The sequence below is a fragment of the Citreicoccus inhibens genome (assembly GCF_019039035.1).
Classification (GTDB): Bacteria; Myxococcota; Myxococcia; order Myxococcales; family Myxococcaceae; genus Citreicoccus; species Citreicoccus inhibens.
In genome coordinates this window covers 57,522-115,192 of record NZ_JAHNZT010000010.1, presented here as the reverse complement: position 1 = coordinate 115,192, position 57,671 = coordinate 57,522, and the positions used below count along the sequence as shown (strand labels likewise).

Here is a 57,671-nt window from a genome sequence, read left to right as displayed (position 1 = left end):
TTCGGACGGTGGCGCCACGATTGACGCCGGCCACGAAGGCGGCGCGAATGACGCGGGCACTTCGGACGGTGGCGCTGCGTCTGACGCGGGCCATGGGGGTGGTTCGCCCGATGCGGGGGCCACGGATGCAGGCGCTTGGGATCCGCTGACGGTCACGACCGCGTCGCCGGTGGATGGGTATGTCGGTCGGAGCTACTCCGCCGAGCTGTCGGCGTCAGGAGGTGTGGCGCCCTATTCGTGGCAGTTGGCCTCGGGCGCGCTTCCCTCGGGCCTGGTCTTGGGCTCGGCGGGGACGCTGTCGGGACAGCCGGAGGTGACGGGTTCATTCGAGTTCGTGCTCGAAGCGGTGGACGCGGTCGGTGCGCGCGCGCAGGGCGCGCTCCATATGACGGTCCATGCGCCTCCGGTCCTCTCGGCGGTGGCGCCGCAGCAGGGCTACGTGGGGGATGTGGTGTCTCGGACCTTCGTCGTCTCGGGAGGCAAGGCCCCGTGGGCGTTCACTTCAGTAGGGATACTCCCCGCGGGACTGACCCTGTCCACGCACGGGGAGCTGCAGGGGTCACTCTCGCAGGTGGGGGCGTCATCGTTCGAGGTTCGCGTGAGCGATGGCAACGAGGTGTCCGACACGCTCACGGTGTCGTTCGATGTGGTCGCGCCGCCCCAGGTGAGCTCGCAGTCGCTGCCATCGGGGGCGGTGGGCAAGTCCTACCAAGGCGTGCTGAGCGCCACGGGAGGTCGGGCGCCGTTGACGTGGGCGTTCTCGGGCGCGCTGCCCACGGGGCTCTCGCTGTCCGCGTCGGGGGTGCTCTCGGGGACGCCGACGACGGTGGGCACCTCGACGTTCACGGTCTCCGTGGTGGACGCAGGCAACCGCACGGATTCGCGAGGCGTTTCGGTCACCATCCAGAGTGCCGGCGCGCAGCTCTTCACGGTGGGACAGTGGAACCTCGAGTACTTCGGAGACGCGACCCAGGGGCCCATCCACTCCTCGTCGGGCGGAGGGACCTCCGATGACCTGCAGATCGCCGCCGCGCGCGATGTCCTTCGCGACACGCGGGCGAACCTGTGGGGGCTCGTGGAGATGGTGGACACCGCCGACTTCGACGCGCTCAAGGCGCAGGTCCCGGGGATGCAGGGCTTCCTGGCCAACAACCCGGCCTTCGTTCCGGGCGGCGCGACCTGGTACAGCACCAACGAGCAGAAGCCGGGTGTGCTCTACGACAACACGCTCACCTTCGTGAGCGCGGGCATCATCCTCACTGAGTACAACACCGACTTCAGCGGGAGGCCTCCGCTTCGCGTGGACTTCACGACGCCCCTCGACGGCGTCGAGTCACCGCTGGTCGTCATCGTCCTCCACATGAAGGCGTTGGACGATGCGACGTCGCGGGATGCGCGGCAGCGGGCCAGTGTGGCCCTCAAGGGGTATCTCGACGCGAACCTCGCGGGCGCGCGGGTGCTGGTCCTCGGCGATTGGAATGACGACGTGGACGAGTCCATCTCCCATGATGGCGCGGGCAATGTGCTGCCCACGCCGTATGCGAACTTCGTGGAGGACCCCGCGCACTACACGTTCGTGACGCGGCCCTTGTCGCTCGCGGGGCAGCGCTCGGTGATTGGCTTCGAGGGCGTGGTGGACCACACGCTCATCACGGAGTCGCTGGCCGCGCGCTACGTGGCGAACTCCGCGCGGATCCTCGCGCCGGATCAGTGGATCCCCGACTACGAGAATGTCGTCAGCGATCACTACCCGGTGGTGAGCGCCTATGCGCTGTCGGGGCAGAGCGGGCCCTCGCTGCGGCTCAAGCAGCCGCAGGGCGGGACGTATCAGGGGGGCAGCACGGTCGCGGTGGTGTGGGCGGCGTGGGACGTGGCGGACGTGCGTGTCGAGGCCTCGCTGGATGGGGGCTCGACGTGGGGCGTGCTCGCGGCCTCGGTGCCCGCGGAGGAGGGCCGTTATCTGTGGACCCTCCCGAACGCGGACTTGAGCAATGTCTGGGTGCGTGTGGTGGACGTGTCCTCGCCGTCGCGCGTCGCGGTGAGTGCTTCGCCGCTCGCGGTGGTCTCGGGGCCGGCGCGGGTCTTCATCAACGAGTATCTGGCCAATGAGCCCATCGTGGATGGCGGCACGCAAGGCGACCCCGACTACGAGTTCGTCGAGCTGGTCAACGGCAGTCCGTTCGCGGTGGACCTCTCTGGGTGGTCGGTCTGGGACAAGCAGCTGTCGCGGCACGTGTTCGCGCAGGACACGGTCCTGGGGCCGGGGCTCTCGTTCGTCGTCTATGGCGGGGCGCGCGGAGTGCCACCCGGCGCGGTTCGCTCGGTTCCGGCTTCGACGAAGACGCTGGGCCTCAACAACGGGGGCGACACCGTGGAGCTGAAGATGCGGGACGGTGGCTCGGTGGACAAGGTGGACTACACGAGCAGCGTCCGCGCGGTCTCCGACAACCGGGATCCGGATGGAACTCGCGATGGGGGCTTCGTGCGCCACACCGCTCTCAATCCGGACCTCAACGCGTCCCCGGGGCTCCGGGCCGACGGCGGCGTGTTCTGAGCCGCTACGCGCTCCTTGTCTCACCGGCCCTGCGCTCGAAGAGGGCCTTGCCGGTGCGCTGGAGCCAGGCGTCGAAGGACAGCAGGCCCGCGTGTCGCGTGCGCAGGCCCGCGATGTCCGCCTTGCCGCCGTCGTCGTTGGCGAAGTCCACCAGCTTCAGCATGTCGGGATTGCCCGCCAGGAGCTCACGGGGAACCTGTGCGTAGGTGATGGCGCGGCCCAGGGCGCTCCCGATGGCCTGTGCCATCTGGGGCCCCGTCAGTCGATCGCCGGCGAGCTCCAGCGCCTCTCCGATGAAGCGCTCCGGTTGCGCGAAGGCGAGCGCGGCGAACCTCCCGATGTCCTCCACCGCGATGAGCTGGAGCCCCCGGTCCGGCTGGTTCAAGAAGCGGAGCACTCCCTCGGGTACGCCGAACTCGGGTTGGGCGAACAGCTCCATGAAGGCCATGGGGCGCAGCACGGTCGCTCGCAGCCCGAGGCGCGCGATGTGCTGCTCAATCTCCCACTTGCTCTCGTAGTGGCTCGCGCCCGTGCCGCGCTCGGCGCCGCCCGCGGAGGTGTAGACGAGGTGGCGGATGCCCGTGGCCTTCGCCGCGTCCGCGACGTTCTTGCCGAAGCGGATCTCATCCGCTGACGTCACCCCCGCGGCGACCTGCCCCTGGCTGGGCTGCACGCTGAACACCCCGTGCGCGCCCCGCAGCGCCGCGTCGAGCGAACCCCGATCGCCCATGTTGCCCGGCACCAACTCCACCCCCGCCCGAGCCAGCGCGCTCGCCGCCTCGTGCGCGGGATGGCGCACCAGCGCCCGGACCTTCCAGCCCTCCGCCAACAGTTGGCGCACCGTCGCGCCCCCCTGCTGCCCCGTCGCACCCAAGACCACGATGACTTCGCCCGCCTTGCTCATGTGTGTCTCCCTCCGGTTCCCCCGGCTGGCGCGCCACGGTAGGCAAGCGGGCGGCCTGAATATAGATGACCAGTCGTCTTGAATCTCGAATGGGAATGGGGGCCAGAGGGCCTCGGGTGCTTGACGCGTCCAGACGACCGGTCGTATTCCGGGGGAATGCCCAGACCCAATGTTCGGGAGAAGCTCGTCGCCGCCGGCCTCAAGACGTTGCTCCGGCAGGGCTTCAACGGGTGCGGGGTCCAGGACATCACCGCGGCGGCCGGCGTTCCGAAGGGGTCGTTCTACAACCACTTCGAGAGCAAGGAGGCGCTCGGCGTCGAGTGCATCAATCGCTACCTGGAGGGCCCCGACGCGCGCGCCGCGCTGCTGACGGATGCCTCGGTGGCGCCTCGCGAGCGGCTGCGGCGGTACTTCTCCGTGGCGGTCGAGACCCTGGTGGCGTGGAAGTTCGAGCGCGGGTGCCTCCTGGGGAACTTCGCGGTGGAGATGGCGGACCACAGCGCGCTCATCCGCGAGCGGGTAGCGCAGGGCTTCACCGCGTGGTGCCAGGAACTGGAGCCGGTGATTCAAGAGTCCCAGCGCGCAGGTGAGGTCTCCGACAGCGTGTCCGCCGCGACGCTGGCCGCCTTCCTCATCAACGCGTGGGAGGGCGCGGTGCTGCGCAGCCGGGCCGACAAGAGCCGCGCGGCGCTGGATGACTTCCTGCGCGTCGCGTTCGACAAGGTGCTTTGCTGAAGGGAGTCCCATGACACCGCGCGGGAGACGACACCTGCTCGTGGGCGTGCTGGCGCTCGTGGCGTGGGCCAGTTGGTTCGGGGAGGTCGTGGGCCTGCGGGGATGGGCCGGGCTGGAGTGGCTGCTGCACTTCCCGCTCGCGGCGGTGTCCGGGTGTCTGCTCGCCGGGGTGGCCTCCTGGGTGCCCGTGCTGGATGCGCCCGTGTCGCGCGCGCGACAGGGCCTGGCGCTCGTGATGGCCTCGGCCGCGTCGCTGGGGGCCTTCGTCCTCACACGCGATGTGGCGGGGCTGCTGGGGCCCCGAGGCTCGGGCGTGCTCTTGCTGGGCGACTCGCTGTGGTGGGTGTGGGCCCGGGTCGCGGGGGAGCTCGTCTTCGCGCTCACGCTGGCCAGCGTGAGCGTGGGCGGGGCGCTGCGGTGGGCGGGCGCGCCCATCCGGTGGCGGACCGTGCCGCTCTTGGCCGTGGGCATTGCCGCCGTGCCCACGCTGAGCTGGCTGTCGATCCAACTGCTTCCCGCGCTCAACGGGCGGCAGGATTTCATCCACGCGGTGAAGATGGGCTACCCGCTGTTCTGGACGGTCCTCGTCGTCAACGCGGCCGTGTCGCTGGGGCGCCAGCCCGCGTCCGCCTGATGTCGTATCCAGCCCCAGGCAGGGATTTGGATACACTCAGGGTATGACACGCTCGAAGAAGCTCTTGTTCCAGATTCCGGTGGTGGTCGCGGTGCTGGGCGTGGGAGTCGCGTGGAAAGCCGGGGCTGGGGAGTGGTTCCACCCGACGGGCATTGACCGGGAGCTGCCGCAGGAGTCGGCGGACTGGTCGAGCACGCAGTGTCAGCCTCCGCGCCTGCGCACGCCCGGCTATGGCGATGACGCGTCCGCCAAGGATGAGATGGTGGGCTGCGAGCTGTATGTGGTCCGCGTCCAGGAGGTGCGGGACGAGGGGGCCACGCGCAACCGCCCGCCGCGCGTGCGGCTCGCGGTGGAGGAGGTCCTCCGTGGCCCCGCGCGGACGGAGCCCATCCCTGCGGTGTTCACCCCGGAGATGGGGAAGATGCGCTGCGGGACATCCGTGCTGGCGGATCGCGCCGCGGGCGTTCCGGCCGAGCACGTCGCGGGCCCGCCGGTGGGCGCGCGCCTCATCGTCGCGGGAGGCTGGAACGCTCGCCAGAGCTGGTTCGAGGTGCATGGCGAGCGCGTCTGGGCCTACGGCGACGCGAAGCGCACCGAGCTGCTGAAGCTCGCGCAGGCCACGCCGGCCGTGCGCTGAGCCGGGGGCTTCAGGACGCGGGCTGCTTCAGCAGCGTGAGCGACTGGTACGCGCTGCCGTCCTGGAAGGCGCCCAGGGCCTTGGAGTCCTTCTCCAGCTTGGTCTGCACGGCCTTGGGCAGCTCGGCGTAGAGGTCCTGGCCGAGCAGCTCCTCGATGCGGTCCACCGGGACGCGGGTGGACTCGAGGAAGGGGATGATGTCCTCCTTCTTCGAGGGGCCCTGCTTCGTGTTGGGCACGAGGTAGGCGAACATCGTCAGGTTGCCGTTGGGCAGCTCCAGCAGCACCGTCTTGAAGTTGTGCGTGGGGACGCCGATGCGGCGCGTCTTCGAGCCGGTCGTCTCAATGGACTCGGGCGGCAGCGGCTTGCCCTTCGCGTCCAGGAACAGGTTGCCGGTGAGGATGTACGCCTTGCCGCCCGTGGCCTTCACGAGCCCCGACACGCCCTGCTCCAGCGTGCGCCACACCTGCTGGTTGTGGTTGCCGTACTGGGGCGCGATGTTGGTCATCAGGTGGCTCTCGTCCATGGCCTCCTGCGTGGGCGAGTCCTCCGCGGGCTTCATGTGGCCGCGGTCGAAGCCGGTGTTGTTGTAGTCCGAGTCCGTGACGCCCTTGGAGCCCAGCACGGGGTCTCGCGTGAAGGTGCTCTTCGAGCGGTTGACGGTGGCCGGCGTCTCGCGGATGTCCGACGCGGAGAGCATGTAGCTGACGAACGTGGGGACGTTCTTGCCCTGGTCGAGCGACGCGCGGGAGTACTCCTTGATGAGCGCCATGCCGCTGTCGCTCTTCCCGGTGGCCTGGGGGCGGAGCGGATCCACCTCACCGGAGCCCTCCGCGACGCGGCTCTCGAAGACGGCCGCCTTTTGATCCGGCACCCATTGGGTGTCCTTGAGCTTGCCGGCCTTGGAGTCGTTGATGAAGGCGTTCAGCTCGTCCACGGTGAGCTGCCCGTCGCCGTTGCCGCTGAGCTTGTCGGCGCGCTTGGCGACCGCCGCCTGCCACTTCGTATCGAACGCGTCCACGTCCGCGGCGTGGGCCCCGCCCTTGAGCTTGGCGTCCAGCGCGGCGCGCTCCTTCTGGAGCGCCGTGGAGGTCAGGAACTGCGCGTCCGTCGGCGCGGCGAGGTAGCTCTCCAACTCGGAGGCGGACACGCTGCCGTTGCGGCCCCGCGCCTTCGCGCCGGCGCCGTCCGCGGCCTTCATGAGGCGGCCCTGCCAGCTCGCGTCACTCCAGCCGAACTTCTGCTGGAGGTCCGAGATGGCCACCTCCTTCGTCTGGCTGCGGTTCCAGGCGCCCCCGGTCGCGGTGAGCGACGCCACGGTGGGCTTGGGCGGGGGGGACGCGGCGGCGGTGGGGCGAGGAGTCGAGGCGCGCGTGGTGGCTGGAAGCGTCATCCGGAGGTGTCCTCGTGGCCTGAAGGCTGGGTGCGCAGAGCGCCCCCGCTAGGACATCGTCGGCGGAAACCCTCGCCTGGTTGCGTCACGGCGCGCTTTTTCCTGCGAATCCCCCTCGATGCGCGGGGGGCGCGCGGCGATCACCTGGAATTCGGCTTCCGGGGCGGCGGGGTGGTGGCGGGCTGGGAGCGCTGGAGGGTGTGGACGATCTGCGCCTCGGCCTGGAGTCGCTCCACGTAGTCGGGGGCCAGGCCGGCGCGCTCGGCGCAGAGGGCGAGGGCGACGAGGAAGGCCTCGCTCACCGGCCCGTTGGGGGCGGGGCCGGGGCGGGCGGGCGGCGTGAAGGCCTGGGCGGACAGGGTGGCGCCCGTGGCGGTGCGCACGCGGACGGAGCGCGCCTCGGTGGCCTCGGCCATGACGGCCTCGAAGCGACCGATGGCATCCCAGGACTCGGTGGGGAGGATGCGCAGCCGTCCCAGCAGGCGGCGTCCCGGCGCGTCCACCAGACGGGCCACGCGGCCATTCCAGGCGGGGGACGTGACGTCATAGACGAGCTCCACGTCGAGCGCCTCGGCCAACTCCCCCTCGGGGAGGGCGGGGATGGGCGGCAGGCCCGCCCGGTGCTCTCGGGCCAACGCGGGGGACAGGTCCAGGGAGAAGGCAAACCAGGGGCGCGTGGAGGTCGGGCCAGGAGGCATGCCCCGGAGTCTCATCGAAAGGCGGGGAGGGTGCCAGCGTGGCGCGGGGAGGGACGCGGTGGGGAGACGCCCGCGTCCCTCAAGCGCTCAGTGCGTCACGGACCCACGGCGAACACGAGGTCGTCCTGGTCGTCGTACGAGACCGAGCCCGTGCCGCACGCGGCGGCGGAGCCCTGGTAGCGGAAGCGCGCGCGCACGGCCTGGAGCGAACCGGCGGGCAGCGTGTACGTCGCGGACAAGGTCTGCGCGCCGGCCACGGTGGGAGACAGCGTGCCGATGAGCGTCCACGTGGGGCTGTTCGCGTTGGCCGCGTAGTAGAGATCCAACTTGTCAGAGGAGTACGAGGAGTAGGCCCACACGGTGGCCTCGACCTTGACCTGCTTGCCCGCGCCGAACGCGGTTCCGTTCACCGAGCTGACCTTGATGCGGTCGTTGGACTCATCCGCGTGGTACGTGCCGGACGCGCCATCCGCGCAGGGGGAGCCCGCCAGGGTGTTGGGCGCGTTGGTCTCGGCGGGGCTCATGGTGCCGCGGCCGGTGAGCAGCGTGCCCGAGTCGCACGCGGTGCCCACGCTGGCGCAGGCGGGGGCCTTGAGCGTGGCGTTGTAGACGGCGGTGAAGACGGTGTTGGCCACCGTCACCGTCACGGCGCTGCTCGCCGTGGAGTTCCCCGCCCCGTCATACGCGACGGCGGAGACGGTGTGGCTGGCATTGCTGGCCGTGGTGGAGTCCCACGCGTAGCTGTACGGAGAGGAGAAGTCCGAGTTCACCACCGCGCCATCCACGAGGAAGTCCACGCGGCTGACGCCCACGTTGTCGCTGGCCGTCGCGGACAGCGTCACGGAACCGGAGACGGTGCCGCCGGTCGGCGCGGTGAGCGACACGGTGGGAGGCGTGGTGTCCGGCGGGCCGCCGCCACCGACGACGCCCTTGGCGAGCTCGGCCATGTACGCGGCGGCGATCTTCGCGAACTTGAGGGCGTTGTCCGCCGTGCCACCGCTGCTGTTGGCCAGCGTGTCATTGGCCGTGTGGATGTACGGGTTGTACTCGCTCATCAGCGCCTCGAACGGGATGGACGCCGGGTAGCCCTGGCTGGTCCACGAGGCGTGGTCCGAGCACGCGTAGCCGCACGTGATGTTGGTCCACGTGTAGCCCGTGTACGTGTTGATGAGGTTGGTGAGGAAGGTGTTCTGCGCGGCGTTGGTGTTGTCGGTGACGATGGTCACCTCCCACGACGAGCCGCGGTAGTTGACCATGTCGAGTTGGAGCGCGCCCACGACGTTGGTGCCCGCGGTCTTGTACGCGGCGGCGATCTCCTTGGAGCCCTTGAGGCCGCCCTCCTCGCCGGAGTAGCCCATGAGCTTCACGGTGCGGGCCGGCTTGTAGCCCTTGGCCACCACCGCGCGGAGCACCTCGGAGAGGGTGGCGACGCCGGAGGCATCATCGTCCGCGCCGGGCGCGACGCCCGCCGTGTTGTTCAGGTTGATGGAGTCCAGGTGGCCGCCGAGCACGACGACTTCGCTGGGGCTCGTGGTGCCGGTGATGGTGAGGATGACGGAGGGCTGGGCCCAGGTGGAGTGTGTGAAGAGCTGCACGGAGATGTCCGAGCGGCCCGCCGCGATGTTGGTCCACTCGGTCTTCAGCCAGTTGGCCGCGTCCACGCCCGTCTGGGACGTGTAGTAGCGGTTGGTGAAGCTCGCCAGCGAGCTGATGGTGCCGCGCAGGGTGGACTCGCTCAGGCCGCCGACGAGCGAGTTGACCACCGCGGCGTTGTCGATGGTGTAGGCCACCGCGGTCGCCAGCGAGGTGGGCGTGGAGCGCAGCTCCGCGTTCGCCTGCTCTTGCGTGTCGTGCGTCACGAAGCCGCCGCAGCGGTTGAAGCGGTCGTGCATCACGCGCGCGATGACGACGAGCTGCGACTCGTGGACCTTGAGCACGTGGATGCCGTTCTGTTCGCGGCCCTCCACGCCCGCGCCCGAGTCCTTCAGTGCCGCTTGGACCTCGCTCACGGTGTCCGTGCCGAGCGTGACCCAGACCTCGCGGTCGGCTGCCCAGGCGGACGTCGTGGTGCAGCAGAGCAGCGTGGCGACGGCCGCCAGCCTCTTCCAGTACATGAACCCCTCCGGTGCGGGTTGAACCCGCGTGAGCCCTGTGCGGACGGGTGGACCCCGAAGCGCAGGGAGACTGCGTGCCCGGTGTGGCGGATTCAACGGCGCTACCCGCGCGCACCCCCGGCCCGACCCCGCGCGAAGCCCCCTGTTTTCGGCACGACACAAGTGCCCCGCATCCGTGCATGACCCAAGAGGGCGTCAGGCACCGCGGGTGGCGCATCCTGTGTAATACGAGATATGCACGTCAAGCGCGCGATAACAGCGAAGCATGGAAAATCTGACGATGCTCGCGAGGTGAGACGTGTAGGTCGTGTGTTGGGGGGAGCTGTTCGCGGCGCGACCGTTGCGCATGACGCACCGAGGTGAACGGCTGCGTCAGAGCGCCGGTGAGGCGCTCACGGCCATGCGCTCAGCGATGGGCTACGCGAATTCCGACTCGAACGCCGCGATGGCCTGCTCCAGCGTCGCATGCGGCGCGGAGCGCTCTTCGGGAGGCGTCTCGGAGAGCAACTCCCAGAACTGGCGCTCCAGCACATCGCGGTCCTTCTGACTGAAGGGCTCGCGCAGCCGGTCCGCGCTCTGTACCACGTAGCCGCCCTGGCCCAACACTTCCAGGCACCGATAGATGATCAGCTCGCGATTGGGCGTGCGGCGGATGACCTCGATGCGCTTGTAGAGGTTGGGCATGCCAGGGGGAGGACTACAGGAGCATCTCGAGGGGCATGGTCATGCCCGCTTCGAACTGGGGCGCATGGCGAAGCTGCTCCAACACGGTGGGGCTGGCGACGAGCGTCACCTGCGGCAGTGAGCCGGGCTCACTCATCCACTTCACCCCTCCCGCCAGGCCCTGTGCGTCCAGATAGCCCACCAGGGACTCGCGGAATCGTTGGCTCTCTTGCACGCCCCGCTCGTACACCGCCCGGCGGTCCAGGGACTTCGCTGCCTTCTTCACAGCCGCGCTCGCGCCTACAACGTCCCGAGGCATGACGATGATCTCAACCCACATCGGCCCGCCCTCCGTTGGCTCAACACACGAGAAGTCCGTCTCCCATTATCGCAGAGGGCAAACGCGCCGTTGCGTCTGGAATGACGCCGCGGCCCGTGAGTCCGTGGTTTTCATGTTTTGCCGGGCGGACATGGCGCGAGAAGCGCGTTTTGCTGCTCTCTTCGCGTGAGGTGGCGGACACTGACGCGCCGGTTCACGGCCGTCCGAGCAGCTCCAGCGCGGCGGTGGTGAGGGCCGAAACGCCGGTTCGCAGGGTGCGCTCACGGTCCGGCGCGAAGGTGGCGGAGTGCAAGGAGGGGAGCGGCTCTCCCGATTGCTTGGCCTGTGCGTAGCGCTGCGGCTCCACCGCGCCGAGCCACAGCAGCGTGGCGGGGATGCCCATCCGGCCGTACTCGGAGAAGTCCTCTCCACCCATGACGGGGGGCGCCGCGCGCAGGTTCTTGTCACCCAGCGCACGCGCCAGGGCGGAGACGAGCCGCTGGGTGAGCGCGGGCTCGTTGTAGGTGGCCGGCGTGCCCTCGGTGACGGCGATGGTGGGCGGACGTGGCGCGTTGGAGGCGAGGGCCTCGGCCTTGACGATGCGCTCGATTCCCTCGAGCAGCCGCTTGCGCACCTCGGGCTTGTACGAGCGGACGGTGAGCTGGAGCCGCACCTCGTCGGGGATGATGTTGTGCTTGGTGCCGCCGTGGATGGAGCCCACCGTCACCACCGCGGGCTCCAGCGGGTCCTTCTCGCGACTCACCAGCGTCTGGAGCGCGAGCACCGTGCGCGCCGCCATCACCACCGGATCCACCGTCGTCTGCGGGTACGCGCCGTGGCCGCCCTTGCCAAAGAGCGTGACGTCCACCGAGTCCACGCTCGCGAGCGCGAAGCCCGGCGTGTACTCCACCGTGCCCGCCTCGGCGGTGCCGCTGTCGTGCAGGGCCACCGCGAAGTCCGGCTTGGGGAAGCGCTGGAACAGGCCTGCCTCCAACATCTGCCGCGCGCCCGAGCCCTGCTCCTCTGCGGGCTGCGCCACGAGCATCACCGTGCCGCGCCACTGGCCGCGCGCGCGTCCAAGCAGCATCGCCGTGCCCATCCACGACGTCATGTGCACGTCATGGCCGCAGGCGTGCATCACCGAGACGCGCTGCCCGCCATCGTCCACCGCCGTCACCTTGCTCGCGTACGGCAACCCCGTCTTCTCCTCCACGGGCAGCCCGTCCATCTCCGTGCGCAGCATCACCGTGGGGCCCGCGCCGTTGCGCAACAGCGCCACCACGCCGTGGCCCCCCACCTGCGTCGTCACGTCGTAGCCCAGCGCGCGCAGCCTCGCCGCGAGCTTCGCCGCCGTCTTCTCCTCCTGCCGCGACAGCTCCGGCGCCTGGTGCAACTCGCGGTAGAGCTTGTCCAGGTCCGGGTACAGCGCGTCCAACGCCCCGAGCGCGGGAGGCGGCGCGGGCGTCTCTCCCGCGAAGGCGGGGAGCGCGCAGAGGGACATGACGGCCATCAGCATCGCGACGGGACGACGTGGCATCACCGGAGTGTCCTGGCGTGAGGGGTGGCGCGACTACAGCACGGTGGCGCGCGCGCTGCCCAGCGCGCCTCGGCGCCGCATCTTTCCGGTTGCCCGGGACCCGTGCGGTCGGCAAGGTAGCCCCGCAAGCGAACTGAACGGATGTTTCGTTCCCAGGGGCGAGCGATGATGGAGTTCCACAGAGGCCGGTTGTTCGATCACGTGCACATCCAGGTGAAGGACCTGGAGGCCAGTCGGCGGTTCTATCGCGCGGTGATGGAGGTCTTCGGGCTGACCCTCCAGCGCGAGGGGCCCACGTTCTTCAACACGGATGAGTTCTACGTCACGTCGGAGGGAACGCCGTCGCGCATCCACCTGGCGCTCCAGGCGCCGGACCGCGAGACGGTGCACCGCTTCCACCAGGTGGCCCTGGCCGCGGGGGGCCGCGACAACGGTGCCCCTGGCGAGCGCAAGTACCACCCGGGTTACTACGCCGCGTTCGTGTTGGATCCGGACGGCAACAACATCGAGACGGTGTTCCACGGCCCCGCGGAGCGCTCGGCCCCGTCCGTCGTCCTGCGGGCGCTCTAGGCTGCTCGATGAACGGGAGAGGGGCTCCTGGCGCATGCCAGGAGCCCCTCGGTGTCACGGGCCCTGCGGCTCAGGCTCCGGAGCGGGGCCGCGCTCCGGGGCCTGGAGCCTCAGCGCGCCGTCGGGGTCGCGCGGCCCTGCTTCGTCTGGGACGCCTTCCCGTTCGCCTTGGCGACCGCCGACGAGACGTTGAACACCAGGTCGTCGCGGTCGTTGTAGCTGCCGGACACGCACGCGCTCGTCGCCGTGCCGCCGTAGCGGAACTGCGCACGCACCGCGTGGTTGCCGGTGTTGGCGCCCACCGTCAGCGTGTACGAGAACGTCGTGAGCCCCGCGGCGGTGCAGGCCAGGTTCGTGGTCAGCGTGGTCCACGTGGGCGCCGTGGTGGCGTTCGTCGTGTAGTACAGGTCCAACGCGTCCGACGTGCCCCAGCAGTAGACGGTGACGTCCACCTTGACCTGCTTGCCCGGGGTGATGGTGCCCTCGTCCACGCTCTTGAGCGAGATGCGGTCGATGCTCTCGTCGGAGTGGTACGTGCCGGAGGTGCCGTCCGCGCACGAGGCGCCCAGCGTGTTGGGCTGGTTGGGCTCGATGCCGCCGGACAGCGTGCCACGGCCGTTGATGAGCGTGGTGCCCGTGTCGCAGCCACACACCGCGCCGCAGGCCGGGGCCTTCAGCGTGCTGTTGTACGCGGCGGCCACCGGGGTGCAGATGTTCGTCGTGGTGAAGCTGGACGCGGCGCTCCACGGACCCGCGCCACAGCTGTCCTTGGCGCGCGCGTGCCAGTAGTAGGTGGTGAGGTTGGAGAGCGCCGGCGTCACGTTCCACGCGCTGGTGCTCAGGCTGCTGGCGGAGCGGGCCACCGGCGAGAAGCTCGGGTCGGTGGACAGCTCGACGTCGTAGGTGGACGCGCTCGTCACGTCGCTCCAGTCGAGCGCCGCGTTGAGGGACACCCCCGTCGCGCCGCTGGCGGGGCTGGAGAGCGTGGGCGCCCCCAGCGTGATGCAGCCGCGCGTGGTGAACGTGCGGGTCGCGGACCAGGAGCTCGTGCCACCGCACGAGTTGGCCGCGCGCGCGTGCCAGTAGTACACCGTGTTCGCCGTCAGCGACGTCGTCACCGTCCAGTTGCTGCTCACCAGCGAGTTGGCCGAGGCCACCTTGTTGCTGAACGCCGAGTCGGTCGCCACCTCGACCTCGTAACCCGAGGCCCCGGAGACATCCGCCCAGTCCAGCGCGGGCGACAGCTCCACCGCGGTGGCCCCATCGCCCGGCGTCGCGAGCGCGGGGACCGTCGGCGCGGCGCACACCGGCGTGGTGCACACGCAGGCGCTGGCCGTGCTGTAGCAAGCGTTGGAGCTGGCCGCGACGACCGAGTAGCAGTACTGCCGGCCGTTGGCGACCTCCGGGTCGTTGTAGCTGGTGCCCGAGACGGTGGCCACGCGCGCCTTGCCGAAGTCGCAGCCCGCGAAGCCCTCCGTCTTCATCACCCAGTACTCGCTGGCGCCCGGGACGCTCGTCCAGTTGACGCCCACCTGGCTGTCGCCCGGCGTGACGGTCGCGGTGGGCGCGCTGCTCGGACCGGCGGAGCAGCCGGCGTTCACCGGCGCGGGCGTGGCGCACGCGATGTTGTGGCGGTTGTAGGCGGCGTAGATGGCCGTCATGTGCGGGGTGCCGTCGGCCAGGTTGCCGTTGTCGTCATCTGCGGCCAGCCACTGCATGTAGCCGTTGGTCGCGCCGCAGCCGTCGGACGTGCCGGCGGTGCAGTTGCACGCGTGCCACGTGCCCACGTTGCCGCTGCCCTGGTAGAACAGCTTGTTGCCCACCATGAAGGCGGTGTTGGAGTCGTAGTTGAACGGCGCGCCCGCCAGGTCGCGCGTCACGAGGTCCCACGCGGCCTGACGCACGGGCGAGGCGGCGCAGTGCACCTGCTTGCCGCAGGGGCCCGTGCCGGAGCTGCACATGGGGCACACGAAGTTCTGCGGGGTGGCCGGGACGTTGGGCGCGCTGGCGGCCCAGTCCGCGTCGCGCACGCCGGAGCAGCGCAGGTTGCACCAGGACTGCCCCGCGACCTGCGACTCCTGCTGGTTGTAGCCCGTTCCGTCCGGCGTCATGCCGCAGCCCGGGTTGGACGTCTGGAAGAAGCCGTAGCCCACGCACGAGGTCTGCAACCGGTAGATGGCCGCGATGTCCGCGTAGCCTTCGCTCGAGTTGCTGAGCGTGCCGTTGGCGTCGAAGTTGTCGATGCCGTGGCCCCACTCGTGATCGAAGACGGCGCCAATTTCGCCCGTGTTCCGGCAGCCACCGCCGCTGCGGTAGAAGTTGACCGTCGTGCCGTTCCAGAACGCGTTGCACGTGCTGTTGATGTTCACGTTGGCGGTGATCTGCCCCTGCAGCCACGTGTTGGTGGGCAGCCAGCCGCGCGCCACTTCCTTGATCTTGTTCAGCTCGTAGAAGCTGGAGCGGGTGGCCGCGGTGTTGCCCGCGGACGTGCCGGCCGGCACCACGCAGTCGTGGTCGTTGTTGACGCCGCCCAGGTCCAGGCTGCCCGTGGTGGACGTGGCGCTGAAGGCGCCGCACGCGTCGGAGATCTTCACGTACTTGCCCGACAACGTGGTCGACAGCGTTCCGGAGCTGTAGTTGTAGATGCCGGAGCCGTCCGTGTAGTTGTTCGGCGACGCGAAGCCCGTGTCCGCCCACGGCATCGGCGTGCCGGGCTGCATGGTGCCGCACGTGCCGTTGGACGCGCACACCCCGATGTTGGTGGACGGATAGACGCCGCCCTTCATGCTGGCATCGAAGTAGTGGTTGGCGTCCTCGAGCGCGAGCACCTCGCCCGTCTGCGCATCCACCGTCACCTTCCAGCGCTCCGACTCACCGGGGCTCTGGAAGCCATAGCTCCACACGAGCAGGTGGCCATATCCCTCGCCAAACGCCGCGCCGTCCTTCGAGAACGGGGCGATCTCCAGCGTGGGCTGCTGCCAGAGGCTGTTGGGCGCCAGCTGCCGGCCCACGAACGTGTTGCCCGCCGTCAGCGCCTCGCCCGAGGCCACCGCGGGCTTCGTGTCGATGCGCGCGTTCTTCCAGGACTCGGTGCCCAGGAGGATGAGGTTGCCGTGGCTGATGGTCGCCGCCACGCGCGCGTCGCGCACGGGCACGCCGTTGAGCACCTGCGGGATGTGCACCTGCCACAGGTGCGGCGCCACCTGCGTCACGCGGGGCGAGCCGAGCTGGAGCAGGTCCACGCCGATCGCGGCCTGGTTGTCCGCGATGAACTTGAAGACCAGGTCCGCCACCACCGACTCATCCACTCCACCCACCGAGCGGCCAATCTCCTCGCGCACCGCCTCCAGCGACACGCGGTTGTTGAATCCGTCACCCGGGATGAGCGGCACGGAGCCCTGGATGCCCGTGGGCGTGCCCGTGCGCGGATCCAGATAGACATTGAACCCGCTGCCGTTGCGCGCGAAGAACTCCGACCAGGCGTCCGCGCCCAGCGTCGGCATCAGCGCGCGGGCCTTCTGCAACGGCATGTTCTGTACGGGGAGGGAGAGCTCTGGCTTGTAGAAGGCCTTCGGAGCCAGGGCACTCTGTTGAGAGGGTTGGGGCTGCTGAAGGGCCTGCCCTGTGGCTGACAACATCAGGACAAGACAACACGCTGCTGACCTCAAGTGGCGCATGCGATTCTCCACTGCGGACGGGAGCCGTTAGGAGCTGCGTCGCTCCGGGATGGAGCGCCACCGGAGTAGCCGTGTCTCCGTTTAATTTGAATGTCGGCTATTCCTTAAAGTGCTTGAATTTAACGAACTCCTGGATTTATGCGGGGTAGGACTGTCCGCATGTGGACGATCCACTTGTGGTAAAATCCGCCTCTCTCGGAGTATTACAGGGCGGTCAGCGTCAGGGCCGGGGCCAGACGCGAACCCAGTCATCCTGGATGAGGCGGCCGCTGACGGTGTCGGTGCTGCCCGTCGCCATGAAGCGGCGAGGCGGGCCCTCGCTCGCCAGCCCGGCCTCTACCCAGAGGAGCAGGAGCGCGGCGGTGGCGATCACGCACAGGCGCTCGGCGAGCGCCTCGCGCCGCTGGGCGAGGGCCTTCAGGGGGAGCAGCAGCAAGGGAAGCAGGGCTGGAAAGACGGCGAGCATCCCGCGGCTGTAGCCGAAGAAGGCCAGGGTGATGAGCAGCCGGTGCGCCACCACACCGGTGAGCAGGAGGAAGTCTCGGTGGGCGGCGCGCAGGGACAGTCCCATACCCGCCAGCAGCAACAGCGCCAGGGGCCACTTGAGCCCGGGGCTGTCGGGGACGAAGACATCCACCGGCGCGCGATTGCCGCTCAGTCCCGCCGGCAGGTTGGAGACGCCGAGCCCCAGGCTGAGGCCATCCAGCCATCGGCTGAGCTTGGCGCCCAACAGGCCCGCGGCGTCGGCGGGGTGCTCGACGAGCCAGCGCAGGCCCTCGGCATAGCCGTGCAACAGCAGTCGGCGGTGCTCGGGCAAGGTGGCGTCGAGCTGGCCGTTGTGGCCTCCCTGGTTGATGAGGTCCGGCGCGAAGCCGCCCGTGGCTCCGGTGTGGTTGGCCATGGCGAAGTTGATGGGGCCGTAGACGGTGACGGGCGTGAACTCGGGCAGGGGCTCGAGCTGGGGCGTGCGCGCATTGAGCTCGCGCAGCACGCGCGCGTTGTGCACCGCCGAGGGCAGCAGCACCAGCCCCGACACCGCCAGGGCCACGCCCCAGCATGAGAGCCAGGCGCGCGGCGGCGTGGAGGGCTCGCGCCGAAGCCACGCGAAGCCCACGAGGAAGGGCCACAACGACAGGTGCTCGGCGCGGGTGAGCGTGCCCAGCCCCATCACCGCGCCCAGGGCGAGCGCGCCGCGCCAGGACCGCGGACCGGCGAGCACGAGCGCGCAGGTCGCGGAGAGCAAGAGCGCGTAGAGGACCTCGTTGCTGTACGTGGTGGACAGCACCAGCCACCCGAAGCTGGACGCGTAGAGTCCCGCCGCCAGCAGACTCCAGCCGGTGCCCAGCAGCTTGCGCCACCACGCCCAGGTGAGCGCCACCGTTCCGGAGCCCAGCACCGCGAGGCCCAGCTTGTAGGGGTACGCGCTGCCCTGCGGCTCCCCGAGCGCGCGGTACAGCAGGCCCAGGAACCAGGGGAACAGGGGCGGGTGGTAGGGCAGGGTGGCCTCGGGCTCGGTGCCTCGGGCCCACGCCAGCGCCGCGGTGTGGAAGAAGCGCGAGTCGCCGTAGAAGAAGATGGAGAAGGGCCAGTCGCGGTCCGGCGCTCCCAGCAGGTAGAGCCAGCGCAGCAGCAGGCTCGCGAGGAACGTGGCCGTCACGCCAGCCCACACTGGATGGCGGCGCAGCGGCTCACTCACGGCGCGCAGGGAGAGCTGGCCCATGGAAACCTCGCGGAGATGTTCGTGGCGCGACACCGCGGGAGTGCGCGCGGGCGGCGTGGACGCGGTAGCGTGGCGGCCACTGGGCGCGAGCGCGGGGCTCGCGCGTGGAGGGTGGAATGAGTCGCGTGCTGGACGAGCTGGTGTCGCTGCTGAAGCTGGAGCCCATCGAGGAGAACTTGTTCCGGGGGCGCAGTCAGGACCTGGGCTTCCGCCAGCTCTTCGGGGGGCAGGTGCTGGGGCAGGCCGTGTCCGCCGCGAGCCAGACCGTGGAGCCCGAGCGTCACGTGCACTCGCTGCACGGCTACTTCCTGCGCCCCGGTGATGCCGCGTTGCCCGTCGTCTACACCGTGGACCGGGTGCGCGACGGTGGCAGCTTCACCACGCGCCGCGTGGTGGCCATCCAGAAGGGACAGCCCATCTTCACGCTGATGGCCTCGTTCCAGGGGGACGAGCCCGGCTTCTCGCACCAGACGCCCATGCCCGATGTGCCGCCGCCCGAGTCCCTCCCCACGGACATCGAGCTGCTGGGCCGCCAGTCGCACCTCATCCCCGAGCGCGTGCGCGAGAAGTTCCTGTGCGCCAAGCCCATCGAGATGCGGCCCGTGACGTGGGTGGATCCGTTCGCCCCCGAGCGCACCGCGCCCATCAAACACGTGTGGTTCCGCGCGGACGGCCCGCTCCCGGAGGACCCGCAGATTCATCGCTCGGTGCTGGCGTATGCCTCGGACTTCAACCTCATCGCCACCGCGCTGCATCCGCACGGCGCCAGCTTCATGCAGCGCAACATGCAGATGGCCAGCCTGGACCACGCGCTCTGGTTTCACGGAGACCTGCGGGTGAGCGATTGGCTCCTGTACAGCATGGACAGTCCGTGGGCTGGCAACGCGAGAGGGCTGGCGCGCGGGCATGTCTTCACGCGCGACGGACGGCTCGTCGCCTCGGTGACCCAGGAAGGACTGCTGCGCCTGCGCCAGGACAAACCCTGACGCGCGGTGGCACGACCGGTGCCGCGTGGGCTGTCATTGATGGCACGCGTGGGTGCACGGCAGGTTCTCCCCCGTGGTGCCGTTGCCCCCGTGCCCCTTGGGCGCGAGGAGCACGGCCAGCGTCGCCACGGACGCCAACACCCCGGCGGCCACGCCTCCCGACACCAGCAGCGTGCGCGCCAGGTTGAAGTGGCGCACGCTCGCGGCCTGCACCTGCTCCATGGGCACCTCCACGGGCTGCTCCGGCCGTGACAGCGGGACGCCTACGAAGCGCGTGGCGTCCACGTGCACTTGCACGAAGCGCTCCTCCACCGTGGCGCCGTCACGGCGCACGAGCACGAGCGGCGTGTCCGCGCTGAAGGTGTGCTCGGTGCCCGCCACGTCGCGCAGCGAGCGCGTCTCCTTGGCCTCCCCCGGCCGCATGTCCCCCAGCTCCGTCAGCCGGACGCTGCGGTCATCCTTCCAGCCATCCAGCCGCGGCAGCTCCGAGCGCGGGATGGCGTACATGGTCGAACAACCGGTGGTGAGCAGCACGGCGGCGAGCGATGCGCCCAAGCGCATGGAGACAACCCCCAGGAGTTCAGCCGAGATTACCCGGGAATCGCCGCGTGATGAAAGGCCGGCGCCCCGCGCCCTTTGGAGGGCACGGAGCGCCGGCTTTCCGTCCGCTCAGTTCACCTTGTAGGTGGTGTTGAGGACGTCCTGGAGCGTGCGGCCCATGACCCAGCCGTCGTGGTAGACGACGCCGACGGGGACGATGGTGTCGTTGCGGTACAGGCCCACCTTCAAATAGTTCAGCATGCCGGAGTACTGGGTGGCCATGGCGCGCTTGGGCAGGACGAGCTTGCCGTTGTGATACAGCTCCACGAAGCCCACCGAGGCATTGGGTGACCAGCGCACGTGGAAGATGAAGTCCTGCCACGCGTTGCGCACCAGCGGCGTGCGCCAGACGATGGTGCCTCCGCTGCCGCCGACCTTGAGGAGGATCTCCTCGCCATTCACATAGAACTCGACGGGCGGCGAGCCGTCATTGCCCTCGTGGTGCCACTGCGCGAAGAGCTGCCACGTCTTGGCGCTCGGGTAGTTCGAGGCGAACAGGTTGCTCCAGCGGTAGTAGTACTCGGAGCCCGCGGGCTCGCGCGTCATCTTCACCAGCTCGTTGCGGTTGCCGCTGGCGTTGATGGGGTCGTCTCCCTGCTTCACCGTGGCCTGGAGCGCGTAGCGGCCATCGCGCGTGGGCGACGTCACCACCTGGAGGCGATCCGCGCTGACCATCTGCGCGCGGTCCCACTGGCTGCGGTCTCCCGTCTCGAAGTCGCCCCTCCAGACGAGGTTGGGATTGGTCGACGGCGTCGTGCCCGTCCCCGTCCCGCTGCCCGTCCCGGGGCTGGCGGCGGTGCCACAGGCTCGGGCCTCGGCGATGCTCGCCCAATCATTGAGGGTGTTGCCGAAGACGGTGATGCGCACCCGGCGGGCCGAGCGGCCCGTGAAGGTGTACGTCTCGGCCGCGGTCGTCTTGCCGGAGCTCTTGCCGCTGTAGACCTGCGTGTAGCTGGAGCCGTCCGGCGCCAGCGACACCGTGAAGGTGCTCGCGCGCAGGTTGCCTTGATGCCACGCGATGGACACGCCATTCACGTTCTGGAGGGTGCCCAGGTCGTAGTCGATCCACTGACCCTTGCCGAGGCTGCTCCAGCGCGTCGTCGTCTTGTCGTCCAGGGTGTTCCCTGGGCCGTTGCCGTCGTCTCCGCTGGCCTTCACGGCGACGATGGAGAGCTGCGTGCAGCCTTGGGTGGTGAGCGCCGCGGTGGCGCTCGCCATCGCTGAGACAGAGTCCGCGGATTCGGATGTCGACTCCGCGTTCACCAACTCAGGAGCGCCGCAGCCCAGCGCGGCGGTGACAAGCAACGACTCGACCAGCAGAAGGGATTTCTTCATGAGGGGTCGGGGGGGAAAGACAGTCGTGGATGAAACGCGCGTGGGGGACGCGCGGACGAGGAACGAGGGACGTCTGGCGTTGCGGTGGCAAGCGCGGACAGGACACCCGCGGCATGGCGGACAGGTGCCCGCGACCGAGGGTGAGACCACGCCGTCTCTGTGGGGTGAGGCTTTCTCCGTCCGGTGGCCGAGATGGCCTCCGGGGCTCCAAGTGAGGAAGGGTGTAGCGAAGTTTTGTTTTGAGCACAACCAATGCTGAACACGCCTGCATGCTCAGTAAGAAGCGCACCGAATCACAGACACCGGGTTTCGGCCGCGAGAGTGAAAACATGCAGCATGTCCACAGTCTGAAGTTGCCTGCCCGCGCCGTGAGTCATTCCGTGGCTCAGACGGTCCGTGCCGCCGTCTCCGCGAGCCACGGGACTCCACCCCGGGTCTCGCGGCATGACCTGAGGTCGCGCGCGAGAATCCCGGCCGCGAGAGGCCCCTCCGCGGCGCTCCGCTCCAGCCGGACTCGACTTCGAGCGGGAGTTCGCCCTTCGAGGGGTGGGCCCGAGGGGGCTCGCTCGGTTGCTCATCGTCGCCGCGAAGCGCGGAGAGGCGCTGACCGGGCCCGAAGGCCGTCTCCACGTGACGCCTGGTTCGTGTCATGCGCTCCGGCGCGGTCCCGAGCCGGCCCCGGCCCGCGGCGATCGCCGCACCGCTCTGTTTGGGAATGGCTGTCCAGGCTGTCTGGGATGATTGTCTTTGCGAGGCATGGCTGAAGGCCGGATTCGGGCCTGACGGCGCGATGTCCGCGCGCCGGAGTGGGGCGCGGCGGTCGGCATGGGCAGACATGGCGCGCGGGGGATGCGAGGCATTGGCGTGACGGGGGCGTGGCGAAGCCTCCGGGGGCGCGGACCCAGGGGCTGGTGGCCCGGGCAGCCCTGCGGGGCGATATGGCGTCGGGCAGAGAAATGGCAGTCATTGGCCCGCGTCCGCGATCGAGCGCCCGGGGACGCGGGGGGAGGGCCGTGGGCATGGCGCATCGCGGCTGGAATGGCGCGCGCGGTCGAGGCCGGACGCGTCGACGTGGGCGTTCGTCCTGCGGGGCGCTCGCGGTGGTGGGCGATGGGCCCATGACGCGCACGCTCGGAGCGGGTGGGTGGCCACCCGGCTTCCCGAAGGGTCTGATCGCGGACAAGATCGAGACTTCCGCGGAGAAGGGGCAACCGCTGTCATCCAGAAATACCCGCGTCGCTGCGAACGAGGCCGGTACAGTGCCGCACGCCATGACAAGGCCAGTTTCAGCCTATGTCCCACGGAGCGAGCGCAAGCCGCTGTACGTGAAGGTCGTCACCGAGCCGTCGCTGCACGGTTGCTGGGCCGTGAACATCAGCGAGACGGGCATCGGGCTCATCGCCACGCCGCGCACCACCTCCGAGGGGCCGCGCGAGAGCGAGGCCGTGGAGATGTCCTTCCTGCTGCCGGGCACGGGCGCGCACGTGCGCGTGCGCGGCGATGTTCGCTGGCGCCACGACATGACGGGCGCGGCGGGGATGGTGGCCGCGCTGGGCGTGAGCTTCCGGGCCTTCGAGGGCTCGGACGGACTGAAGCTGGCGCGCTATCTGGCCACCGCGCACGTCCAGGTGGCCGTGGCCTTCGCCAGCGCCGAGGAGGCGCGGGGCCTGCGCATGGCGCTGGAGGGACAGGCGACGCCCCACTTCGCTTCCACCCTCCCGGACGCGCACGCGCTGCTGGCGCGCGGCGACATGGCCGCGCTGCTGGTGTGCGGCAACGTCGAGGAGCAGGCCCTGGAGCTGGTGGAGCGTCTGGCCGTCCTGCGCGCGGAGGTGGACCCCTCCGGCGCGGGTCCGCCGAGCGACCTCGCCTCGCGGATCATCTACTGCGCCCCCGCCGCGCCGGAGCGGCTGGTGGCCCTGTTCAATACCGGACGCATCTTCCGCGCGCTGGGGCCCGAGCCGCGGCTCGACCTGGTGCGCCAGGCGGTGCTCCAGGCCTGTCGTGAGCACGGCGTGCGCACCGAGCAGTGGCGCATGGCGTTGGAGCTGGAGCGCAACCTCCTGCGTGAGCGCGCGTTGTCCCATGCGCCCGCGGGGCCGGGGCGCGGCTCGGATGACGTGGGCTTTCGCAGCGCCGCCATGCAGCGGGTGATGGAGATGGTGCGGCTGGTCGCTCCGCACCGCGTGGCGGTGTTGCTGCAAGGCGAGACGGGCACGGGCAAGGAGGTGCTCGCGCGCATCCTGCATCGGCTCAGCGGGCGCGGTGACGTGCCGCTCGTGGTGCAGGACTGCGGCGCCCTCACCGAGACGCTCCTGGAGAGCGAGCTGTTTGGCCACGTGAAGGGGGCCTTCACGGGCGCGGTGGCGGACCACCCCGGCCTCTTCGTGCTGGCCAACGGGGGCACCGTCTTCCTGGATGAGATCGAGAACACCACCCCGAACCTCCAGGCCAAGCTGCTGCGCGTGCTGGAGACGGGCGACGTGCGCCCCGTGGGCGGCACGCAGGTGCGGCACGTGGACGTGCGCGTGGTGGCGGCCAGCAACCGCGACCTGGGCGAGGAGGTGCGCGCGGGCCGCTTCCGCGCGGATCTCTTCTACCGCCTCAACAGCTTCACCCTGGACATCCCCCCGCTGCGCGACCGTCCCGAGGACATCCCCGAGCTGGCGCGCGCCTTCCTCGATCAATTCAACCTGTCGCTGAAGCGCTCCGCCACGGGGGTGGCTCCGGACGCGGCCGAGGTGCTGCGGGGCTACGCGTGGCCGGGCAACGTGCGCGAGCTGCGCAACGTGATGGAGCGCGCGGTGCTGCTCTCGCGGCCGGGGGAGGTGGTGACGCGGCGCCTCTTGCCCCCGGGGATGCTCAACGCGGTGCCGCCGCGCGGGGAGCAATCCAGCGATGGCTCCCTGCGCGCTCGCCTGCACCACGTGGAGCGTGAGCTCATCCGCGAGGCCCTGGAGCGCCACGGCGGCGTGCTGCGGCGCGCGGCGGTCGCGCTGGGCATGGACCCGGTGACCCTGGGCCGCCGCGCGCGCCGCCACGGACTGTGGAAGGCGGACTGAAGTCGTCGCTCAGTGGAAGCGGATCCACTGGGCGATGGGCTGCCACACCCGGTCCTTCGCGTCGCTCGCGAGGAACAGGTCGGCGTGGCCGTAGTCCAGCGCGCGCGAGTTCTCCGACGACTGCGTGCGGATGATGCGCACCGTCACGTCGGTGCTGCCCAGGAGGCTCAGCGAGTATTCGCCGTAGCGTCCGATGCCGCCCGCCGCGCCCACGTACAGCACCGGCACGCGCACATCCTTGAGGTGGTCGTCATACGGGACGTCCAAGTCGCCGCACAGCTGGCCCTCCAGCTCCACCACCTCGGTGAGGCTTTGGTAGGGCGCGCTCATCTGGAGGTAGTCGAAGAGGTACGACTCGCGCGTGAACGTGAGCGCCTCGGGCATGTTCGTGGACGTGTCCGGGATGCCCGCCGTGAGGTGGTAGCCCGGCGTCATCGGGTTGAGCCGCCGGGGCACGAAGAGAGAGCCCGTGGCCGCCGCGGCGATGATGGCGAACTGGCGGTTGGTGGGCGGCGCCATCCCCGACCCGTCCGTGAACGGGATGGGCGACGGGGCGTTCGGCGCGGCGCTCGCGAGCTGGCCAATCAGCTTCACCGTCGTCCCGGGCGCGGTGCCCAGCAGCCCGCCCTCATAGACCTTCTGGCTCCGCGTCTGCGCGAGCTGCACATACCGGTCGCACGCCCACTGGCGCTGCTGATCATCCTGGGGCGAGAAGCGCACCGCCATGTCCATGGGGATGAAGCCATCCACCTGCCGCAGCGCGCGCGGCCACTGGGACTCGGCATTCAAGTAGGCGTAGCCCACCGCGGCGCCCCGGCTCCAGCCGAGCAGGAACATCCGGTCCGGATTGCCCAGGCCCGGCTGACGCATGGCCCGCGCCAGCGACAGCGCCACGCGCACGTCCTGCACGTGGGTCTCCATGGACCAGTTCGCCATGAAGTCGAAGTTGGTCAGGCCCAGCGGCACGTTGACCCAGCGCATGTCCATGCCCCAGACGTCCAGGCCCTCGTCGGCCAGGTACGCCGCGATGGACTGCCGGACGGACACCTGCTGCGTCCTCGCCCCCGACAGGAACGCCGAGGTGAAGCCCCACAGGTCTCCGTGAATCATGAAGACGGCCTTGCCCCCGCGCAGCGCGTGCCAGGGCAGCAGCTCCTTCACCACGCGGTGCACCACGAGGACGTCATACGGACTCGGCCCCACCTGGAGCCGGTACGTGTAGTGCGCCACGTTACCGAACAGCCACTCCCGCTCGGGGACCTGACTGGCCAGGCGCGCCGTCAGGTCCTCTTGCGCCTGGGCACCCGCCTGGACCGTCAGTGCCTGTTGGACCTCCGCCGCGGCCGGGACCTGCCAGGCCCCCTCCTCACCCGCGGGAACCACGCCCTCGCCACAGCCAAGCCCCAGCAGGGCGCACGCGATGCCAAAGCTCAACATGGAACGCATACCGACCTCGAATCCAGATGTGTGTGACACAGGGAAGCATCCCTTCCGGCCCTGACCCAGACGCGGTCCCGCCTTGAGCAGATTCCGCGCCAGCAGCTAACCCCCTGAAAAGACTGGAAATGCCCTTCAGGGTCGGACTTCACCCGCGAAGTCCAGTGGGGCGGGATTCGGCACAACCCCTCGCCATTGTTGGCGTCTTCCGGCCCTTCACCGCTGATGCATGCGACTCACCAGTGCCGCACTGGGTCCGCAGAGCCGCGGACGCCTCCGGTGCCGCAATGCATCAGGGCGGTAATTGTCCGCAAGTGAACATGTCCGTGCTCACAACGCAAGACATGAATACTGAGACAGGAACTCAACGCTGGAAGTGATGGGCGCCGGACAGCGGAGGCGGAACTGGGGGAGTGCTCAACACACGCTAGGGGGAACCCCTCGCGGGAGAGGTGGGAAAGGACCGACAAAGAAAGGCCCCACCACCCCAGCGGGAGGCCCCATGTCGAACCCAGTCCTCGTGGACAACATCTGGACCGAATTCGCACACAGCTACGATCAGATGATTCCGGAGCTGCCCTGCTACAAGCGTCAGCTCGGCAAGATTCTGCGAGACACGTTGGATCGCCCGTATGTCATCGACGCGGGCTGCGGCACGGGCCTGGCGAGTGAGCGGCTCGCGCGGCGCGGCCACACCGTGTCTGGCTTCGACAACAACCCGGCCATGTTGGCGCGCGCGGTGTTGAAGCAGGCCGCGGAGCCGGACAGCGTGCGCGCGCGCTGGCGGGTGCAGCCGGGCACCGTGACGGAGTTCCCGCCCGACGTCGCGGGCGACGCGGACGCGGTGGTGATGAACAACGTCCTCTTCTATGTGCGCGAGCCCGTGCGCGCGCTGCGCGAGGCCTTCACGCACCTGAAGCCCGGCGGCGTCCTGCTGGCCACGAGCAACAAGCGCCCGCGGCCGGATCTCCAGAAGGTGCTGCGCCACTCCATCGAGGAGTGGAAGGCCGAGGGGCGCTGGGGCGAGGCGCTCCAGGCCGCGGTGACACACCACGAGTCGTGCGCGCGCCGCCTCACCACGGACCCCAACGAGATGGTGACGTTCTACGAACCTGACGCGCTCGTAGCGGAACTGGAGCGCGTGGGCTTCCGCCGCGCGCTCGTCGTCGACGGAGACGACTACTACGGCGAGAACTTCTACGTCTGCATGGAGAAGTGAGGAGGGCACCCCCATGGTCGACCCGCGATTCCAACGCAACCTCGGCGTGATGACCCCGGAGCTGCTTCACAGACTCTCGCAGACCCATGTGCTCGTGGCGGGCGTGGGCGGCGCGGGAGGCCAGTGCGCGGTGGACCTCACGCGCCTGGGCTTCGGCTGCCTCACCCTGGCGGACTTCGATGTCTACGAGCGCCACAACATGAACCGCCAGGTGGGGTGCTTCGAGAGCACCTTGAACCAATCCAAGGTGGAGGTGGTGGGCCGCATGTGTCTGGATATCCGCCCGGACCTGCGCCTGCGCCGCGTGCTCCAGGGCATCACCGACGAGAACATCGAAGACGTGCTCGCCGGCGCGGAGGGCCTGCCTCCCGTGGATTACGTGGTGGAGGTCATCGACATCGCGGGCGCGCGCGCCAAGGAGTCGCTCCACCAGGCGTGCCGCCGCCGCAAGGTCCCCATCATGACGGGCCTCATGCTGGGGTTCGGCGCCGCGCTCCATGTCTTCCAGCCGGATGCGCCGCTCTACGAGGAGCTCTACATCCTGCCGGACGGCCGCATCGACCTGCCGAAGATCATCCCCCACCTGGGCAGCTACATGCTCCAGGAATACATGGACGCCTGCTATCAGGGCCGAGGCCACGCGCCCACGTGTGTCATTGGCGCCACCACCGCGGCCGGGTTGATGGTGAGTGAAATCATGCGCGGCGTGATGCTGGGGCCCTCCCAGATGGTGTCCTGGCCCGAGTACCTCTACGTGGACCTCTTCGATCACCGCTACGTGCGTGCGTCCATCCCCGCCTCGCGCACCGGGGCGGAGGCGCGCACGGCGCGGCGCTGAGCACCCCACGACAAAGCCCCCGTCTTCCCCGCATGGCACGAGGAAGCGGGGGCTTGGGAGGGCCGCGGCCCCGGCTCGCTCAGGCCACGACGCCGCGCGTGCGCGCCTCGCTGATGATGCGGTCGCCGTCCACGCCCAGCCGCTTGGCGATGAACGGCGCGGCCCCCTCGGCGCTCTTGTGCACCCGGATGAATTGATCATCGTACGTGCGCGTGACGATGAGCATCCCGGACACGATGACGCGCTGGAGGTTGTGCTGCAGTTCGCTCCCCTCGATGATGACGTGGATCTCCGAGAAGAACGGCCGCGCGTCCGACAGCATGTTGGACAGCGTCCGGCGCTGCTCGCTGTTGGGCACCGCCGCCTTCGAACCCGTGCTGGACACCAGGATCATCGGCTGCTGGAACTGCTGATATGCCTGCTGCATCTTCGTGAAGACCGACAGGACTTCATCCTGGTTCGGTGGCGAGTCCCACCGGAGGAAGAAGACCTTGTCGATGATGTCAGTCCTGTAAACCGGAGGTGCCATGGCGTCCCGTGACTCCTTGGTTGATGGGCCGGGCCCGTCCCGGTCCGTTGCGTCTCGTCGAGCAACCGCGGTGCTGACTCGGCGGGGCTAGCGGCATCCTGCGCTTGCCCCTGGGCGACGAAAGTAGCCCCAAGGGCTGACATTGCGCAGACAACACATGATGTGCCCTCGAGCGCCTGCAGTGTTGCCAGGGCGCAGTCTGGCCCATTGCACTGTCTGACATTGGACGGAGACCTCGGACTGGAGGGCGTCTGGATTTGCACGCCCGCCTGCGACATCCCCCGCCGCGTCCGCACCCGCGAGTCCAATCCCAGTCGCCAAACGCCGTGAGACTGAATTCAAGACAGAAATCAGAAAAAAGAAAACCCCGGGAGCCTTGAGGGCTCCCGGGGTGGGGCACCGCCTCCGCCCCGAGCTGGGACGGAGGCTGCATGCGGGGACTAGCCGCCCGTGATGGTGGCGGCGGGGGCCAGCAGGTTGGCGTTGACGTCCGCGTCGGTGAACAGGATCGGGCGCCACTGCTTCTGGGAGAAGAGGTGCGTCTGGTCCGCGAAGAACGGCGAGGTGGCGTCGTCAGACTCGCTGTAGGTCAGCACGGCCTGCGCGGTCGGGCCGCTGTCCGTGAACTGCATGGCCATGACGAAGCTGCTGCCGTTGTTGATGATGTAGCCGTCCTTGGTCAGGCCCGTGCGGGTGCTGAGCACGGGGCCGCGCGCGGCGGTCGCGTCCAGGGTGGACTTGAGCGTGCCGTAGGAGACGACGTTGGTGACGCCGTCGCGCGACATGCCACCGTGCAGGCCGATGCGCGTACCGGTGCGCGCGGTGAACTGGACGGAGGACAGCGTCGAGTCCAGCGCGATGCCCGCCGTGTTCAGCGTGTCCACGGCCTGCGCGAGCTTCACGAGGACCGGGTCGTCACCCGTGGCGGGGGCCGGGGTCAGCGTGTTCGGCGTGGTGATGGGGTTGGCCGGATCGAACGGGACCGCGAAGAACGGACCGGCGTTCATGAGGCTCAGCTCGGGGACCGTGCCGCCCAGCTCGCGCCAGATGATGGCGCCCTTGGCGTCCGCGTCGAAGCGGCCGTTCCACGCGGTCAGGATGGTGCACGCGCGGCTGATGTCCACGTTCTTGCTGTTGTACGGGATGGTCGTCTTGCCCGCGCAACGCTCGGCCACGGACGCGCGCAGCGCCTCCGCGGTGCTGCTGCGGTTGCTGAACACCGCCGTCTTCAGCTCGTCCATCGTGAACTTCCCATCCTCGCCGGAGGCCGCGTTCACGCCCGTCTCGGTGAGGGTGATGAGGTTCATGTGCGTACGCGTGGTCTGCGGAACCTTCTCCAGACCGTGCATGGGCGAGAAGCCCGTCAGCGGCTGGTTGGGGTTGGCCAGCCAGTAGCTGTCATTGGCGTTGAAGACGAAGTCGCGGCGGGAGATCTGCGGAATCTTGCTGAAGGGCACCAGACCGGGGCTGCGCGTGGGCGCGCTCGTGTCGTTCTGCCACTCGTTCAGCGCGGTGCTGCCGTCCAGGAGCACCACGCCCAGCGAATCCCAGAAGGTCTTGGTGGCCGGATCCACGCCCTTGGCGTAGTTCCACGTGGCCTGGGCCTCGGGCTTCAGGTTCGGGGTGGGGGAGGCATCGGCGTACCAGGTGTTGCCATCCTTGTCCGCCGCCATGGTGTTCACCCAGGGGATGCCCTGTGCCTTCGCGTAGGCCGCCTGGAACTCCGCCATGCTGTTGGCCTTGTTCATCGAGTGGAACTGATCGAGGAACGTGGCGTTGTCGATGTTGGCGTCACGCACGGCGAGCACCGACTTGGTGGTCCAGTCGGCCGTGCCCGGGATGGCCATGATGGGGCCGTAGTGGCTGCTGTAGAGCGTGCGGGTGATGGTGGTGAGCGAGCCCTCGGGCAGCTTCACCAGGATGCTGAACGTGCGCGCCGTCATCGCCCGCTCTTCGACCGTGCCGTCTTCCTTCTTGTAGTAGTAGCTGGTCGGCTTGCCGGGGACGAGCGACAGCCCGTACACCGTCATGCGCGCGCCGGACGAGAACGTGTGCGTCCAGCCGATGTGCTCGTTGAATCCGATGAGCACGGCGGGCACGCCCAGCAGGCCCACGCCGTAGATGTTCATCTGGCCGGGGACGGTCAGCTGGCTCTCCCAGAGCTTCAGCTCGCCTTCCCAGGGGAAGTGCGGGTTGGCCATGACCATGCCGCGTCCCGTGGACGAGCGCTCGGCGCCAATGGCCCAACCGTTGCTGCCGAAGTCCGCCTTGCGCAGCTCCTTGAGCTGCTCCATGGACGGCTCCACCAGGCGCTGGGCGCCCGTGGCGGCCGGCGGGGTGGCCGCGGCGATGGCCAGCACCAGCTGGTTCACGCCACCGGTGAGGGTGATGTTGAGATCGTACGCCAGCAGGTCGACCTCGGTGATGGGCTTGACCCAGGCGGCCTTGGTGCAGGGCGCCGGCAGCTTCTCCGGAGGCGTCTCCGCGACGTACTTGTTGTAGCCGACCACGTAGCCGCGCAGCAGCTCCTTGATCTCATCCGGCTGCGTTTCGAACGCCGTGCGCGCCTTGTTGTAGATGTCCAGCGACAGGTACGCGAGGTCCGAGCCGACGTTGGCGTTGCCCGCGCCGGGGCCGTTGTAGCGCGCGCGCTCGCTGCGCACCTTCACGATCTGATCCGCCAGGGTACAGACGTGGTCCTGCGCGAAGGCGTAGGCCTGACCAAAGCCCAGGCTGCCCATGTCCTTCGCGGTGATGTGCGGGATGCCGTGGCTGGTGCGGCGGATGGTGGCCTCGTACTTCGGAGGCGAGGGCGGCGGGGTGACGGGCGGCTTGACGTCGTCGTCACCACAGCCCGCGGCGGTGACAAGTGCCAGCGATGCGAAGAGAGGAAGTTGCCAACGGGAGGCTCGGAAGAACCGGGCCGCGCCGCGAGGGAGCGATGGGGAATTGCGGTCGTGCATGGCGGCCCGAGCCTAGAGACGCGGTGATTCCACCGTCAAAATGTTTCTGGGATTTGACTCTTCACGCGCTCCACGTGGGAGACGCGGTGCGCCATGAGTTCTGGAAGACAGGGAGAACAGGGCGTGTGTTAGGAGAAGGGTCCCATGACGACCGAGCAGCCGCAGCCCCGGGCCCGTCGCCCGCGGCGTCACTTCTCGATGATTCGCACCTTCGTGCTGGCTGACTTCGTGACGCTCGGCAATGGCTTTGCCGGGGCGGGCAGCATCCTGGCCGCCATGCAGTACCTGGCGACGGGCGCGTTGGATTTCCTGTGGCTGGCGTATGGGTTGATGCCCGTGGCGCTGGTGATGGACGTGGCGGATGGGCGGATTGCCCGCTGGCGCTTCAAGAAGTCACCCCTGGGGGCGGACCTCGACTCGCTGGCGGACGTCATCTCGTTCGGCATGGCGCCCGCGGCGCTGGGGTTCGCGGCGGGCCTGCGTGGCGGATGGGACGTGGCGGCCCTGCTGTACTTCGTGGCGTGTGGCATCAGCCGGTTGGCGCGCTTCAATGTCACCTCCGCGGCGCTCTCCGACGAGACGGGCAAGGTGAAGTACTTCGAGGGGACGCCCATCCCCACCAGTCTGCTGCTGGTGATGGTGTTGGCGGTGCTGACGTGGCAGGGCCGCATCGGCGCGCAGCTGGCGGGCGGTTTGTGGCAGTGGGGGCCCTTCGGGCTCCACCCGCTGGCGCTGCTCTACGTCGCCAGTGGAAGCGCGATGATCAGCAAGACCCTGCGCATTCCCAAGGTGTAGCCGGCAGCTCCCTGAGAATTCCCAGGTGTGGGCGGTTGCCCGGCCCGCCCTGGGTGCCTAGCTTCGCCACCAGCTCCCCTTGACCTCCATGTATTGGAATGTCGGAGGGCAGGGTGGGGACGGCGGGGAAGGGACGGGTGCCATGAAGGGGCGCTGGGGCTGGTGGGGCCTCGTGATGGTGGGGCTGCTGTGTGGGTGCGCGGATCGCGATCGCTCGACGCTGGCGGATGGGCGTCTGACGGCGACGCCCGGTGGGGTGGACTTCCAACGGGTGGCCATCTTCGATGCGCGCGAAGCGGCCGTGACGTTGCGCAACGTGGGGCGCGCGCGCGTCACCGTGAACGAAGCCTGGGTGGAGGGGCCGGATGGCTCCTACCTGGCGGGCTTCACGGAGGATGGGCCGCACAGCCTGGCGCCCGGCCGCGATTGCACGCTGAAGGTCCGCTTCGCGCCGCAGGCGGCGGGCGGACTGGCGGGCACATTGGTGGTGCGCTCGGACACGCGGCTGGAGCCGCTGCTGCGCATCCCGTTGTCGGGCGCGGGCGTGGACGCCTGGGCGCGCGTGACGCCCACCCAGCTGGACTTCGGACGCATCGAGGCGGAGTCCACCAAGACGCTCGGCCTCCAACTGGAGAACCCGACGGAGCTGGCGGTGGAGGTGACGCCGCGGATGCTCGGCGCGGACAAGGATGAGTTCACCGCCGAGCCCGTGACGGTGGGCCCTGGCGAGAAGACGGAGCTGCTCCTCACCTTCAATCCTGTCCGCGTGGGGCTCAAGCAGGTGGCGCTCGTGGTGGCCCCGTGTCACGGCTGCGCGGACGTCCCGGTGCTCATCGCCGCGGAGGCGCTCGAGCGGGCGGTGGTGGCCGAGCCCGAGGTGTTGGACTTTGGCCCGGTGCCGGTGGACCGCGAGGCGCAGCGCGAGTCTCGGGTTCACAACATCAGCACGGAGCCGGTGACGCTCACCGCGCTGACGCTGGCGGGGATGGACCTGTCCTTCAGCCAGTCCAATCCTGGCTTCCCGCTCGTGCTCCAGCCGGGCGAGGTCCGGGGCTTCGAGCTTGTCTATAGCCCAGGCCACATGGGGCCCGCGGAGGATGAGGCGCTGTATCACGTCGACAGCAAGCGCCACCCCGAGCTGCCCGTGCAGCTCAAGGGTTACGGCGGCGCGGCCGAGCTGTGCGTATCACCCGTGGCGTATGACTTTGGACCGCAGCCGCTCGGCTCGAAGACGCGGGTGCGCGTCAACGTGAAGAACTGCGGCGCGTCCAACGCGGGGATGCTCACGCTCCAGGGGCTGGAGTGGCGGGCGGACCCCACGGGCGCCCCGCAGTTCAACCACACGCCGGTGAACCTGCCCTACACGCTGGCGCCCGGCGCGGAGATCAACCTCGACGTCTTCTATGAGCCGCTGCGCGAGGGGCCGGCCACGGGCTCGCTGGTGTTGACGACGGATGCGTTCGCCGCGGGCACGGTGCAGATGGACTTCCGCGGCACCGCCGAGCCCCATGCGCCCTGTGTGCTGGTGATGACGCCGCAGGAGCTGGACTTCGGCACGGTGCCACCGGGGCAGGGCGCGGTGCTGGGCATCAAGCTGGAGAACCGGGGCACGGACCTGTGCCCGGTGAAGAACATCCGCCTCACGGACAACGCGGGCGGCGTGTTCACCATGCCGGGCGGCGACCTGTATGGCGGCATCCTGTATCCGGGGGACTGGTTCAGCTTCGAGGTGGCCTTCTTGTCGCCGCTGACGGGCGGGGACTTCCATGGCTCGCTGCAGATTGAGCAGATGGAGCCGGCGCGGCCGGTGTTGCATGTGCCGCTCAAGGCGCATTCGCAGATGGCGTGTCTGGTGGCCTCGCCGGGCTTCGTGGACTGGGGCATTGCTCGCAAGGACTGTCCGCCCCGGCCGCGCGAGGTGAATTACCTCAACGCCTGCGTGGACCCTGTCGGCGTGCGCAATGTGTGGATTGGCCCGGGGACGACGGACTCGGAGTTCACGCTGCTCGATCATCCCGCGCCGCCGACGTTCCTGCTGCAGCCCGGGGCCTCGTTCACCATCGAGGTGGACTACGCCGCGCAGGTGCAGGGGATGAACCTGTCGCCGCTGTTCGTGGCCTCGGACGACTTGCCCGCGCCACTGCTGGTGCCGCTCATCGGCGAGTCGTCCAACCGCACGGACAAGACGGACAGCTTCGTGCAGCAGGACGTGAGCAAGGTGGACGTGCTGTTCGTGGTGGACAACACCGCGTCCATGGTCGAGGAGCAGCCGCGGCTCATCTCCGCCATCCCCGCGTTCGTGAACGCGGCCGAGGGCAAGGGTGTGGACATGCACGTGGCGGTGACGACCACGGGCATCTCGCCGGTGTCGGGCGCGTGTCCGGGCGGAGCGCTGGGGGGGGAGGCGGGCCGCTTCTTCCCGGTGGACAACAGCGCCCCGCGCATCCTCACGAGCGCGATGCCGGACCTGGCCACGCTGCTCCAGAACAACGTGCAGGTGGGGCGGTGCGCGCAGGTGGAGCAAGGCCTCGAGGCCATGCGGCGCGCGCTGAGCATCCCGCTGGTGAACAACGCGGATGATCCGCGCACGCCGCTGCCGGGTGACGGCAACGCGGGCTTCCTTCGCGACGAGGCCGCGCTGGTGGTGGTGTTCGTGGGCGACGAGGACGACCACTCCCCCGACGCGGTGGAGACCTACGTGCAGTGGGCGCATCAGCGCAAAGGCATCAACCAGCCGCAGCGCGCGACGTTCTACGCCATCGCGCCCACGGCACAGGCCTGCGCCACCGCGGGCGGGACGGGCACGCGCTACGCCGAGGCCACGGCCCGCACGGGCGGCGAGACGCTCAACATCTGCGCGGGGGACTACGCGCCGCTGTTGCGCACGGTGGCCAACAAGGCCTTCAGCGCGCAGGACCGCTTCCCGCTGAGCGACCTGCCGGATGCGGGCACCATCAAGGTCACGGTGGACGGGGTGCGGGTGCTCAACGGGTGGCGCTACGACGGGGCAACCCACAGCGTCATCTTCACCCAGGTGCCCCCGCCCGGCGCGAAGGTGGACATCTCGTATCGGCGCTCGTGCGCGGCCCGGTGAGGCGCGGCGTGAGTGTGAGGCACGCGAAGGGCCGGGAATCCGGCCTCGGACGTTCATGTCAGTCCCAGGTGCTACAGCTCTGCAGTCATCTGTGCGGATGACCAGAAAATTGGAGGACCTCCGGCGGTGAGTACCCTGAGGTCGTCCCTGTAGCCGCTGTCGAGGAGGCACCCGGTGAGCTCCCAGATGTCCGAAGGCAACTCGACGTCCCCAGCGGGCTTCCGCGCGGCCGGGCTTCGCGTCATCCGGGGCGAGGGTCAGCGCAGGGAGGAGCCGCTCGCCTCCCGAGACGCCGTGGCGCGCGTGCTGATGGAGGCCGGCGCGGACATGCTCCTCCGGCGGATCACCCCGGCTCGGGCCGGGGAAATCGAGCGCAAGGTGGATCGCATCCTGGATTTGTTCGACCGGGTGGACGCCGCGCCCGTCCTGATGCCGGTGCTGCGGCGTCACCTGGACGAGTTGGAAGCGCTGATGCGGGAGACCCGCGAGGTTCGCGCCGCCCGGCGCTAGGCGGCGGGTTGGGCGCATTCCACCCGCGCGGAGCGTCAGGGTGTTTGATTCCCCTGGCCGGGCCGCCTACGCTCGGGGGCCTTTCTCGCGCGGCCGGGCCGTGTCCATCGAAACCTACGGCAGCTACCAACTCCTCAAGCGGCTCGCCATGGGCGGGATGGCGCAGATCTATCTGGCGCGCCAGCAGGGCCCGGAGGGCTTCGAGAAGCTGTTGGTCCTCAAGCGGATCCTCCCGCACCTGACGGAGAACGCGGAGTTCGTCCGGATGTTCCTGGACGAGGCGCGCATCGCCGCTCGGCTCAACCACCCCAACGTGGTGCAGATCTTCAACCTGGGGGCGGAAGGGGACACGTACTTCATCGCCATGGAGTACATCCACGGCGCGGACGTGCGGCGCGTGTGGAAGCAGTCCGAGGCGGTAGGCCAGCCGCTGCCGGTCCCCCTGGCGTGCCGCATCCTCATCGAGGCGTGCGCGGGCCTGGACTACGCGCACAAGAAGGCGGACGCGGCGGGGCGGCCCCTGGGCATCGTCCACCGGGACGTGTCCCCGCAGAACATCCTCGTGACGTTCGAGGGGGGGGTGAAGGTGGTGGACTTCGGCATCGCCAAGGCGGCGGATCAGGCCACCGTCACGCGCTCCGGAGTCCTCAAGGGCAAGTACTCGTACATGTCCCCGGAGCAGGCCGCGGGGATGCGCGTGGACTGCCGCTCGGACGTGTTCGCGCTGGGCGTGGTGCTGTACGAACTGCTCACCGGGGCGCGTCTCTTCAAGCGCCCGTCGGATCTTCAGACGCTGGCGGCCGTGGCGGAGTGCCAGGTGGCGGTGCCGTCGCAGGTGGCGCCTCGGGTGCCGCAGAGCCTGGACGCCATCGTGCTCAAGGCGCTCGCGAAGGAGCCCGAGGCCCGCTTCCAAGAGGCGCTGCATCTACAGCTGGCCCTCGAGGACTGGCTGAGCCAGAACCGGCTGCCGTCCTCCACCGCGCACCTGGGCGCGTTCATGAAGGAGGCCTTCGCCGAGCGCCTGGCGGAGGAGTCGCGCGCGGGGGAGTTCCTCGTCGAGGACTCGGAGTCGGCGCCGTCCTCGGCCCGGGCGGATTCCGCCAGCCCCGCGCGGCGCACGGGGTTGAAGCCCGCGCTGCCGCCGAACACGGGGCGCTCGGAGAGCGAGCCCACCGCCACGTTGAGGCCGCGCACGGCCCACGCGAATCGTCCCAGCCGCCCGGAGCTGCGCCGCGACGAGCCCGAGGCCGAGCCGCCCCGCGCGCCCACGGGGACTCGACGCGCGGTGGAGTCGGTCACCCCGGCTCGGGCCTCGCGGATGGTCCCCGCCCAGCGTCCGGAGGGCGAGGGGCTGCCCGGCGCGGAGGCGCGCCCGTCTCGCTCGGGGATGCCGCCGGTGGTGGAGGAGGACGCGCCCACCCTGGCGATGATGGAGCCGCGCGGCCTGAGCTTCCCGCCGACGGCGCGGCCGGACCTCGCGGAGGACGAGGACGCGCCCACGTTGGATCAGCGCGCGGCGTCTCGCAGTGCCACGGTGTCGCTGCGTCAGCCGATCCGCTCCGTGGAGGAGGACGCGCCCACGATGGATGCGCGGGCGGTGGCCCGGCCGTCGCCCACCGCGACGCGTGGCATGCCCGCGGCGGATGTCGGGCCCGTGGGGGAGCCCCGCGCGGCGTCGCGCTCCGGGGTGTCCATCGCCCGTGCGACCCCGGGCCCCGAGGCGCGGGTGTCTCGGGCGGGAGTTCCGGTGGCGGAGCCTTCGCCCGCGGTCGCTGTTCGCGGTCCGTCGCGCATGTCCGTGCCGGCGATGCGTTCGGTTCCTCCGCGGACCGATACGCTCACGGAGCACGCGACGCTGTCGGTGACCGAAGGCGAGGCCCGCTCGAACCGCGTGGGTCTGTGGGGCGGAATCGGCGCGGCGGTGGTATTGGCGGTGCTCGCGCTGTGGTTGCTGCTGCGCCCCGATGCGGAGCCCGCGGGCACCGTGCCCCTGAACCCGCCCGCGCTGAGGCCGCCGCCTCCTCCCGCGAGGACGCAGCCCCCGCCTGAGCAGGGCGCTGCGACGCAGGTGGTACCCGCGACGAATGCGCCCGCGGAGACCGCGCCCGGCACGACGCCATCGACGCAGCCGACGCCCGCGCCGACCGTGGCGGCTGCCCCGGCCGACCAGACCGCTCCGGCCCACGTGGCTGCGCCGCAGGCCGCGCCGCGCGAAGCGACTCCTCCGCGCCCCGTGGCGCCGGCCCGCACGGAGCCGAAGCCGGCCGAGCCCCGCGCGGCTCCCGTGCGTGAGGTGGTGCGTGCGGAGCCGAAGGTTGCCGACCGCATGGCGTTGGTGCGCTTCGTGGCCACGCCCTGGGCGGAGGTGAGCTGCAACGGGCGCAAGCTGGGCGAGACTCCGTTCAAGGAAGTCGAGCTGCGGGTGGGCACGTATGACTGCAAGTTCTCCAACCCCGAGCTAAAGCGGACCGTGAGCCGCCGCATCGAGGTCCGGCCCATCGACCTCAACGTGGTGAGCGTGAAGCTCGACTAGGCCGCCTCGGATGCCCGCGTGACGCTCGAAGCTGGGACCCGCATTGGGAAGTACGTCGTCCGCCGCAAGCTCGCCGAGGGCGGCATGGCGGAGATCTATCTGTGCACGGCCCGAGGGCCCGAGGGTTTCGAGAAGGAAGTCGTCATCAAGCGCGTGCGCGCGTTCCTGGCGAGCGACTCCGAGTTCGTGCAGATGTTCATCGCGGAGGCGCGGCTGGCCTCGCGGCTGAACCACGCCAACGTGGTGCAGATCTTCGACTTCGACAAGCACGAGGACACGTACTACCTGGCCATGGAGTACGTGCGAGGCTGCTCGCTGTGGGAGCTGCGCAAGCGGTGCAAGGAGCACCTGACGCCCATCCCGCCGACGCTGGTGGCGTACATGGGCGCGGAGATCGCTCGGGCGCTGCACGCGGCGCATCGCCTGAAGATCAACGGCGAGCACCTCCACCTCGTGCACCGCGACGTCACGCCGCACAACGTGCTGCTGTCCTTCGATGGCGCCGTGAAGCTGACGGACTTTGGAATCGCGAAGGCGGGCAACCGGCTGTCACAGCCGGGCGTTCTCAAGGGCAAGTTCGCGTACATGTCGCCCGAGCAGGCTCGGGGCGAAGCGGTGGACGCGCGCACGGACATCTTCGCGCTGGGCGTGGTGCTGTGGGAGATGCTCACGGGCGGCCGCCTCTTCGACGGCGACTCCGAGGTGGCGGTGCTGCGCGCGGTGCAGCACTCGCTGATTCCGCCGCCGGCTCGGCTCAATCCCGACGTGCCCGCGGACCTGGATGCCGCGGTGATGCGAGCGCTCCAGCGCGACCCGAACGCACGCTTCCAGACCGCCTCGGAGCTGGAGCGGGCGTTGGCGCAGAGCGCGCTCCAGCATGCGCGTTCGGTGGATGACACGAACGTGGGAATGTTCCTGCGCCGCCTGTTCCCCGAGGCCGCCACGTATGTGGCGCTGCCCGCGGTGCGCGACCGCTCTCAAGTGGGGCAGGGCGGCGTGGAGTCGCCGGTCGTTCCCGTGGCGCGGGAGCCCACGGCGGTGATGCGGCCCGGGCGCGAGCGTCCCCTCGCGTCCTCGCGGCTCTCTCCAGATGAAGATGTGGACGCGGCCACGGTGGTGTTGCCGCGTCGCGAGGATGGATCTCCGGAGCTTCCTCCCGCTGCGACGCCAATGATGCCGCTGCCCGCGGTGCGTCTGTCGGTGCGCCCCGCGGGAGGCGCGGCCGCTGCGCTGCCGCCCGTGGCCGCGCCGATCGCCGCGGTGCGAGCGGGCCCTCCCGATGCGGCGCAGGCGGACCGAGGAGCGGCTGAGCGCACGCCTCGCGGCGAAGATGCGTCGACCATTTCGGTGCCGGCATTGAGGGAAGGCGCGCAAGGCCTCCGCGCGGATGCATCACTCGAACACGCGAATGCCGGTGTGGGCGCGGCGCAAGCCGAGCTCCCGCGTCGGCCCGAGAGTCCTTCAAAGCCGGCAGAACTCAAGCAGGGGGCCGGTGAACAGGCCGCAGAGGGACGCCACTCCCGTGGGGCTGATGCATCCGCAGCGTCGGGGCGGCATTCGGGTAGCGCCGGTGCTCCGGTCTCAGAGGGAAGCCATTCGAGTGGGTCCGATGCATCCGCAGCGCCGGGACGGCATTCGGGTGAGGCCGATGCCTCCTCTGCGGGGCAGGTCGCGCTGGCAGGCAAGGGCGGCGTTCCGGTCGCAGCGGAGGGGGGCGTCGCCGCTGCCGCAGGCTCGTCTGCGCATTCGCGCGGAGCACCTGGGGATGTCTCGAAGCCGTCGCTCCTGGAGGTGGTTGGCGCTCCGGCGGTTCAGTCATCACGACCCAGTGAAGCCGGCTCCCCCCGCGCGCAGGGGCCGAACGCAGCAGTTGCCTCGGAATTGACTCCGGCCGCGGTCTCTTCGCTCGCGGCGTCGAAGGGCCGCAAGGCGTGGCCCTGGCTCGGCGCGGGCGCGCTCGGGCTCGCGGCGCTCGTCGGGTTCGTGGCCATTCCGCGGACGCGCACCTCGGACGCATCGCAAGGTGGGTCTCCCATGGCGCCGTCCGCGAAGTCGCCCACCGTCGTGGCGAGCACGGACGCGGCGCCCGAACACGCCGCGCAACAGGCGAAGCCGACCGAGTCCGCTCCAATCGTCACCCCTCGGGCGGACACCGTTGCGCACCCGACGAAGCCGGGTGAGTCCGCTCCAGCTGTCCCCACTCAACCGAGCAGTTCCACGGAGCAGGGGAAGACCGCGTCGGAGTCCGACGCCGAGGTCGAGGGCCTCAAGCGCGAGTCCGCCCTCGCTGACGAGCCTCGGCGTCCGAACGCGAAGTCGCCCACCGAGGCGTCCGCTCCAGCAGATGCGGGAGTGGTGGCCTTGGGCACCCTCAAACTGCGCGCCTCGCCGTACGCCACCGTCTTCCTCGACGGGAAACGTCTGGGCGAGGTGCAGGGCCTGGCGTCGTACCGCCTCACCGCGGGCACCTATCGGCTCACCTTCGAACACCCGAGCGGCGCCAAGTCGCTCACCGTCACCATCCCCGCCAACGGCTCCGTGTCGCGAGACTTCCGCGCCACCACCGGGCGCTGAGTCCTTCGCACTTCACGGAGGCGTGACGCGAGCGTGAGCCCTCCGCCGCTCCGGCCCGTGCCGTCTCCAGTCGCGATCTGACTCGTTGCGTCGAGGTCTTCCTCGTCGCGTGCGCGTCGTCACGCCTGCTCGCCCTTCGTCCTGGTCCACCTTGACACCGATGGGGCCGTTCTGGCACACATGCGCTCCATTCAGTAGGTTATATTCAATGGAATCCATGGAGTTGCTCGACCCCGACGAGCTCGAACGCATCGAGCGCGAGAACGCGGGGGGGCTGCCCGCGACGGCCATCCTGGAAATCTTTCGACCTCGGGGGGTTCGCCTCTCGGAGGCGACGTTTCGCAAGTACGTCCAGGCTGGCCTGCTACCGCGCAGCCGTCGGGTGGGGCGCAAGGGCAAGCACCAGGGGAGCCTCGGGCTCTATCCGGTGGAAGCTGTGCGCCGCATCAATGTCATCAAGCGGATGATGGCGGAGGGGCACACCCTGGAGGACATCCGCCGCTCGTTCGTGTTTCACCGCAACCACATCGACCAGTTGGAGCGCGATCTGGCCGAGGTGCTCGATGGCTTTCAGGAGGAGCTGGGGGAGCGGAGTTCGGCCGGGTCACACCGGCGTGTGCTCGAGGCGGAGTTGGCAACGCTGAGGCAAAGAGCGCAGGATCTGGTCCGGGATGTGGCCCGGCTAGGCAGCGCTGTCACGGCTCGCGAAGACGAAACGATCCGTTCGCAATAGAATGCCGGCCCCAGGGAACCGGATAGACTCCAAAGATTCTGGAGGGGACATGTCGGAAGTGAAGCAGCTAGAGGGCGATGGGGGAGAAGCGGAGGAGCAGCCCGCGGAGCGCCGCCGCTCCAAGACGATGTCGCGCAAGGAGATGGCCAGGGACCTGCGCCGTCGCCGGCTCGCGGGCCAGCTGGACCCGGAGGAGGGTGACCTCCTCAAGACCGTGGATGACGAGCGCCCGCGCACGCGCGCGGACTGCGTCAACGGCCCGCGTCCGTGCCTCTTCGTCTCCTGCAAGCACAACCTCTACTTGGACGTGAACCCCGAGACGGGCTCCATCAAGCTGAACTTCCCGGACAAGGAGATCTGGGAGCTGGAGCACACCTGCGCCCTGGACGTGGCGGAGAAGGGGGGCATCACGCTCGAGGAGGTGGGGGAGATCATGAACCTCACGCGCGAGCGCATTCGTCAGGTGGAAACGCGCGGGCTCATGAAGCTGCGCGAGGCCACCGAGACCGATCCTCCTGTGTCCGCTCGCAAGCCCTGAGGGGAGTCGAGCGTGGTGTCGCCTGCGGACGGGTGTCCAACGTGTTGCGTTGACACCCTGGGGGGTGGTTGCTAGGACCGCCGCCTCCCGCAAACCGAGGCGCAGACGTGCTGGCCCTACTGAGCGTTTCCGACAAACGCGGTCTGGTTCCCTTTGCCCAAGGCCTGGTTCGGTTGGGCTTCCGCCTCCTGTCCACCGGGGGCACGCTGGAGACCTTGAAGGGCGCGGGGGTCCCCGCGACGCAGGTCTCCGAGCACACCCAGAGCCCCGAGATTCTTGGCGGCCGGGTGAAGACGCTGCATCCCCGTATTCACGGTGGACTCCTGGGTCGCCCCGACTTGGAGAGCGACCGGGCGGAGATGGCGGCCAACCGCATCGAGCCCATCTCGCTCGTGGCCGTGAACCTCTATCCGTTCCGCCAGACGGTGGCCTCGGGCGCGTCCGAGGACGCGATCATCGAGCAGATCGACATCGGCGGTCCGGCGATGGTCCGCGCGTCCGCGAAGAACTTCAAGCACGTCGCCGTGGTGGTGGATCCGGATGACTATCCGGCGGTGCTGGCCGAGCTGGAGGCGGGCAAGGCGGTCGGTGAGGCGACCCGTCGCCGCCTGATGCGCAAGGCCTTCGCGCACACCGCGGCCTACGACGCGTCTATCTCCGGGTGGTTGTCCTCGCAGGCGGGCGAGCCGTTCCCCGAGGAGCTGTCGCTCACGTTCGAGAAGGCCCAGGGCCTGCGTTACGGCGAGAACCCCCACCAGCGCGGCGCCTTCTACCGCGAGCGCCTGGCTCCGCCCGAGCCGACGGTGGCGTTCGCGAAGGTGCTCCAGGGCAAGGAACTCTCGTACAACAACATCCTGGACCTGGACGCGGCGCTGGGGCTCGTCCTCGAGTTCCCCGAGCGGCCGTGCGCCGTCATCATCAAGCACAACACCCCGTGTGGCGTGGCGGTGGATGACTCGCTGGAGACGGCGTACCGCACCGCGCGCAAGGTGGACGAGGTGTCCGCGTTCGGCGGCATCGTCGCCCTCAACCGGGAGGTCGACGAGTCCGTGGCGAAGGCCATGGCGGAGACCTTCCTGGAGGCGGTCATCGCGCCGTCGTACTCGCCGGCCGCGCTCCAGGTGCTGGCGACCAAGAAGAACCTGCGGCTGCTGGAGGCGGGCCCCGCGCTGGCGTCTGCCACCGCGCGTCCGCGCGCTCAGCTGGATGGGCGCAGCGTGTCGGGCGGGCTGCTGCTGATGGACCGCGACGCCGTGGAGCCGCCGCTGGAATGGAAGGTCGTCTCCAAGCGCGCCCCCACGCCGGACGAGGAGCGGGCGCTGCGCTTCGCGTGGAAGGTCTGCAAGCACGTGAAGAGCAACGCCATCGTCTTCGCCTCGGAGGCGCAGCTCTTGGCGCAAGGCGGCGGGCAGACGAACCGGGTGGACTCGGTGCGCATCGCCCAGTCCCGGGGCGGCGAGGCGCTCAAGGGGAGCGCCGTGGCCTCGGACGCCTTCTTCCCCTTCCGGGACGGACTCGACGCGGCGGCCCGAGCCGGGGCCACGGCTGTCATCCACCCAGGAGGTTCGGTGCGTGACGCGGAGGTTATCGCCGCCGCGGACGAACAGGGGATGGCCATGGTGGTGACGGGAGTGCGACACTTCCGCCACTGAATCCATGCGCATCGTCTGTCAGAAATGCGCGGCCGCCTACGCGATCGACGATCGGTTGATCTCGCCCAAGGGTGTCCGTGCCCAGTGCCCGCGCTGTCGGCACCTCCAGCTCGTCAAGCGAGACCCCACGGCTTCGGCCGCGGGGGCTCCGGCCCTCGGGGCCGAGCCTCGGAGTAATCCCGACAGCGCCGCCGCGCCCGCGTTGGGTGCCGAGCCGCGAAGCAGCGGAGGCGCCGCGCCGCCCACGCTGAGCCCCGAGCCTCGCAGTGGTCCTCGGCCGGGTGCCTCGCCGGGCGCGGGGGGACGGGCTGCTCCCGCGCCCCGTGCCGCCCCCCGGACTCCGGTGGCCCAGGCGGACCCCTTCGCGGACTTCGCCGCGCCCGCGCCTCAGGGGCCGGGTGCGGCGCAGGCGGATCCGTTCGCGGACTTGGGCGCGCCGCCAGCCGCGTCGTCGGGCGATCCGTTGCTCGACTTCCTGGGCCCGCCGCCGCAGGAGCTGCCGCCCGCGCCCGTGTCGGGACGCACCGCGCCGGCGGTCGTCGTCTCGCTGGGCCAGCGAACCCCCGCTCCCGTTGCCGCCGCCCCGGCCCAGGTCGAGGCCACTTCGGGATGCCGCACGTGCGGCAAGCCGTTGACGGATCCGTTCGATCAGGCCCTCGGGATGTGTGATGACTGCCGGCAGCGAGCGCCGGCTCCGTCGCCCGCGGTCGTCGCTCGCTCGGCGCCGGGGTCGGACCTGGATCTTCCGCTGTTGTCGGCGCCGGACGGCGATGCGCCCGCGCTGAGCGTGGAGCCTCGGAGTGGCTCTCGGGCCGCGCCGGCTCCCGCGCTGGGGGCCGAGCCTCGCAGCGGGGCTCGGACCATCACCCGGAGCTCGCATGTGGCGGTCGCGCCGGCGCGGGTGGCCCGGCTCGACTCGGGCCGCGGCAAGGGCCCATGGGTGGCGCTGGGCGTCCTGTTGCTCGGGGCCGCGGGCGCGGGTGGGTACTTCTTCGTCCTGAAGCCGCGTCAGCTCGAAGCGGGGAAGGGGGCGACGGCGGCGCGCTCGCAGGCGGTTCCCGAGGCCATCGAGGCGGCGCTGGGGCGCTGGCGCCTCCAGTACCTCGACCTGTCGGGCACCAGCGAGGAGCAGTACGCCGAGGGCGTGGCCCTGCTGGCCAGGGAGCAGCGGCGCGCGTACGCGGAGGCGGAGGAGTCCTTCCAGCAGGCGCTGCTGTTGGACCCGAACAACGACGCGGCCGTGGCCGGCTATGTCCAGTCCGTGGCGCTGGGCCAGGGCGCGGGCATGGATGAGGCTACGTTCCAGGAGGCGCGCGCGCTGGTGGAGGCCTCGGAAGGCCGCACGGACCATCTGCCGGCGCTGCTGGTGGCCCACGCGAACCTGCTGCTCACGCGCACGCGCCAGCCGGAACTGTGGGAGCGGGCGCGCACGCTGGCTGACTCGGTGCTGGCCTTGAAGACGGCCACGCCGGCGCAGAAGGCCGAGGCGTACCTGGTGTTGGGGCGCGCGTACCTGTCCACGTCGAAGGAGCTGGCCCGCGAGCGGTTCGACTCGGCGCTGGAGCTGGCGCCGGACCTCAAGCGCGTGCACTTCTACCGTGCGCTCGCGCACGAGGCCGCGGGCGAGTACTCGCTCGCGCTGGAGAAGCTGCGCAAGCGGCTGGAGCTGGACCCCACGGACTGGGACAGCCTGGCGGCGCTCGCGCGCATCTACCAGGAAGTGGGCGAGCCGGCCGAGGCGCGGCGGTTGTACGAGGCTCGCGTGAAGTCGCAGACGGGAGACCTGCGGGCTCCGCTGGCGCTCGCGGTGCTGCGCTACCAGGGCGAAGGAAGTCCCGGCGCCGCGGCGCGAGAGCTTCGCGCGCTGCTGAAGGGCCGCGCTCGCTATGCCCCGCGTGAGGTCGCCGAGGTGCTCGCGCATCTGGCGGCGGCGGAGCGGACGGCGGGCAATGCAGAGGCCGCGGTGAAGGCCGCGGACGAGGCCCTGGGCCTGATGCCCAATCTGCCCGAGGCGCACCTGCAGCTCCTGTTGGTCGCGCTGGGCCGGAAGGATTCAGCCAAGGATGTGGCCAAGGCGCGCACGCACTGGGCGGCCTGCCAGGGACGCTTGGAGGACGCCGCGCTCGAGAAGCTCCTGGAGGGCCGCGTGCTGCTCCTGGAGAAGAAGCCCGCCGAGGCGCTGGAGCGCTTCCAGCAGTCGGTGGAGTTGGACGCGCGGAGGCTGGACGCGAAGCTGCTGGCGGGCGTGGCGGCGGCGGCTGGCGGGACCCGACGGGACGAGACCTTCCGTATTCTCTTCCAGGCGCAGGACGCGGATCCGCTGCGGCTGGCGCCTCGGCCCGCGGTGACGCGCTTCTGGCTGCGTCCCGAGGACACGCTGGAGGGGATCGAGGGCGTCATCCTCGCGCTCGGCGAGGGACACCCGGAGGACGTGCGTCCCCTGCTGTACGAGGGCCTCTTGCGCTTCGAGCAGGGCGCGGTGGACGTGGCGGAGCGCCACTTCAAGGCCGTGCTCGAGGTGGACAGCAACAACGCGAACGCGCTGGCATACCGCGCGCTCATCGCGCTGCGCGCGGGCAATGCGACGGCGGCGCGCTCCCTGGCGACGCAAGCCGTGACGGTGGGCCGGCAGCTTCCCGTGGCGCATCTGGCGCTGGGGCTCGCGCTGGCCGATGCGCGTCAGGTCGAGCCCGCCAAGCGTTCGCTGCGCGAGGCGCTCCGGTTGTCGCAGTCGCTCGTGACCGCGCAGGTGAAGCTGGCGGAGCTGGAGGTGGACACGCATCCGGCGACTTCGAGCGCGACGCTCTTGCGCGTGGTGGGGTTGGACGCGGAGAACCTCCCCGCCAAGCGGTTGCTCTATCTGTTGAACCAGCGAGGTTGACGTGAAGGTCCTGCTGCTTGGCTCGGGTGGACGTGAGCACGCGCTCGCGTGGAAGCTGTCCCAGAGCCCCCGGCTCACGAAGCTGCTGTGCGCTCCCGGCAACCCGGGCACCGCGCAGTGGGGCACCAACGTGCCGGTGAACGCCGAGTCCCCCGAGGCCGTCGTCGCGCTGGCGCGCGCGGAGAAGGTGGACCTGGTGGTGGTGGGCCCGGAGGCGCCGCTGGTGGCGGGCGTGGCGGATGCGCTCGGTGCCGCGGGCATCCCCTGCTTCGGGCCCGTGGCGGCCGCCGCGCGCATCGAGGGCTCCAAGGCCTTCGCCAAGGAGATCATGGCCGAGGCGGGGGTGCCCACCGCGGCCTTCCGCGTGTTCACGGACGTGGCCGAGGCGGAGGCCTACGCAGTCGCCCAGGGCCGCATCGTGGTGAAGGCGGACGGACTCGCGGCGGGCAAGGGCGTCATCGTGGCGCCGGATGTCGCGACCGCTCGCGAGGGGGTTCGCGCGGTGGGCGCCATGGGCTCGGCGGGCCAGCGCATGGTCCTGGAAGAGCTGCTCGAGGGCGAGGAGGTGTCGCTCATGGCTCTCTGCGACGGCGAGCGCTACGTGCTGCTACCCCTGTCGCAGGACCACAAGCGGGTGGGGGACGGTGACGCGGGCCCCAACACGGGAGGCATGGGCGCGTACTGCCCCGTGCCGTTCCTCACCGGCGACGCGCTCATCGAGGCGGGCGAGCGCGTCATCGCGCCCACGCTGGCGGCGCTGAAGGCGCGCGGCACACCCCTGCGCGGCGTGCTCTACGCCGGGCTGATGCTGACGAAGAGCGGGCCCAAGGTGCTGGAGTTCAACGCGCGCTTCGGAGACCCGGAGACGCAGGTGTTGATGCTCCAGCTCGGCGAGGACCTGCTGCCCCTGCTGGATGCCTGCGCGCGAGGGACGTTGGTGTCGCGCCCGTTGGTTCAGCGGCCCGGGGTGTCGGTGGGCGTGGTGATGGCGGCGGAGGGCTATCCCGAGGCGCCGCGCAAGGGCCAGCGCATCGACGGGCTGGACGCGGTGCCGGCCGACGGCAGGGTGTTCCTGGCGGGCGTGGCGCAGAAGGAAGGCGACCTGGTGACGGCGGGTGGCCGGGTGCTCACGGTGTGCGCGCGGGGCGATGACCTCGTGCAGGCGCGTGAGCGGGCCTACGCGGCCGTGTCGGCGGTGCGCTTCGAGGGCATGCACTTCCGCTCGGACATTGGCGCGCGGGGGCTCCGGGCGAGTCCGTGAAGCTGCTTGCGCGCTACCTGCTCCGGGAGCTGCTGGTCCCCCTCGCGGTGTGGCTGGCGTTCATGTTCCTGTTGCTCTTCGTCATGCAGTTCCTGCGCGGCACGGAGGTGCTGCTTGGATCCGCGGTGACGTTGGGGGACCTGGGGCGGCTCATCGCGTACCTGTCGCCGCACTTCCTGGTGATGGCGCTGCCCATCGCCTTCCTGCTGGCCATCCTGCTGGGGCTGGGGCGGCTGGGCGAGGACCGGGAGTTGACCGCGCTCCAGGCCCTGGGCATCGGGCCCATGCAGCTGCTGGCGGCGCCGCTGGGCGTGGGGTTGGTGCTCAGCGCGCTCATGGGGCTGCTCACGTCCACCGCGGAGCCGTGGGGGCTCACCAGCGTGAAGGAGCTGGTCAACGAGGTCATCCAGAAGAACGTCGCCGGTGACGTGAAGTCCGGCGTGTTCTACGAGGACCTGAGCGACCTGACGCTGTACGCGGAGCGAGTCACGCCCGGGGGCGCATGGACGAACGTCCTGCTCCATGACGACCGTGACCCGAGCGCTCCTTTGCTGGTGCTCGCGCATCGCGGGAAGGTGGGAGCGTCGAAAGGCGAGGGGCTCACCATCGCGCTGGAGGAGGGCGAGGTGCACCGGGCCAATCGCTCTTCAGTGGACTACAGCGTCGTCGGCTTCGAGCGGGCGGAGATGAACGTGGGCATCGGAGGCTCGCTCACGCGGCGCAACCGCTTCCGCTCGCCGAAGGAGGAGCTGACGCCCGTGGAGTTGATCGCCGCGGCCAGGGACGCGGAGGAGCGGCAAGAGGACCCCAAGCCCTTCTTGATGGCGCTGCACAGCCGGTGGGGCAATGCCCTCGCGCCCGTTGCGTTCGCGCTCCTGGCCACGCCGCTCGCCATCGGGCGACGGCAGGCGGGACGGGCCTGGGGCTACTTGCTCACGTTGGGTGGATACGTCCTGTACTACCTGCTGAGCCGCGCGTTCGAGCAGCTCGGCCAGCAGGGGAAGATGCCGGTGCTGCTGTCGGGGCAGCTCGCCAACGTGCTGTTCATGGTGTTGGGCGTGGTGGCGATGGTGCGCGTGAGTCGCTCGGGGACGGTGCGGTGAAGGGCACGCTCTTCGGCTACGTGCTGCGCACGTACCTGCTCAGCTTCGTGGGCATCCTGGCGGGCGTGGTGGCGGTGTTCCTCGTCGTGGACTTCGTCGATCGAGCGAAGGCGTATGGCGGCGAGGGCTGGGTGTGGGACGTGATGAAGCTGTATGGCTACAAGGGGCTGGTGGCCGTGCAGCAGCTCGGGCCCGCGGCGCTGCTGTTGGCCGCGGGGACCACGGTGTCCTCGCTGCGCAAGCGGGGCGAGGTGACGGCGATGCGCGCGCTCACCTTCGGGCCGTCAGCGCTCTATGTCCCGATTGGCGTGTGTGCGGCAGTGGCGTGCGTGGGGCTCGTGTTCTTCGAGGAGCGGGTGGCCACGCATGCCGGGCGCCGCGTGGACGACATCACCACCCAGCGCTTCAATCGCTGGGGCGACTGGGGCCTCTACTACACGCCGAAGCAGTGGTTCCGCCGGGGCAATCAGATCTTCTTCCTGCGGGGGGGGGACGCGCAGGGCGGCTTCGACAACGTCTCTGTCCTCACGCTCACGAAGGACTTCCGGCTGCGCAGTCGGCTGGACGCGGCCCACATGCAGTCCGTGGACGGGACGCGCTGGGAGCTGACGGACGTCATCGAGCGCTCCTTCACGGACGACGGGCACACGCAGGTCCGGCAGGACGCATCCCGCGAAGTGGACCTGGGCGTGGGCGCGCGCACGTTCCGCATCCGTCCGGGGCGGCCCGAGCAGATGCGGGTGCGCGAGCTGCGCGAGCAGGTGGTGGCGCGCGCGGAGGTGGGCCTGGACACGCGCCAGTACGAGCTCGCGATGCACAGCCGCTTTGCCTACTCGCTGGCCGGGCTGCCGGCCGCGCTGCTGGCCGTGGGGCTCGCGCTGCGTACGAGCCGCCGAGGCCACCTGACCGCCGCCATCGTCGAGGGGCTGCTCATCACCGTGGCGATGTGGGGCCTCATCGTCATCTGCCGCACGCTGGTGCTCTCCGAGCGGCTGTCGCCCTCGGTGGCGGCCTGGATGCCGATGTTCTTGTTGTCCGTGGCCGCCGCCGCCCTGTGGCTGCGCGGCGAGGGTTGGGTCCACCTGCCGCGTCGTTGGTTCGCCTTGCGCTAGTCCGCTCCTCCCATCCATCTGGCGGGGGGGCGTTCACGACATCCGCGACGACGGCTGGCGGTGAGGTAGCCTGCGCGGCGCCTCGCGTGGGTGAGGCCCGCCATGAACCCTGAACACCTTCGTCCCTCCAGCGCTCGCCTGGGTCGCCTTGTCTCCTTCGTCCTGGGCCTGTACGCGGTGGGGCTCGTCCTCGCTGAAGCGGTGCTCCAAGCTGGCGCGGTGTTGTGCACGGCGGTGGCGCTCTGGCTCGCGGTGTCGCGACGTCTGCGGCTCGCGTCGGATGTGCGCGCCTTCGTCCTGGCCAGCGTGGCGCTGTGCGGGTGGCAGCTCGTGTCTCCGGCGGTGGCCTTGATGACGGGCGCGGCCTCGAAGTGGCCTCGCGGTGCGCGCTATGGACAGTCGCTCGACACCGTGGCGGGCGCGGCGGTGGCGTGCGTGGGGACGCTGGGCGTGCCGTGGCTCCTGTTGGCGGCCATCGTCGCGGGTGGCTGGCTCGTGGCGGCAGCGCTTGGTTTCTTCCAGCACCGCGTGCGCTGGCCGTGGGAGCCGCCTGGATTCCTCAAGCTCAACCTGTCGCGGCTGCACGAGAACTTCGGCACGGAAGACGAGCCGCGCTATGCCGCCGGGGGCTTCTTCTTCCACCGCCTGCGCTTCGCACACGGCGCCATCGCCGCGCTGGGGCCTGCTCTCGCGGTGCTGGGTGAGGCGCGCTCACTGCGCCGCCGCCTGCTGGCGGGCGCGGTGGTGATGGGCCTGCTCGTCTCTCTCTACGGCGCGTTCGCGCGGGCTGCTCTGGGCGCGGCGCTGGGCGTGTGCGTGCTGGCGCTGCTGCTCCTGTTGCGCGGGACGCCCCGTCGCGCGGGCCTGGTGGTGGCCATGGCGATGGTGGTCGCCGTGGCGGTGACCCCCGCGTGGCGCGAGCGCTTCGCCAAGGCGGTGGACAACCTGTTCGGCAGCGGCGAGCGCTCGCTGGCGATGTCCGTGGGCTGGCAGCTCGTGCGCGAGCATCCGCTCGTGGGCGTGGGCTTCGGCAACCACAAGCCGGCGGCCCTCGCGACGCAGGCGGAGACGGGCATCACGGACCTCCTGGCCACGGACTCCCATAACCTGTGGCTGACGGCCTGGGCGGAGACGGGGCTGGTGGGTCTGGTGTTGCTCGCGCTGATGCACGGGGCCCTGGCGCGCGCGCTGGTTCGCAGGCACCGCGCGGGTTCGCTCGCGGCCACGGGCGCGCTGCTGTCCTTCGTGGGCTTCCACGTGCTGGCGCTGGTGCACTACCTGCCATTCCACCCCAGCGTGCACCTGTCGTTCATGTTCGTCTGGGGCCTGGGATTGGCCGATGGCAGTGAAGTGCTTCGTGGCGAGGCCCACTCCAGCGCGGATGGTCCCCGCGCGTAGCGGTGGACTCAGCCTGGCGTGGTCGCCAGCGCGCGCCGGTAGGTCGCCAGCGTGCGCACCGCGCAGTCGTCCCAGGTGAAGCGCGCGGCGCGCTCGCGCCCCAGCTCGATGAGCTCGCGACGCTGGGGCTCGTCCCGGAGGATGCGCAGCGTCGCGTCCTTCCATGCCTGGACGTCATCTGGGGGCAGGCGCACGGCCGCGTTCCCCACCACTTCGGGCAGCGACGTCGCATCCGCCACGAGCGCGGGACAGCCCGTGGCCATGGCCTCCAGGGCGGGCAGGCCAAATCCCTCGTACTTCGAGGGCAGCAAGAGCGCCGCCGCCGCGCCGTAGAACAGCGGCATGTCGGACTCGGGAAGCTCCTCCAGGTCCACCACGTTCTCGTGCAGCCCCAACTCGTGCGCCACCGCGCCCCGGCCCGCCAGGAGGACCACGGGCACGGGCAGCTCGGGGGCCACGTGCCGCAGGAGGGCGAGGTTCTTGTGGGCCTTGGCGTTGCCCACCGCGGCCACGTAGCGGGCGGGCAGCTCATGGCGCTCGCGGAAGGCCCGCGCCTCGCTGGCGGACGGCGGCTGGAAGCGCGCGTCCACGCCATTGTGGATGACCTGGATGCGATACGGGGACAGGCCCAGGTGACGCGCGAGTTCCTCGCGTGAGAACTCGGACACGGTGAGGAGCGCGGAGGCCCGGCGCGCCCTCGGGCCGACGATCGCGCGGTAGTAGAGGGCCTGGGCGGGCGAGTAGTTCTCCGGCAGCGCGACGTGGTTGGCGTCATGCAGCGTGGCGACCAGCGTGCCGCGCCACAGCAGGGGCAGCGAGAACGACGTCGCGTGGAACAGCCGAGGCGACAGGCGTGCCAGGTCGGCCGCCAGCGCGGGCTGCTCCCAGGGCGAGAGGAACCCCGCCAGCGCGCGGTGCACCGGCATTCGCGGCGTCAGCTCGCCCAGGTCCGTGGGCAGGCCCTCGGGTGGCGCGAGGGCGGCGAAGTGCAGGTCCGGGGCGAGCGCGGGCAGGCGACGCGCCAGCTCCAGCGCGTAGCGCGCGATGCCATGCAAGCGGCCTCGCACCATGCGCAGGTCGATGAGGAGGGTGGCCACACTCCCGCCCTACCACACGGCGGGTGCTCCTGGCGCGCCACGTGCCCCGAGCGCGAACGGGCGGACTGGGGCGGGAAGGGCGGCGCGGCGCGGCGCTGGGTGCTACAAGGCGCGCCCCGTGAAGGTCGCCCTCGTCCACGACTGGCTCGTCACCCACCGCGGCGGAGAGCGCGTCCTCGACGCCCTCTGCGAGCTGTACCCCGACGCGGACCTCTACACCCTCGTCCACCAGCCCGGCAGCCAGCCCCCGCGCATCGAGGAGCGACGCATCATCACGTCCTTCCTCCAGCACATCCCGGGCATCCACGCGCGCTACCGCCACTTCCTCCCACTCTTTCCCCGCGCCATCGAGTCCCTGCGGCTGGAGGGGCGCTACGACCTGGTTCTCTCGTCCAGCCACTGCGTGGCCAAGGGCCTGCGGCACCCGAGCGACGTGCCCCACCTGAGCTACGTGCACGCGCCCATGCGGTACATGTGGGATCTCTTCGATGACTACTTCGGCCCGGGTCGAGCGAGCGTGCCCGTGCGCGCGGCGGCGCGAGCCGTGCGTCCGTACCTCCAGCGGTGGGACCGCACCACGGCGGCGGGCGTGGACCGCTTCGTCGCGAACAGCCGCCACATCGCCGGGAAGATTCGTCGCTTCTGGGGCCGCGAGGCCTCCGTCGTCCACCCGCCGGTGGAACTGGAACGCTTCACGCGGCTGCCGCTGGATGGCGGAGGGCAGGGGGGGTACTTCCTGTGGCTCGGGGCGTTCGCGCCCTACAAGCGGCTCGACGTGGCGCTGGAGGCCTTCCGCCACCTGGACACGCCCTTGTGGGTGGTGGGCACGGGCCAGGAGGCCGCGCGCCTCACCTCTGGACCCTTGCCGCCGCACATCCGCTTCCTGGGCTCCGTGCCAGATGAGGCACTGCCGACCCTCTATCGCGATGCGCGCGCGCTCATCTTCACGCCCGAAGAGGACTTCGGCATCACGCCCCTGGAGGCCCAGGCGACAGGGCGCCCCGTGCTCGCGCTGGGGCGGGGGGGGGCGCTGGAGACCGTGACCGAGCGCACCGGTCTCTTCTTCTCCGAGCAGACCCCCGAGGCCCTCATCGACACCGTGCACCGCTTCGCTGCTTGGGAGCCCGGCTTCCGGGCCGAGGACGCCCGCGCGCAGGCCGAGCGCTTCTCTCGCGCGAGCTTCCAGCGCGGCATCCAGGCCGAGGTCGAGGCGCTCCGCGCCAAAGTGTCCACGCGCGCCCCAGGGGTGTGACAGGGCTGTCCGTCCCCTCCCCAACTTCCCGAGGGTCCCCCGTCATCCCTCACCCCGAGTGCGAGTCGTTCGTCCGGCCAACCCATTGGTTTCACGACGAACGGCATGCTAGGAGGCCCTGCGTATCCGGGCTGTCCAGGAAATGACGGCCCGACGGTCCCAGGGTGTGGGTCTTGCAGGGGGGCAGGCCACTCAAACGGTTTGTTCCCGGGAGCACAGAGGTGTTCGGTCGTCTCCAGCGCTTCTACACGTCCATCAAGGTCGCCGCCGACGTGGTGATGCTCGCGTTGGCGTTCGGGCTTGCCTACGCCACGCGCTTCTCCGGGGTGGTGCCCATCACCGAGGGCATTCCGCCGTGGGACGAGACGCTCGTCTCGTTGTCCATGGTGCTCGTCATCTTCCCGGTGACGTTCCAGCAGGCGCGCCTGTATGCGACGAACCGCTCGCGCACGAACGTGGGCGAGCTGTTCGAGCTCTTCAAGGCCACCATCACCGCCACCCTCATCCTGGTGGCGCTGACGTACTTCGCGCGAGAGCGGTACTCGCGCCTGACGCTGGCCATCTTCGTCCTCTACGCCTTCATCTTCATCTCGCTGTCGCGCCTAGCCTTCCGGTTGGTGCTGAGCGAGGTGCGCCGGCGCGGCTTCAACCTCAAATCCATCCTCGTCATCGGCGCGGGTGAGCTGGGCCACCGCGTCATCGAGACGGTGGAGGGCCACAGGGAGCTGGGCTTCCGCGTGACGGGTCTTTTGACGCTGCGCCCGGAGAAGGTGGGGCAGTGGGTCAACGGCGTGCAGGTCGTTGGCCACGTGGCGGAAGTGGACGCGGTGCTGAATTCGCGGCCGGTGGATCAGGTCATCATCGCGGTGCCGCTGGAGGACCAGGCGCAGGTCAAGCCGCTGATGGAGCAGCTGGCGCTGCGCACGGTGGACGTGAAGGTCGTGCCGGACCTCTACCAGTACATCACGCTGTACGGTGGGTTGGAGGAGTTCGGCGGGCTGCCCATCATCAGCCTTCAGGGCGACCCGATGGATGGCTGGAGCCGCGTGGCCAAGCGCGCCTTCGACATCCTCTTCTCACTGCTGGCGGTCTTGGTGAGCGGGCCATTGATGCTGATGACGGCGTTCGCGGTGAAGCTGACCAGCCGCGGCCCGGTGCTCTACCGCCAGGAGCGCATGGGGATGGATGGACGCACCTTCCCCATCCTCAAGTTCCGCACCATGCGCATCGACGCGGAGGTACAGGGCGCGACGATGGCCTGCGCGGATGATCCGCGTCGCACGCCCATCGGGACGTTCCTGCGCAAGTACTCCATCGACGAGCTGCCGCAGTTCTTCAACGTCCTGCGCGGCGACATGAGCCTCGTGGGGCCTCGCCCCGAGCGCCCCGTGTTCATCGAGGAGTTCAAGCGTCAGATTCCGCGCTACCACCTGCGGCACAAGGTGAAGGCGGGCATCACCGGCTGGGCGCAGGTCAACGGCCTGCGCGGCCAGACTTCCATTCAGAAGCGCATCGAGTACGACCTCTACTATATCGAGAACTGGTCGCTGCTCATGGACCTGAAGATCCTCCTGCGGACCGCGCTGGGAGGCTTCTTGTCGAAGAACGCTTACTGACGGAGTCGCGGGATGCAGATCCAGCAGTGGACGCGGGATGGCTTTGTCATCAGCACAGACCGCGCCCGGGTTGACGTGACGCGCGTGCACCAGTTCCTCCAGACGTCCTATTGGGCGGCGGGCATCCCGTTGGAGGTGGTGCAGCGCGCATGCGCGAACTCGCTGCCGTTCGGGATCTACGCGCGAGACTCGGGCGAACTGGTGGGCTTTGCCCGGGTGACAACGGACTTCGCCACGTTCGCGTACATCGCGGACGTGTTCGTCTCCGAGTCCACCCGAGGCCTCGGGTTGGGCAAGTGGCTGATGACCTGCATCATGGCCCACCCCGAGCTACAGGGCTTGCGGCGGTGGCTCTTGGCCACCCGGGACGCCCACGGGCTGTATGCGCAGTCCGGGTTCAAGCCCCTGGGCAATCCCTCGACCTTCATGGAGGTCAACACGCCGGACCTCTACCGGCGAGGCTCGCCCTGAACCCGAGCGGATTCGCGCGCTCGGAGTGTTCGTGATTTCACGTCGAGCGTACCTCGGGTGGTGAGGCTGTGCCTCCGGCGGACGCGAGCCCGGTGTGGGTGAGCGAGTGGACCAAAGGGGCCAGTATCGGACGCGGGAAGCTGTCTAGAATCGGCCCTCCCATGGCCGAAAAGCTCGGAGCGATCCTGGTCCGCAAGGGCCTCATCACGCAGGCGCAGCTCGACGAGGCGTTGAACTCCCAGCTCATCTACGGCGGCCGGCTGGGGACCCATCTGGTGGAGATGGGGTTGCTGGACATCGACACGCTGGGCATGGCGCTGGGGGAGCAGCTGCGCCTGCCGGTGGCGATGGAGGCGGACTTCGACGTCGTCCCCGAGGCGACGCTCAAGCTGCTGACGGCGGCGCAGGCGGAGAAGCACCTCGCGTTTCCGTTGGGGCAGGAGGGGCGGAGGCTGAAGGTCGCGCTGGCGAGCCCGCTGGAGATCCAACACGTGGACGCCCTGGGGTTCATCACGGGGCTGCGCATCATTCCGCACGTGACGCCTGAGCTTCGGCTCTTCGAGTACCAGCTTCGGCGCTACGGGATTCAGCGGCCGGTGCGCTCGTCGCGGCCGAAGACTGTATCGGCGGCGGCGCGGCGTCCGGCTGCACCGTTGCCAGCCACTCCATCCAGGCCCGCGGCGATGGCGCCCGGCGTGGCGCCTCCAGCCTCGATGCCTCCAGCGCCGGTGCGCGCCGAGCCCGGTGCGGCGGCGATGTTCGGAGGGCTCGCGCCGGGGCAGTTCCTGAGTGATGACGCGGAGCCGGTCGAGGAGGCCGCGGTGCAATGGGCCCCGGAGGCTGGAGACACGGATCCGCTGCGCGCCAGCGGAGGTCCACTCTCGTCATCCGAGGCGATGATCGACTTCACCGAGGATGGTGAGGCGCAGGTCGCGCCGCCTGTGTTGTCGTCTGGGGCCACGGGAGGTCCGCCTGTGCTGTCGCCGGTCGCGGGCTCCAGGCCAGGAGCGCCGCCGCGCCTCGCGCCGTCCGAGCCGCCCCGCACACCCATGGCTCCGCCACCCGCGCGCCCGACTTCGCCCATGCATCCGCCGGGGATGCAGGCGCGCACGGGAGCTCCGGACGCGGCGGCGCCCATCGTGACGGGCGTGATGCCGAGCAGTGGCGCACAGCCGCCGGGGATGCAGGCGCGCGCGGCGGGAGCGCCGAGTCCCGCGGCGCCCCATGCTGCGGGCGCCATTCCGAGCGGATCCGCGCAGCTGTCCGGTGCGCAGTCGCGAGCGATGGGAGGCCAGGACGCATCGGCGCCGCTCGTGACAGGCACCATGTCGAGCGCGTCGTCTCTGCCACCCGGCATGCAGTCTCGCGTGGCGGGAGGGTACGAGTCAGCGGCGCCGAGCCCTGCGGGGGCCGCGTCGAGTGCGGGCGCACCGTCGTCCAGCGTGCAGGCGCGATCGGCGGGCGTACAGGACCCTGCGGCACCCGTCGTGATGGGAGCCATGCCGAGCGGAGCTGGGCAGCCGCCGGGGATGCAGTCGCGAGCGGGTGGACCTCCGGCGGGAGGCGCATCGCGAGCCTCTTCGCCAGGAATGCCCGCTGTCGCGGGGGCGAATCCTGGAGGCCCCCCTCGTCGTCCGTCGTCTCCAGGTCTCAGCCCGGTGGGAGGAGAAGAGCGGGCCTCGGGCATCGCCCAACCTCCCGGGATGACGGCGCGGCCTGGAAGTGCGCCGCCGGGAGCCGCGAGTACTCCGGTCGCGCAAGCGGGAGCGATTCCCCCCGGGATGCGCGCCACTGCTCCCAGCGGACCGCCGCAGCCTCCCGGAATGGCCCCGAAGCCCATCGGGCCACCGCCCACGGCCTCGCGTCCGCCGGGGCCTGTGCAGGGGCCTGCGTCGCGTCCGCTGGGTCCCCCGACGGGGCCGGGGAT

At 70.1% G+C, this 57,671-nt stretch carries 41 protein-coding genes and 1 pseudogene (1 of these 42 only partly in view); 26 read left to right on the top strand and 16 right to left on the bottom strand.

Features of this window, described 5'->3' with window-relative positions; translation table 11 throughout:
* Positions 1-2,554 carry the 3' portion of a putative Ig domain-containing protein gene (locus tag KRR26_RS15045; protein ID WP_217080152.1) on the top strand. It extends 260 nt beyond the left edge of the window, so the window shows 2,554 of its 2,814 coding nt (coding positions 261-2,814); the start codon falls outside the window, past its left edge; it ends in the stop codon at positions 2,552-2,554.
* A gap of 4 nt (positions 2,555-2,558) precedes the next feature.
* Here the strand turns inward: KRR26_RS15045 and KRR26_RS15040 are convergent, their stop codons facing one another.
* A complete protein-coding gene (locus KRR26_RS15040; RefSeq protein WP_217080151.1) occupies positions 2,559-3,458 on the bottom strand; it encodes an NmrA/HSCARG family protein in 900 nt (299 codons plus the stop codon).
* Positions 3,459-3,614: 156 nt separating this feature from the next.
* On the opposite strand from KRR26_RS15040, the gene KRR26_RS15035 reads away from it, so the two are divergent.
* Genes KRR26_RS15035 through KRR26_RS15025 form a run of 3 tightly spaced genes read left to right on the top strand, consistent with a single transcriptional unit; the run spans position 3,615 to position 5,464 of the window.
* Positions 3,615-4,193 (top strand): TetR/AcrR family transcriptional regulator, encoded by a 579-nt coding sequence (locus tag KRR26_RS15035; protein WP_217080150.1) that lies wholly within the window; start codon positions 3,615-3,617, stop codon positions 4,191-4,193.
* A gap of 10 nt (positions 4,194-4,203) precedes the next feature.
* A complete protein-coding gene (locus KRR26_RS15030; protein ID WP_217080149.1) occupies positions 4,204-4,827 on the top strand; it encodes a hypothetical protein in 624 nt (207 codons plus the stop codon).
* A 43-nt stretch (positions 4,828-4,870) separates the two neighbouring features.
* Positions 4,871-5,464 carry a hypothetical protein gene (locus tag KRR26_RS15025; protein ID WP_120206992.1) on the top strand — a complete coding sequence of 198 codons (594 nt, stop codon included), beginning with the start codon at positions 4,871-4,873 and terminating at the stop codon, positions 5,462-5,464.
* Positions 5,465-5,474: 10 nt separating this feature from the next.
* Here KRR26_RS15025 and KRR26_RS15020 read toward each other — a convergent pair whose 3' ends face one another.
* From KRR26_RS15020 to KRR26_RS14995, 6 genes are all read right to left on the bottom strand, one after another.
* The gene (locus KRR26_RS15020; protein WP_120206990.1) at positions 5,475-6,857 is read right to left on the bottom strand and encodes a DNA/RNA non-specific endonuclease; all 1,383 of its coding nucleotides are present in this window, start codon (positions 6,855-6,857) and stop codon (positions 5,475-5,477) included.
* Between the two features lie 140 nt (positions 6,858-6,997).
* Positions 6,998-7,555, bottom strand: a complete 558-nt coding sequence (locus KRR26_RS15015; protein ID WP_217080148.1) for a gamma-glutamylcyclotransferase — start codon at positions 7,553-7,555, stop codon at positions 6,998-7,000.
* A gap of 95 nt (positions 7,556-7,650) precedes the next feature.
* Complete coding sequence (locus KRR26_RS15010; RefSeq protein ID WP_217080147.1) at positions 7,651-9,669, bottom strand: M20/M25/M40 family metallo-hydrolase; 2,019 nt, start codon at positions 9,667-9,669, stop codon at positions 7,651-7,653.
* A 417-nt stretch (positions 9,670-10,086) separates the two neighbouring features.
* On the bottom strand, positions 10,087-10,353 hold the full coding sequence (locus KRR26_RS15005) for a hypothetical protein (protein ID WP_120206984.1): 267 nt from the start codon (positions 10,351-10,353) through the stop codon (positions 10,087-10,089).
* 13 nt (positions 10,354-10,366) lie between these two features.
* Positions 10,367-10,651 (bottom strand): hypothetical protein, encoded by a 285-nt coding sequence (locus tag KRR26_RS15000; RefSeq protein ID WP_233577090.1) that lies wholly within the window; start codon positions 10,649-10,651, stop codon positions 10,367-10,369.
* A gap of 214 nt (positions 10,652-10,865) precedes the next feature.
* Positions 10,866-12,188 (bottom strand): amidohydrolase, encoded by a 1,323-nt coding sequence (locus KRR26_RS14995; protein WP_120206980.1) that lies wholly within the window; start codon positions 12,186-12,188, stop codon positions 10,866-10,868.
* A gap of 168 nt (positions 12,189-12,356) precedes the next feature.
* Between KRR26_RS14995 and KRR26_RS14990 the strand changes: the two genes are divergently transcribed.
* The gene (locus KRR26_RS14990; protein ID WP_120207128.1) at positions 12,357-12,758 is read left to right on the top strand and encodes a VOC family protein; all 402 of its coding nucleotides are present in this window, start codon (positions 12,357-12,359) and stop codon (positions 12,756-12,758) included.
* A 110-nt stretch (positions 12,759-12,868) separates the two neighbouring features.
* Here KRR26_RS14990 and KRR26_RS14985 read toward each other — a convergent pair whose 3' ends face one another.
* Together KRR26_RS14985 and KRR26_RS14980 are read right to left on the bottom strand one after the other, a co-directional pair.
* Complete coding sequence (locus KRR26_RS14985) at positions 12,869-16,435, bottom strand: endopeptidase (protein WP_120206978.1); 3,567 nt, start codon at positions 16,433-16,435, stop codon at positions 12,869-12,871.
* 220 nt (positions 16,436-16,655) lie between these two features.
* A complete protein-coding gene (locus KRR26_RS14980) occupies positions 16,656-18,155 on the bottom strand; it encodes an ArnT family glycosyltransferase (protein ID WP_217080146.1) in 1,500 nt (499 codons plus the stop codon).
* A 116-nt stretch (positions 18,156-18,271) separates the two neighbouring features.
* Here KRR26_RS14980 and tesB point away from each other — a divergent pair, with 116 nt between their 5' ends.
* A complete protein-coding gene (tesB, locus tag KRR26_RS14975) occupies positions 18,272-19,141 on the top strand; it encodes an acyl-CoA thioesterase II (protein ID WP_120206973.1) in 870 nt (289 codons plus the stop codon).
* Positions 19,142-19,174: 33 nt separating this feature from the next.
* Here tesB and KRR26_RS14970 read toward each other — a convergent pair whose 3' ends face one another.
* A complete protein-coding gene (locus tag KRR26_RS14970; protein ID WP_217080145.1) occupies positions 19,175-19,702 on the bottom strand; it encodes a hypothetical protein in 528 nt (175 codons plus the stop codon).
* A 108-nt stretch (positions 19,703-19,810) separates the two neighbouring features.
* Positions 19,811-21,076, bottom strand: coding sequence for a heparin lyase I family protein (locus KRR26_RS14965; protein ID WP_120206969.1), 1,266 nt, complete (start codon positions 21,074-21,076; stop codon positions 19,811-19,813).
* Between the two features lie 1,271 nt (positions 21,077-22,347).
* On the opposite strand from KRR26_RS14965, the gene KRR26_RS14960 reads away from it, so the two are divergent.
* Positions 22,348-24,138 (top strand): sigma 54-interacting transcriptional regulator, encoded by a 1,791-nt coding sequence (locus KRR26_RS14960; RefSeq protein ID WP_120206967.1) that lies wholly within the window; start codon positions 22,348-22,350, stop codon positions 24,136-24,138.
* 9 nt (positions 24,139-24,147) lie between these two features.
* On the opposite strand, the gene KRR26_RS14955 is transcribed toward KRR26_RS14960, so the two are convergent.
* Positions 24,148-25,584 carry a lysophospholipase gene (locus tag KRR26_RS14955; RefSeq protein WP_217080144.1) on the bottom strand — a complete coding sequence of 479 codons (1,437 nt, stop codon included), beginning with the start codon at positions 25,582-25,584 and terminating at the stop codon, positions 24,148-24,150.
* 493 nt (positions 25,585-26,077) lie between these two features.
* On the opposite strand from KRR26_RS14955, the gene KRR26_RS14950 reads away from it, so the two are divergent.
* The gene (locus KRR26_RS14950; protein WP_120206963.1) at positions 26,078-26,794 is read left to right on the top strand and encodes a class I SAM-dependent methyltransferase; all 717 of its coding nucleotides are present in this window, start codon (positions 26,078-26,080) and stop codon (positions 26,792-26,794) included.
* Between the two features lie 13 nt (positions 26,795-26,807).
* The gene (locus tag KRR26_RS14945) at positions 26,808-27,632 is read left to right on the top strand and encodes a ThiF family adenylyltransferase (RefSeq protein WP_217080143.1); all 825 of its coding nucleotides are present in this window, start codon (positions 26,808-26,810) and stop codon (positions 27,630-27,632) included.
* 79 nt (positions 27,633-27,711) lie between these two features.
* Here the strand turns inward: KRR26_RS14945 and KRR26_RS14940 are convergent, their stop codons facing one another.
* Together KRR26_RS14940 and KRR26_RS14935 are read right to left on the bottom strand one after the other, a co-directional pair.
* Entirely contained in the window at positions 27,712-28,161 is a 450-nt protein-coding gene (locus KRR26_RS14940) for a DofA protein (RefSeq protein ID WP_120206959.1), read from the bottom strand.
* A 440-nt stretch (positions 28,162-28,601) separates the two neighbouring features.
* Complete coding sequence (locus KRR26_RS14935) at positions 28,602-31,124, bottom strand: penicillin acylase family protein (RefSeq protein WP_120206957.1); 2,523 nt, start codon at positions 31,122-31,124, stop codon at positions 28,602-28,604.
* A 144-nt stretch (positions 31,125-31,268) separates the two neighbouring features.
* Here KRR26_RS14935 and KRR26_RS14930 point away from each other — a divergent pair, with 144 nt between their 5' ends.
* From KRR26_RS14930 to KRR26_RS14870, 13 genes are all read left to right on the top strand, one after another.
* On the top strand, positions 31,269-31,919 hold the full coding sequence (locus tag KRR26_RS14930) for a CDP-alcohol phosphatidyltransferase family protein (protein WP_120206955.1): 651 nt from the start codon (positions 31,269-31,271) through the stop codon (positions 31,917-31,919).
* Between the two features lie 142 nt (positions 31,920-32,061).
* Complete coding sequence (locus KRR26_RS14925) at positions 32,062-35,013, top strand: choice-of-anchor D domain-containing protein (protein ID WP_217080142.1); 2,952 nt, start codon at positions 32,062-32,064, stop codon at positions 35,011-35,013.
* A gap of 186 nt (positions 35,014-35,199) precedes the next feature.
* Positions 35,200-35,523: a hypothetical protein gene (locus tag KRR26_RS14920; protein ID WP_217080184.1), complete on the top strand. Its 324-nt coding sequence runs from the start codon at positions 35,200-35,202 to the stop codon at positions 35,521-35,523.
* A 100-nt stretch (positions 35,524-35,623) separates the two neighbouring features.
* Positions 35,624-38,056, top strand: a complete 2,433-nt coding sequence (locus KRR26_RS14915; protein ID WP_217080141.1) for a serine/threonine-protein kinase — start codon at positions 35,624-35,626, stop codon at positions 38,054-38,056.
* Positions 38,057-38,074: 18 nt separating this feature from the next.
* On the top strand, positions 38,075-40,630 hold the full coding sequence (locus KRR26_RS14910) for a protein kinase domain-containing protein (RefSeq protein WP_217080140.1): 2,556 nt from the start codon (positions 38,075-38,077) through the stop codon (positions 40,628-40,630).
* Positions 40,631-40,838: 208 nt separating this feature from the next.
* On the top strand, positions 40,839-41,363 hold the full coding sequence (locus KRR26_RS14905; RefSeq protein WP_120206947.1) for a MerR family transcriptional regulator: 525 nt from the start codon (positions 40,839-40,841) through the stop codon (positions 41,361-41,363).
* Between the two features lie 49 nt (positions 41,364-41,412).
* Complete coding sequence (locus KRR26_RS14900) at positions 41,413-41,901, top strand: sigma factor-like helix-turn-helix DNA-binding protein (RefSeq protein WP_120206945.1); 489 nt, start codon at positions 41,413-41,415, stop codon at positions 41,899-41,901.
* A 107-nt stretch (positions 41,902-42,008) separates the two neighbouring features.
* Positions 42,009-43,553, top strand: coding sequence for a bifunctional phosphoribosylaminoimidazolecarboxamide formyltransferase/IMP cyclohydrolase (purH, locus tag KRR26_RS14895; RefSeq protein WP_120206943.1), 1,545 nt, complete (start codon positions 42,009-42,011; stop codon positions 43,551-43,553).
* 4 nt (positions 43,554-43,557) lie between these two features.
* Positions 43,558-46,434, top strand: a complete 2,877-nt coding sequence (locus KRR26_RS14890; RefSeq protein WP_217080139.1) for a zinc-ribbon domain-containing protein — start codon at positions 43,558-43,560, stop codon at positions 46,432-46,434.
* A 1-nt stretch (position 46,435) separates the two neighbouring features.
* Positions 46,436-47,695, top strand: a complete 1,260-nt coding sequence (purD, locus tag KRR26_RS14885; protein ID WP_120206939.1) for a phosphoribosylamine--glycine ligase — start codon at positions 46,436-46,438, stop codon at positions 47,693-47,695.
* Positions 47,692-48,798, top strand: a complete 1,107-nt coding sequence (locus tag KRR26_RS14880) for an LptF/LptG family permease (protein WP_120206937.1) — start codon at positions 47,692-47,694, stop codon at positions 48,796-48,798. Before purD ends, KRR26_RS14880 begins: the two co-directional genes overlap by 4 nt.
* Positions 48,795-49,910 (top strand): LptF/LptG family permease, encoded by a 1,116-nt coding sequence (locus KRR26_RS14875; RefSeq protein WP_217080138.1) that lies wholly within the window; start codon positions 48,795-48,797, stop codon positions 49,908-49,910. Before KRR26_RS14880 ends, KRR26_RS14875 begins: the two co-directional genes overlap by 4 nt.
* Positions 49,911-50,012: 102 nt before the next feature.
* Positions 50,013-51,308: an O-antigen ligase family protein gene (locus KRR26_RS14870; RefSeq protein WP_120206932.1), complete on the top strand. Its 1,296-nt coding sequence runs from the start codon at positions 50,013-50,015 to the stop codon at positions 51,306-51,308.
* Between the two features lie 8 nt (positions 51,309-51,316).
* Here KRR26_RS14870 and KRR26_RS14865 read toward each other — a convergent pair whose 3' ends face one another.
* Positions 51,317-52,378 carry a glycosyltransferase family 4 protein gene (locus KRR26_RS14865; protein WP_217080183.1) on the bottom strand — a complete coding sequence of 354 codons (1,062 nt, stop codon included), beginning with the start codon at positions 52,376-52,378 and terminating at the stop codon, positions 51,317-51,319.
* A gap of 145 nt (positions 52,379-52,523) precedes the next feature.
* Here KRR26_RS14865 and KRR26_RS14860 point away from each other — a divergent pair, with 145 nt between their 5' ends.
* From KRR26_RS14860 to KRR26_RS37830, 4 genes and pseudogenes are all read left to right on the top strand, one after another.
* On the top strand, positions 52,524-53,657 hold the full coding sequence (locus KRR26_RS14860) for a glycosyltransferase (RefSeq protein WP_217080137.1): 1,134 nt from the start codon (positions 52,524-52,526) through the stop codon (positions 53,655-53,657).
* A 221-nt stretch (positions 53,658-53,878) separates the two neighbouring features.
* Entirely contained in the window at positions 53,879-55,273 is a 1,395-nt protein-coding gene (locus KRR26_RS14855) for an undecaprenyl-phosphate glucose phosphotransferase (RefSeq protein ID WP_120206928.1), read from the top strand.
* A 12-nt stretch (positions 55,274-55,285) separates the two neighbouring features.
* Positions 55,286-55,744, top strand: coding sequence for a GNAT family N-acetyltransferase (locus tag KRR26_RS14850; RefSeq protein ID WP_217080136.1), 459 nt, complete (start codon positions 55,286-55,288; stop codon positions 55,742-55,744).
* Between the two features lie 161 nt (positions 55,745-55,905).
* A pseudogene (locus tag KRR26_RS37830) lies at positions 55,906-56,274 on the top strand (GspE/PulE/PilB domain-containing protein); the annotation flags it as partial.
* A gap of 56 nt (positions 56,275-56,330) precedes the next feature.
* On the opposite strand, the gene KRR26_RS36830 reads toward KRR26_RS37830, so the two are convergent.
* On the bottom strand, positions 56,331-56,984 hold the full coding sequence (locus KRR26_RS36830) for a hypothetical protein (protein ID WP_236068629.1): 654 nt from the start codon (positions 56,982-56,984) through the stop codon (positions 56,331-56,333).
* Positions 56,985-57,671 lie beyond the last annotated feature (687 nt).

What these genes read in the sequence shown, in the direction of transcription:
- KRR26_RS15015 (WP_217080148.1), bottom strand. Translation starts at nt 7,555, where the DNA reads ATGCCTCCTGGCCCGACCTCCACGCGCCCCTGGTTTGCCTTCTCCCTG.
- KRR26_RS15030 (WP_217080149.1), top strand. Translation starts at nt 4,204, where the DNA reads ATGACACCGCGCGGGAGACGACACCTGCTCGTGGGCGTGCTGGCGCTC.
- KRR26_RS14945 (WP_217080143.1), top strand. Translation starts at nt 26,808, where the DNA reads ATGGTCGACCCGCGATTCCAACGCAACCTCGGCGTGATGACCCCGGAG.
- KRR26_RS36830 (WP_236068629.1), bottom strand. Translation starts at nt 56,984, where the DNA reads ATGGCGCCCGCAGCATGGGGCGCCGCGGGACTCGGCGCTCCCGCCGCG.
- KRR26_RS14900 (WP_120206945.1), top strand. Translation starts at nt 41,413, where the DNA reads ATGTCGGAAGTGAAGCAGCTAGAGGGCGATGGGGGAGAAGCGGAGGAG.
- KRR26_RS15005 (WP_120206984.1), bottom strand. Translation starts at nt 10,353, where the DNA reads ATGCCCAACCTCTACAAGCGCATCGAGGTCATCCGCCGCACGCCCAAT.
- KRR26_RS14985 (WP_120206978.1), bottom strand. Translation starts at nt 16,435, where the DNA reads ATGCGCCACTTGAGGTCAGCAGCGTGTTGTCTTGTCCTGATGTTGTCA.
- KRR26_RS15020 (WP_120206990.1), bottom strand. Translation starts at nt 6,857, where the DNA reads ATGACGCTTCCAGCCACCACGCGCGCCTCGACTCCTCGCCCCACCGCC.
- KRR26_RS14995 (WP_120206980.1), bottom strand. Translation starts at nt 12,188, where the DNA reads ATGCCACGTCGTCCCGTCGCGATGCTGATGGCCGTCATGTCCCTCTGC.
- KRR26_RS14935 (WP_120206957.1), bottom strand. Translation starts at nt 31,124, where the DNA reads ATGCACGACCGCAATTCCCCATCGCTCCCTCGCGGCGCGGCCCGGTTC.
- KRR26_RS14970 (WP_217080145.1), bottom strand. Translation starts at nt 19,702, where the DNA reads ATGCGCTTGGGCGCATCGCTCGCCGCCGTGCTGCTCACCACCGGTTGT.
- KRR26_RS14920 (WP_217080184.1), top strand. Translation starts at nt 35,200, where the DNA reads ATGTCCGAAGGCAACTCGACGTCCCCAGCGGGCTTCCGCGCGGCCGGG.
- KRR26_RS14965 (WP_120206969.1), bottom strand. Translation starts at nt 21,076, where the DNA reads ATGAAGAAATCCCTTCTGCTGGTCGAGTCGTTGCTTGTCACCGCCGCG.
- KRR26_RS14960 (WP_120206967.1), top strand. Translation starts at nt 22,348, where the DNA reads ATGACAAGGCCAGTTTCAGCCTATGTCCCACGGAGCGAGCGCAAGCCG.
- KRR26_RS15040 (WP_217080151.1), bottom strand. Translation starts at nt 3,458, where the DNA reads ATGAGCAAGGCGGGCGAAGTCATCGTGGTCTTGGGTGCGACGGGGCAG.
- KRR26_RS15035 (WP_217080150.1), top strand. Translation starts at nt 3,615, where the DNA reads ATGCCCAGACCCAATGTTCGGGAGAAGCTCGTCGCCGCCGGCCTCAAG.
- KRR26_RS14990 (WP_120207128.1), top strand. Translation starts at nt 12,357, where the DNA reads ATGGAGTTCCACAGAGGCCGGTTGTTCGATCACGTGCACATCCAGGTG.
- KRR26_RS14905 (WP_120206947.1), top strand. Translation starts at nt 40,839, where the DNA reads ATGGAATCCATGGAGTTGCTCGACCCCGACGAGCTCGAACGCATCGAG.
- tesB (WP_120206973.1), top strand. Translation starts at nt 18,272, where the DNA reads ATGAGTCGCGTGCTGGACGAGCTGGTGTCGCTGCTGAAGCTGGAGCCC.
- KRR26_RS15010 (WP_217080147.1), bottom strand. Translation starts at nt 9,669, where the DNA reads ATGTACTGGAAGAGGCTGGCGGCCGTCGCCACGCTGCTCTGCTGCACC.
- KRR26_RS14955 (WP_217080144.1), bottom strand. Translation starts at nt 25,584, where the DNA reads ATGCGTTCCATGTTGAGCTTTGGCATCGCGTGCGCCCTGCTGGGGCTT.
- KRR26_RS14870 (WP_120206932.1), top strand. Translation starts at nt 50,013, where the DNA reads ATGAACCCTGAACACCTTCGTCCCTCCAGCGCTCGCCTGGGTCGCCTT.
- KRR26_RS14850 (WP_217080136.1), top strand. Translation starts at nt 55,286, where the DNA reads ATGCAGATCCAGCAGTGGACGCGGGATGGCTTTGTCATCAGCACAGAC.
- KRR26_RS15025 (WP_120206992.1), top strand. Translation starts at nt 4,871, where the DNA reads ATGACACGCTCGAAGAAGCTCTTGTTCCAGATTCCGGTGGTGGTCGCG.
- KRR26_RS14925 (WP_217080142.1), top strand. Translation starts at nt 32,062, where the DNA reads ATGAAGGGGCGCTGGGGCTGGTGGGGCCTCGTGATGGTGGGGCTGCTG.
- KRR26_RS14980 (WP_217080146.1), bottom strand. Translation starts at nt 18,155, where the DNA reads ATGGGCCAGCTCTCCCTGCGCGCCGTGAGTGAGCCGCTGCGCCGCCAT.
- KRR26_RS14940 (WP_120206959.1), bottom strand. Translation starts at nt 28,161, where the DNA reads ATGGCACCTCCGGTTTACAGGACTGACATCATCGACAAGGTCTTCTTC.
- KRR26_RS14950 (WP_120206963.1), top strand. Translation starts at nt 26,078, where the DNA reads ATGTCGAACCCAGTCCTCGTGGACAACATCTGGACCGAATTCGCACAC.
- KRR26_RS14865 (WP_217080183.1), bottom strand. Translation starts at nt 52,378, where the DNA reads ATGGTGCGAGGCCGCTTGCATGGCATCGCGCGCTACGCGCTGGAGCTG.
- KRR26_RS14890 (WP_217080139.1), top strand. Translation starts at nt 43,558, where the DNA reads ATGCGCATCGTCTGTCAGAAATGCGCGGCCGCCTACGCGATCGACGAT.
- KRR26_RS15000 (WP_233577090.1), bottom strand. Translation starts at nt 10,651, where the DNA reads ATGCCTCGGGACGTTGTAGGCGCGAGCGCGGCTGTGAAGAAGGCAGCG.
- KRR26_RS14930 (WP_120206955.1), top strand. Translation starts at nt 31,269, where the DNA reads ATGACGACCGAGCAGCCGCAGCCCCGGGCCCGTCGCCCGCGGCGTCAC.